Annotated in this window: 48 protein-coding genes, 1 tRNA gene and 1 pseudogene (1 of these 50 running past the window's edge); 36 read left to right on the forward strand and 14 right to left on the reverse strand. The window is 38.4% G+C overall.

Features of this window, described 5'->3' with window-relative positions; all coding sequences use genetic code 11:
• Positions 1 to 499 (reverse strand): annotated as a pseudogene (locus BFP77_RS13935) (IS1595 family transposase); the annotation flags it as partial.
• 30 nt (positions 500 to 529) lie between these two features.
• Between BFP77_RS13935 and BFP77_RS13940 the strand changes: the two are divergent.
• From BFP77_RS13940 to BFP77_RS13955, 4 genes are all read left to right on the forward strand, one after another.
• On the forward strand, positions 530 to 919 hold the full coding sequence (locus BFP77_RS13940; protein WP_143751914.1) for a hypothetical protein: 390 nt from the start codon (positions 530 to 532) through the stop codon (positions 917 to 919).
• A 266-nt stretch (positions 920 to 1185) separates the two neighbouring features.
• On the forward strand, positions 1186 to 1776 hold the full coding sequence (locus BFP77_RS13945; protein ID WP_099574632.1) for a tetratricopeptide repeat protein: 591 nt from the start codon (positions 1186 to 1188) through the stop codon (positions 1774 to 1776).
• Between the two features lie 53 nt (positions 1777 to 1829).
• Entirely contained in the window at positions 1830 to 2540 is a 711-nt protein-coding gene (locus tag BFP77_RS13950; RefSeq protein ID WP_099574633.1) for a sensor histidine kinase, read from the forward strand.
• A gap of 337 nt (positions 2541 to 2877) precedes the next feature.
• Complete coding sequence (locus tag BFP77_RS13955) at positions 2878 to 4908, forward strand: tetratricopeptide repeat-containing sensor histidine kinase (protein WP_099574845.1); 2031 nt, start codon at positions 2878 to 2880, stop codon at positions 4906 to 4908.
• Here BFP77_RS13955 and bshB1 read toward each other — a convergent pair.
• The 3 genes from bshB1 to BFP77_RS13970 are packed head-to-tail and all read right to left on the reverse strand — an operon-like array spanning position 4905 to position 8305.
• Positions 4905 to 5621: a bacillithiol biosynthesis deacetylase BshB1 gene (bshB1, locus tag BFP77_RS13960; protein ID WP_099574634.1), complete on the reverse strand. Its 717-nt coding sequence runs from the start codon at positions 5619 to 5621 to the stop codon at positions 4905 to 4907. The two genes, BFP77_RS13955 and bshB1, sit on opposite strands and share 4 nt — an antisense overlap.
• A gap of 53 nt (positions 5622 to 5674) precedes the next feature.
• A complete protein-coding gene (locus BFP77_RS13965; protein WP_099574635.1) occupies positions 5675 to 6859 on the reverse strand; it encodes a trans-sulfuration enzyme family protein in 1185 nt (394 codons plus the stop codon).
• A gap of 39 nt (positions 6860 to 6898) precedes the next feature.
• Positions 6899 to 8305 (reverse strand): MATE family efflux transporter, encoded by a 1407-nt coding sequence (locus BFP77_RS13970; protein ID WP_099574636.1) that lies wholly within the window; start codon positions 8303 to 8305, stop codon positions 6899 to 6901.
• Between the two features lie 240 nt (positions 8306 to 8545).
• Between BFP77_RS13970 and BFP77_RS13975 the strand changes: the two genes are divergently transcribed.
• Entirely contained in the window at positions 8546 to 9832 is a 1287-nt protein-coding gene (locus tag BFP77_RS13975) for a M14 family metallopeptidase (protein WP_099574637.1), read from the forward strand.
• A 3-nt stretch (positions 9833 to 9835) separates the two neighbouring features.
• Here the strand turns inward: BFP77_RS13975 and ccsA are convergent, their stop codons facing one another.
• Positions 9836 to 13018, reverse strand: a complete 3183-nt coding sequence (ccsA, locus tag BFP77_RS13980; RefSeq protein WP_099574638.1) for a cytochrome c biogenesis protein — start codon at positions 13016 to 13018, stop codon at positions 9836 to 9838.
• Between the two features lie 138 nt (positions 13019 to 13156).
• Here ccsA and BFP77_RS13985 point away from each other — a divergent pair, with 138 nt between their 5' ends.
• From BFP77_RS13985 to galK, 8 genes are all read left to right on the forward strand, one after another.
• Positions 13157 to 13918 carry a Rossmann-like and DUF2520 domain-containing protein gene (locus BFP77_RS13985; protein WP_099574639.1) on the forward strand — a complete coding sequence of 254 codons (762 nt, stop codon included), beginning with the start codon at positions 13157 to 13159 and terminating at the stop codon, positions 13916 to 13918.
• Positions 13902 to 14429, forward strand: coding sequence for a KdsC family phosphatase (locus tag BFP77_RS13990; RefSeq protein ID WP_099574640.1), 528 nt, complete (start codon positions 13902 to 13904; stop codon positions 14427 to 14429). The genes BFP77_RS13985 and BFP77_RS13990 overlap by 17 nt, the downstream gene beginning before the upstream one ends.
• Positions 14430 to 14431: 2 nt before the next feature.
• Positions 14432 to 15019, forward strand: coding sequence for a Maf-like protein (locus BFP77_RS13995; RefSeq protein WP_099574641.1), 588 nt, complete (start codon positions 14432 to 14434; stop codon positions 15017 to 15019).
• A 33-nt stretch (positions 15020 to 15052) separates the two neighbouring features.
• Positions 15053 to 16006 carry a septum formation inhibitor Maf gene (locus BFP77_RS14000; protein WP_099574642.1) on the forward strand — a complete coding sequence of 318 codons (954 nt, stop codon included), beginning with the start codon at positions 15053 to 15055 and terminating at the stop codon, positions 16004 to 16006.
• Positions 16007 to 16009: 3 nt separating this feature from the next.
• On the forward strand, positions 16010 to 16573 hold the full coding sequence (locus tag BFP77_RS14005) for a mechanosensitive ion channel domain-containing protein (protein WP_099574643.1): 564 nt from the start codon (positions 16010 to 16012) through the stop codon (positions 16571 to 16573).
• A gap of 76 nt (positions 16574 to 16649) precedes the next feature.
• The gene (locus BFP77_RS14010; protein WP_099574644.1) at positions 16650 to 19181 is read left to right on the forward strand and encodes a PIG-L family deacetylase; all 2532 of its coding nucleotides are present in this window, start codon (positions 16650 to 16652) and stop codon (positions 19179 to 19181) included.
• 111 nt (positions 19182 to 19292) lie between these two features.
• Positions 19293 to 21092 carry a sodium:solute symporter gene (locus BFP77_RS14015; protein WP_099574645.1) on the forward strand — a complete coding sequence of 600 codons (1800 nt, stop codon included), beginning with the start codon at positions 19293 to 19295 and terminating at the stop codon, positions 21090 to 21092.
• An 88-nt stretch (positions 21093 to 21180) separates the two neighbouring features.
• On the forward strand, positions 21181 to 22344 hold the full coding sequence (galK, locus tag BFP77_RS14020) for a galactokinase (protein WP_099574646.1): 1164 nt from the start codon (positions 21181 to 21183) through the stop codon (positions 22342 to 22344).
• A 54-nt stretch (positions 22345 to 22398) separates the two neighbouring features.
• On the opposite strand, the gene BFP77_RS14025 is transcribed toward galK, so the two are convergent.
• Complete coding sequence (locus BFP77_RS14025; RefSeq protein WP_099574647.1) at positions 22399 to 23244, reverse strand: DUF2911 domain-containing protein; 846 nt, start codon at positions 23242 to 23244, stop codon at positions 22399 to 22401.
• A gap of 190 nt (positions 23245 to 23434) precedes the next feature.
• Here BFP77_RS14025 and BFP77_RS14030 point away from each other — a divergent pair, with 190 nt between their 5' ends.
• The 3 genes from BFP77_RS14030 to BFP77_RS14040 are packed head-to-tail and all read left to right on the forward strand — an operon-like array spanning position 23435 to position 25938.
• Complete coding sequence (locus BFP77_RS14030) at positions 23435 to 23932, forward strand: SRPBCC family protein (protein WP_099574648.1); 498 nt, start codon at positions 23435 to 23437, stop codon at positions 23930 to 23932.
• A 3-nt stretch (positions 23933 to 23935) separates the two neighbouring features.
• On the forward strand, positions 23936 to 24628 hold the full coding sequence (locus BFP77_RS14035) for an SDR family NAD(P)-dependent oxidoreductase (RefSeq protein WP_099574649.1): 693 nt from the start codon (positions 23936 to 23938) through the stop codon (positions 24626 to 24628).
• 2 nt (positions 24629 to 24630) lie between these two features.
• Positions 24631 to 25938, forward strand: a complete 1308-nt coding sequence (locus BFP77_RS14040; protein WP_099574650.1) for a cryptochrome/photolyase family protein — start codon at positions 24631 to 24633, stop codon at positions 25936 to 25938.
• Here the strand turns inward: BFP77_RS14040 and BFP77_RS14045 are convergent.
• A complete protein-coding gene (locus BFP77_RS14045; protein WP_099574651.1) occupies positions 25935 to 26915 on the reverse strand; it encodes a DUF6340 family protein in 981 nt (326 codons plus the stop codon). The genes BFP77_RS14040 and BFP77_RS14045 overlap by 4 nt on opposite strands.
• 356 nt (positions 26916 to 27271) lie before the next feature.
• Here BFP77_RS14045 and BFP77_RS14050 point away from each other — a divergent pair, with 356 nt between their 5' ends.
• The 8 genes from BFP77_RS14050 to BFP77_RS14080 all read left to right on the forward strand — a co-directional run bounded on the left by BFP77_RS14050 (position 27272) and on the right by BFP77_RS14080 (position 33145).
• Positions 27272 to 28747, forward strand: coding sequence for a cryptochrome/deoxyribodipyrimidine photo-lyase family protein (locus BFP77_RS14050; protein ID WP_099574652.1), 1476 nt, complete (start codon positions 27272 to 27274; stop codon positions 28745 to 28747).
• A gap of 77 nt (positions 28748 to 28824) precedes the next feature.
• On the forward strand, positions 28825 to 30252 hold the full coding sequence (locus tag BFP77_RS14055) for an amidohydrolase (RefSeq protein ID WP_099574653.1): 1428 nt from the start codon (positions 28825 to 28827) through the stop codon (positions 30250 to 30252).
• Between the two features lie 20 nt (positions 30253 to 30272).
• The gene (locus BFP77_RS16865) at positions 30273 to 30440 is read left to right on the forward strand and encodes a Lacal_2735 family protein (RefSeq protein ID WP_126591565.1); all 168 of its coding nucleotides are present in this window, start codon (positions 30273 to 30275) and stop codon (positions 30438 to 30440) included.
• 35 nt (positions 30441 to 30475) lie between these two features.
• Positions 30476 to 30919, forward strand: a complete 444-nt coding sequence (locus BFP77_RS14060; protein ID WP_099574654.1) for a VOC family protein — start codon at positions 30476 to 30478, stop codon at positions 30917 to 30919.
• A gap of 56 nt (positions 30920 to 30975) precedes the next feature.
• Positions 30976 to 31974, forward strand: a complete 999-nt coding sequence (locus BFP77_RS14065; protein ID WP_099574655.1) for a pirin family protein — start codon at positions 30976 to 30978, stop codon at positions 31972 to 31974.
• Complete coding sequence (locus BFP77_RS14070) at positions 31971 to 32357, forward strand: alkyl hydroperoxide reductase (RefSeq protein ID WP_257212974.1); 387 nt, start codon at positions 31971 to 31973, stop codon at positions 32355 to 32357. The genes BFP77_RS14065 and BFP77_RS14070 overlap by 4 nt, the downstream gene beginning before the upstream one ends.
• Complete coding sequence (locus BFP77_RS14075) at positions 32342 to 32725, forward strand: DoxX family protein (protein WP_099574656.1); 384 nt, start codon at positions 32342 to 32344, stop codon at positions 32723 to 32725. Before BFP77_RS14070 ends, BFP77_RS14075 begins: the two co-directional genes overlap by 16 nt.
• A gap of 6 nt (positions 32726 to 32731) precedes the next feature.
• Positions 32732 to 33145: a hypothetical protein gene (locus BFP77_RS14080; RefSeq protein ID WP_099574657.1), complete on the forward strand. Its 414-nt coding sequence runs from the start codon at positions 32732 to 32734 to the stop codon at positions 33143 to 33145.
• A gap of 4 nt (positions 33146 to 33149) precedes the next feature.
• On the opposite strand, the gene murA is transcribed toward BFP77_RS14080, so the two are convergent.
• From murA to BFP77_RS14095, 3 genes are all read right to left on the reverse strand, one after another.
• On the reverse strand, positions 33150 to 34457 hold the full coding sequence (gene murA / locus BFP77_RS14085) for a UDP-N-acetylglucosamine 1-carboxyvinyltransferase (RefSeq protein ID WP_099574658.1): 1308 nt from the start codon (positions 34455 to 34457) through the stop codon (positions 33150 to 33152).
• A gap of 16 nt (positions 34458 to 34473) precedes the next feature.
• A complete protein-coding gene (locus BFP77_RS14090) occupies positions 34474 to 35127 on the reverse strand; it encodes a DUF4290 domain-containing protein (protein WP_099574659.1) in 654 nt (217 codons plus the stop codon).
• 84 nt (positions 35128 to 35211) lie between these two features.
• Positions 35212 to 35499, reverse strand: coding sequence for a DUF493 family protein (locus BFP77_RS14095; RefSeq protein WP_099574660.1), 288 nt, complete (start codon positions 35497 to 35499; stop codon positions 35212 to 35214).
• Between the two features lie 90 nt (positions 35500 to 35589).
• On the opposite strand from BFP77_RS14095, the gene BFP77_RS14100 reads away from it, so the two are divergent.
• From BFP77_RS14100 to BFP77_RS14120, 5 genes are all read left to right on the forward strand, one after another.
• On the forward strand, positions 35590 to 36150 hold the full coding sequence (locus BFP77_RS14100; RefSeq protein WP_099574661.1) for an AAA family ATPase: 561 nt from the start codon (positions 35590 to 35592) through the stop codon (positions 36148 to 36150).
• Between the two features lie 3 nt (positions 36151 to 36153).
• A complete protein-coding gene (locus BFP77_RS14105) occupies positions 36154 to 38046 on the forward strand; it encodes a RecQ family ATP-dependent DNA helicase (protein ID WP_099574662.1) in 1893 nt (630 codons plus the stop codon).
• Positions 38047 to 38105: 59 nt separating this feature from the next.
• Positions 38106 to 39053 carry a methionyl-tRNA formyltransferase gene (gene fmt / locus BFP77_RS14110; RefSeq protein WP_099574847.1) on the forward strand — a complete coding sequence of 316 codons (948 nt, stop codon included), beginning with the start codon at positions 38106 to 38108 and terminating at the stop codon, positions 39051 to 39053.
• Positions 39054 to 39230: 177 nt separating this feature from the next.
• On the forward strand, positions 39231 to 39503 hold the full coding sequence (locus tag BFP77_RS14115) for an HU family DNA-binding protein (protein ID WP_099574663.1): 273 nt from the start codon (positions 39231 to 39233) through the stop codon (positions 39501 to 39503).
• Positions 39504 to 39615: 112 nt separating this feature from the next.
• Positions 39616 to 40176 (forward strand): YqgE/AlgH family protein, encoded by a 561-nt coding sequence (locus BFP77_RS14120; protein WP_099574664.1) that lies wholly within the window; start codon positions 39616 to 39618, stop codon positions 40174 to 40176.
• Position 40177: 1 nt separating this feature from the next.
• On the opposite strand, the gene BFP77_RS14125 is transcribed toward BFP77_RS14120, so the two are convergent.
• The gene (locus BFP77_RS14125) at positions 40178 to 41023 is read right to left on the reverse strand and encodes an aminotransferase class IV (RefSeq protein ID WP_099574665.1); all 846 of its coding nucleotides are present in this window, start codon (positions 41021 to 41023) and stop codon (positions 40178 to 40180) included.
• A 52-nt stretch (positions 41024 to 41075) separates the two neighbouring features.
• Positions 41076 to 41459 carry an START-like domain-containing protein gene (locus tag BFP77_RS14130; RefSeq protein ID WP_099574666.1) on the reverse strand — a complete coding sequence of 128 codons (384 nt, stop codon included), beginning with the start codon at positions 41457 to 41459 and terminating at the stop codon, positions 41076 to 41078.
• 183 nt (positions 41460 to 41642) lie between these two features.
• Between BFP77_RS14130 and BFP77_RS14135 the strand changes: the two genes are divergently transcribed.
• The 5 genes from BFP77_RS14135 (at position 41643) to BFP77_RS14155 (ending at position 51172) form a co-directional block, all read left to right on the forward strand.
• Positions 41643 to 41716, forward strand: a tRNA-Met gene (locus tag BFP77_RS14135).
• Positions 41717 to 42180: 464 nt separating this feature from the next.
• Entirely contained in the window at positions 42181 to 45015 is a 2835-nt protein-coding gene (uvrA, locus tag BFP77_RS14140) for an excinuclease ABC subunit UvrA (protein WP_099574667.1), read from the forward strand.
• Between the two features lie 44 nt (positions 45016 to 45059).
• The gene (locus BFP77_RS14145; protein ID WP_099574848.1) at positions 45060 to 45746 is read left to right on the forward strand and encodes a TIGR00730 family Rossman fold protein; all 687 of its coding nucleotides are present in this window, start codon (positions 45060 to 45062) and stop codon (positions 45744 to 45746) included.
• Positions 45747 to 45754: 8 nt separating this feature from the next.
• Entirely contained in the window at positions 45755 to 48604 is a 2850-nt protein-coding gene (locus BFP77_RS14150) for a metalloprotease (RefSeq protein ID WP_306475429.1), read from the forward strand.
• Between the two features lie 156 nt (positions 48605 to 48760).
• The gene (locus BFP77_RS14155; protein WP_099574668.1) at positions 48761 to 51172 is read left to right on the forward strand and encodes an alpha-ketoacid dehydrogenase subunit alpha/beta; all 2412 of its coding nucleotides are present in this window, start codon (positions 48761 to 48763) and stop codon (positions 51170 to 51172) included.
• 52 nt (positions 51173 to 51224) lie between these two features.
• Here the strand turns inward: BFP77_RS14155 and BFP77_RS14160 are convergent, their stop codons facing one another.
• A complete protein-coding gene (locus BFP77_RS14160) occupies positions 51225 to 54005 on the reverse strand; it encodes a M16 family metallopeptidase (RefSeq protein ID WP_099574669.1) in 2781 nt (926 codons plus the stop codon).
• 142 nt (positions 54006 to 54147) lie between these two features.
• Here BFP77_RS14160 and BFP77_RS14165 point away from each other — a divergent pair, with 142 nt between their 5' ends.
• Positions 54148 to 56400, forward strand: a complete 2253-nt coding sequence (locus BFP77_RS14165; protein ID WP_099574670.1) for an aminotransferase class III-fold pyridoxal phosphate-dependent enzyme — start codon at positions 54148 to 54150, stop codon at positions 56398 to 56400.
• A 38-nt stretch (positions 56401 to 56438) separates the two neighbouring features.
• Entirely contained in the window at positions 56439 to 56816 is a 378-nt protein-coding gene (locus BFP77_RS14170; RefSeq protein ID WP_099574671.1) for a DoxX family protein, read from the forward strand.
• Position 56817: 1 nt separating this feature from the next.
• Here BFP77_RS14170 and holA read toward each other — a convergent pair whose 3' ends face one another.
• Positions 56818 to 57671: the 3' portion of a DNA polymerase III subunit delta gene (gene holA, locus BFP77_RS14175; RefSeq protein ID WP_099574672.1), read on the reverse strand. 148 nt of this gene lie beyond the right edge of the window; only the last 854 of its 1002 coding nucleotides appear in the window; its start codon lies off the right edge, out of view; the stop codon is at positions 56818 to 56820.

Here is a 57671-nt window from a genome sequence, read left to right on the forward strand (position 1 = left end):
GGGTAAGCTGCACGGCCGTGACCGCCTTCTTTTTCTTGGCATCGTAGCTGCGCCCTATCTTTCCCTTTTCGACCCCGCCGAGCACGAACTCGTCGACGTGCACCGTGCCGTCCATCGGGTGGTTCCCGCTGGACGCCATGGCCTCCCTTACCTTGAGCATGAACAGGCGGGCGGTCTTTTCAGTGACACCGTAGCGCACGCCCATGTAACTGGCCGACAGGCTCTTTGTACTGGTCGACATCTCGAAACAGATGAAAAAGGCCTTTCGAAGACCGAACTTGACCTTATGGAAAAGCGTGTTGGCAGTGGCCGAATCGGTATGGCCGCAGATGTTGCACGTCCTCGAAAAGTCTTTTCTTACCTGCACTACGACATGGTTACATTTGACGCATTTGAAACCCTCTTTCCATTTGATCCCGGCGAGATACTCCTTGCAGTCCAGATCCGTTTTGAAGCGATCGGAGAACTCTAGAAGGTTTTGACCCTTGAAAATATCCATATAAACCCTATATTTATTGAATTCAAAAGTATGAATTTATCTACTGACCTCTATAAGCTATTATATGAGCTTCGCATTTTTGTGTTAGTTTTCTTTCATCTCAGTCTTTTAAAGAGTTTTTCCCAAAACTCTAAAATAGATAGCCTCAGAACTATTATTTTCAACTATGAGGCTACAAATCCTAATTTTGAAAGAGACACTGGGTACATTCAACATTTGTTGAATTTAAGTACTAGTTTTTGTTATATTAAATTGGATAGCCTGTTGGCCTATGCAGAAACGTTTAAAAAATTAAGCGAGGCAATTGATTTTGAATACGGTGTTTTGGCTTCCAACAAAGAGATAGGAAATGGTTTTATGTTAAAGGGTGACTACGAAAGAGCAAAAGAGATACATTTTGAAAATTTAGAGAGAGCTTAAAGAAAGGAAGTCTATACGATTGCAGCCGATACCTATAATGCAATCTCTTACGTTTACTTAAAGAATAGCGACCATCCGATGGGTTATAGAACTTACTTAGAAGCTCTAGATTTTGCTTTTGAGCATAAAGACTATGATAATGCCATAAGGATAAACATGAACCTTGGAGTAATTTTTCCTTACTCAAAGATTTTGAAAATTCGCTAATTTACTTCAAGGACTGTTTAAAATATCAAGAAATCTATGACATAAGAGTAAATGAAGGCATGGTACATGCAAATATTGGGTATTCCTATTTACATTTAAAAAAATATCAAAAAGCGATAGACCACTTAAATAAAGCCCTAGATATTTTCAAGAAATCCCAAATACCTCAATGGCAAGCATTTACCTATGTGAGCTTGGGTAAAGTATTTTTCGAAAAAAACGACCTAAAAAAAGCACTTGAGTTCTTCAAGAAGGCTGAAAACGAACATAAACAGATTGAGGATAAGAAAGGTACTATAGATATGAAAATAGGATTGGCAAATACCTATTTTTTATTAAAGCAACCGGATTTAGCTAAACAATATGCTGAAAAAGCGAAGATTTTGGCAGAAGACCATAGGTATCTCGAGGGGCTGCTAGGTTCATCAGAAATTTTGTATAAGCTCAGTAAGAGTAATAATAGTTGGAAAGAATCACTTGTTCATTTAGAATACGCCCGTAAAATAGGAGATTCTATCTCCTTTGAAGAAAACAGGAATATTCTTTTAATGGATGAGGCCAGACTAAACTACAAAAAAGAAAAAGATAACATTAAAGCTTTGGCGAACAACACTATAGCGAAACAAAAAAATATGTTGCGTGGGCATTAATTGCATTTTTCATAGCCGTTTTGGCGGCCTTGTTGATAAACAGGTCTAATAGAATGGCAAAACCTTTAAATAAAAAACTTGCTGATCAAGCACAAACACTCTCCGAAAGTCAAAGAAGCCTTAATCGAATTAATAAAAATCAAGAGAAATTATTTTCCATAGTCGGGCATGATCTTCGAGGACCTATTGTGTCCCTTAAAGAACTTGTAGGTCTAAGTCTGGAGAGCGACTCTGGAGAGGAGTATTTTTTACGTTTTGCACCAAAACTTAAAAATGATTTAGATCACATTCACTTAATGTTGGACAATCTTTTGAATTGGGGTCAAAACCAAATGATGGGTGCGACGTTAAAAGCTGAAACTATTGACGTAAAAGATGAAATGACGGCCATCATACAGTTATTTCAAAAGAATATCGAGACCAAAAAAATTACACTTAACAACAACATAGAAAACGGAACTAAAGTCTTTTTAGATTTGAACCACTTCTGTATTATTTTTAGGAATTTGATAAGCAATACAATCAAGTTTACGCAAGAGCACGGCACTATTTATATCAACGGTATTGAGATAAAAAACCAACTAAAAATTACCATTAAGGACAACGGGTTCGGTATGAGTAAAGAAGTTCAAGAGAAATTATTCAAGAATGCAAAGCACTATACGACTTTTGGTACGAACAATGAAAGAGGTACCGGTTTAGGATTATTGCTGTGCAAAGAAATGATAGAAAAAAATAATGGTACAATTCATGTAGAAAGTTAATTAGGAAAGGGAAGTGAATTTCACATATACCTACCCAAAAATACCTAAAAGAACTACGGCCCCAATACTTTGTGAGTCGCGTCTAAATTCAATCACTCTAGTTGAGTCACTGTTAATAATAATAATAGCTTATAATTATATTAAAGATGCACTTTCTATCGATGAAATACATATAATTGCCGACAAAACACACAAAAATGGGCGTTTCACAACATTAATTGCCTTGCCAGACCTAACTAGCACTAAATTTAATCTCTATAATAGATTTTTAGAAATCATGCTAGCCATAAATAATTCGTTAACTCGGACGGTAACCTACATAAGGACAAGTTATATAATGCTTTTAGGCTTAGCAGCTATAACCCTTAATGTTAATTCGCAAGTTAATCTACGCGATAGTCTTAAGCACGATATTATTGAACTTCAAAAAAGTAAAAGATTTCAAAGTACGGACACCCTTTATATTAGTGCTCTTTTGGAGTTGGGCAATGCACAGCGCTATTACCAATTGGATAGTTTGCTGTTACTTTCCAAAAAAGCCTTGGAATTAAGTAAAAAGTCTAATTATAAAAGGGGTGTAGCCGAATCTCACTCAGGAATCGGAACTTTTTATTCTGATAGAGGTAAACATAAAGAAGCAATCAAATACTTCAAAAAAGCTATAGAAATAGCTCACGAGCTAAATGATACAGACTTAAAACTATTCATGATTAATGATTTAGCAGGTGAATATAGTTATCAGGGAAATTACGCATTAGCTCTAAAAGAATACTTAAGGGCTGTGGAAATGGCCGACCTAGTGGATAATAAAGATATGTTATCCATCATAAACGAGAATATTGCCGGACTATACGTAGAGCAGAAAGATTTTAAACAAGCGATGCTTTTCTACAAAAAGGTGAAATCGCTCAATGAAGAAATCGGTAATCCCATCTTTATGGCAGAAACGATGAGCAATATGGCATCTGCCTATGCTGACATGGGAGAATTGGACCACGCCATGTTCAATGCCAATAGTGCTATACTAGTATTTGAAGACGAAAAAATAATGGATTGGCTTGCATACGCTTATGAGATAAAGGGGAAAACGTACCTAAAACAAAAGAAATATACTTGGGCCATGTATTGGTATAGGCAAAGTGAGCTGTTACACAAAGAGCTGAATGACGATAGATCGGAAATACCACTTTTAAATGGTATGGCCGAAGCAAGTCTTTATATGAACAAAGATAGTATAGCCGAGGTTTACGCTCATAGAGCTCAAAAACTCTCAAGAAAAATAGAAGACATCGCTGGTACTAAGAACTGCGCCAAGACCCTTTACAACATATATAAGAATAAGGGTGATTTTGCTACCGCCTTGGAGTACCATGAGCTTTTTCAAAAAATAAGCGATACGCTTACGCGAAAAGAAAATAAGAAAGGGCTAACCATGCTCAAGACCAAAATTGAATATGATCAACAGAAGGAACAGTTAATTTTAGAAAACAAAAAGGCACTAGCCAAACAGAAAAGTTATGTTTACGCAGCCCTTTTTATCCTATTCATCTTTTTAGGGATTACGATTTTGATAAGAAGAAATGAAAAAATACAAAAGAAACTGAACAAGGAACTTATCTCCAAAAAGACAGATTTAGAAAAGAAAGAAGAACATTTAAAGGATGCGAATCAAACAAAGGATAAACTTTTCTCTATTATAGGACATGACCTTAGAGGTCCAATAGGAGCCTTTCAAGGGCTTATGAAGCTTTTTAAAGAAGGTGAAATGTCTAAAGAAGAATTCTTGGAATTTGTGCCCAAGCTCAAATCTGACATTGACCATATCGCCTTTACCCTGAACAATTTACTCTCTTGGGGGCAAACACAAATGGACGGTTCGGTAACCAAACCAACGGTAACGTCACTAGAAACAATAGTATTGGAAAATATTGCGCTTCTTTCGGAAATCGCCAATAACAAATCTATAAAACTAATTAACCGGATTGAAGCCAATACATTGACCTGGGTAGATACCAATCAAATCGATATCGTTATACGAAACTTGATCAGTAATGCTCTTAAATTTACCCCTGAGAAAGGAATGGTCACCATAGGCGCGGTTGAAAAATCTAAATATTGGGAAATCTACGTAAGGGATAATGGTGTTGGAATGAACGAAGAGACCTTAGGGAAAATCTTCAATAAAAGTTCCAATCATACCACTTACGGAACCAACGATGAAAAAGGTACCGGCTTAGGATTGTCCTTGTGCAAAGAAATGGTAGAAAAGAACAAAGGAATCATTTGGGTGGATAGTGCAATTAATAAAGGCTCCAGCTTTTACTTTACAGTTCCCAAAGCGCAAAAAGAATATAAAATAACCGCTTAGATGATATCGCTCAAAGAATCTACCGCTATCATCCTTTCCACAGTAAAACCTTCGGCATAGTCTTTTCCAATTAGCCTTCCCAAATCCTGTGATCTGTACCGTACACTTTCTATAAATGTTTTACTACTTATCGGTGTTTCGGGTTCCTCACTATCCGGGTCATGAAATTGAGAACCGTACGCTAGAATGGCTTCCGTTTTTTTATCCATAAAGCCAGTAATATCAACTACGAAATCGGGAACCAAGTTTTTCCACTGTATATAATGATATACCAGTTTGGGTCTCCAAGGTTTTTGAACCACTCCCATTACTTCGGTTTCAATTTTGATAAGGCCGCTTAAAAAACAGGCGTCGCTTACTAATTTACTTCCTTTGCCATGGTCTATATGCCTGTCATCAATAGCATTGCAAAGCACAATTTCCGGTTGATATTTACGCACCATTTTAATTACCTCTAATTGATGGGCTTCGTCGTTTTCAAAAAATCCATCTTTAAATTTGAGGTTTTCCCTGACTTGAATTTGAAGGATTTCACCAGCTGCGGCAGCCTCTTTATCTCTAATTTCAGCCGATCCACGAGTTCCAAGTTCGCCCCTTGTTAAATCAACGATGCCAATCTTCTTACCTTTGGAAACCTCTTTGGCTATGGTCCCCCCCGCCCCTAATTCAGCATCATCTGGGTGAGCGCCAAAAACTAATATGTCTAATTTCATTTAAATGCCATTATATGCTACAAAGCGTTAGTCCAATTTTTTAACGGACATTACTAGGTGTTAGTTTTTTTCAGAAAGGACGGCTTCTCTTTTGCAATTGTTAAAGCGCCTTCAATATCATCTATTAAATCAGCTACCTCTTCAATACCTACCGAGAAACGAATTAAACCATCCTTGATTCCTTGTTGTGCCCTAACCTCCGGACTCATAAGTGCATGGGAAGTCTGGGTCGGAGATAACACTGTACTCTCCACGCCTGCTAGGCTCATGGACGATTTAATCAAACCTAGGGATTTTTGAAATAAAGAGGCGTTCAAATACGGTTTTAGTTCAAAGGACAACATTCCGCCAAAGCCTTTCATCTGTTTTTTAGCCAGTTCATGGTCCTTATGGGAAGGAAGGCCTGGATAATATACGCTATCTATATCCTCATGACCATTTAAATAGGTCGCCATGGCCATGGCATTTTCGTTTTGAGCTCTAACACGTAAGCCCATGGTCTTGATACTACGTTCCAATAGCCAAACCGTATAATCACTTAAACTTCCTCCAAAATTTTTCGCTAAGTGAAAAATACGTTCCATATGCGCTTCACTGGCCGCAACAGCACCAGCGCAAATATCGGAATGTCCACCCATGTATTTCGTAGCGCTATGAATAACAATATCGATACCAAAATCTAATGGATTTTGATTTACCGGGCTAGCAAAGGTATTGTCTATCATGGATATTATACCATGCTTTTTTGCTAGGGAGGCAACAGCCTTTATATCTGTAATGGTCAACAGCGGGTTTGAAGGCGTTTCAATATAGATAACCTTCGTATTATCCTTAATTTTCGCTTTGAAATCTTCTGCTTCCCAACCCTCGGTGAAGGAATATGCTATACCGTATTTTTCAAACTCCTCTGTTACTAAATTATACGTACCGCCATATAGGGTTTGTTGCAATACTATATGGTCCCCAGCTCTTAAAAAAGACAGTAAGGCCGTACTTACAGCAGCCATGCCACTTCCGAAAATAAGAGCCGATTCCGCATACTCTAAAGCGGCAATTTTCTTACATAATCCTTCTTGGTTGGGCGTATTAAAATATCTAGGATACCTTTTTACGTCAACGTCATCAAACGCGTAAGAAGTACTCATATATAGGGGAGAAATGGCCCCTTTGTGCTGTTTGTCCTCAAGTTCACCAACATGGGTGCAAACGGTATTCAATCCTTTTTTAGAAACGTTCATCCTTCTTTAAAATTTACAATTTAAAGGTACAAAATTACCTTATACTTGGAATTGTTTCCACCTTCCTCTTTTAAATAGAACAATTGCGATGATGGCCAACAAAACTTCCGCCAAGGTAATCGCCATAAAAACTCCTAAAGCCCCTAATTCAAAATAAAAGGCAGCTATATATGCAAAAGGTAGTTGAAATAACCAAAAGGCCATAACATTTATCCTAGTAGGTGTCCTAGTATCACCAGAACCATTAAACGCTTGTGTTACGACCATGCCATAGGCATAGAAAATATAACCAGCAGCAATAATTTGTAGGCAAAGGCCACCATTTTCAACCACGACTGGGTTGTCATTGAACCATCCTACAATTTCCTTGGCAAATAATAAATAGACAAGCGAAACAGCACCCATAAAATAGGCATTGTACTTTCCCGTTTTCCAAACAGACGTCTCTGCCCTATCAGGTTTTTTTGCTCCTAAGTTTTGTCCTACTAAGGTGGCCGCAGCATTACTCATTCCCCAAGAGGGCATCAGGGAAAATAGCATTATCCTAATAGCAATGGTATAACCGGCAAGTACTTCACTGCCAAATTCGGACATCATCCGCATTAAAAAGACCCAGCTAGACGTTCCTATTAAGAATTGGGCTACTCCTCCTAAAGAAATACGAACAAGGTTAATCATCACTTTTAGATTCACCACTACATTCTTAGCTGCCAATTTAATACTACTCCAACCAAAAAATAGCACACATAGTTGAAACAGCACAGCTGTTCCTCGTCCAATATTGGTCGCAATGGCAGCACCCACAACACCGTATTCGGGAATTGGCCCCCAGCCGAAAATAAATAGGGGGTCTAGAATAATATTCAATCCATTAGACAACACTAATGTCCACATAGCGACCGATGCATCTCCGGCACCCCTAAATATGGCGTTAATAAGAAATAATAACATAATGGTGATATTTCCACCTAATAGCAATTTGGTATAACCAAATCCCTCCTCAATAAGACTGGCCTCCGCTCCCATCAATGAAAGGATTTCCTTAGCATATAAAAAACCAATAACACCAATAACCACTGAAATGACTACTCCCAAACCTATAGCTTGTACAGCGGCTTCCTTAGCTCCCTGTACATCCTTTTCACCTATTCTCCTGGCAACTATGGCAGTTGCTGCCATACTCAAACCTATGGCAACCGCGTATATTAATGTGACGACTGATTCTGTAAGCCCAATCGTGGCGACGGCATTTACACTTACCTGTGAAACGTAGGCAATATCTACTAGTGCAAAAATGGATTCCATGAGCATTTCCAATATCATGGGAACCGAAAGCATAAAAATAGCTTTACGAATGCTACCTGAAGTAAATTCGGATTCCTTACCGCTTATGGCAATCCAGAAATATTTAAAAAAAATTTGAACAGTTTGTATATATGACCTCATAAATAGAAATTTGAATTATTGAAAAAGAAGTGTAGCCCAATAAACCGGTGTTAGGACAGCGATTTACAATTATGCCTAGCGGCAATGAGCATTGATATCAATAAAATTTCTAGAGCTTCATAAGACCACAAATATGAGAAAAATTATGCTATCTTAGAAAACTGATCACCAAATTTTTTCAATAATTTTTCTTTTGAAGGACTAAACAATATTTCAACTAAAACATAATAAGCCACGAATATGAGATTTTCCTTTGTCCTCGTTATAATACTATTTTTCGTTTCTTCATCTTGCAAAAACACGGATAAAGCCATCGCTAATAGGGCGCCAACTGGTTACCAAGGACAAAAACCAAGTCCTATTGTACCTACGGTAAACAGACCGGTTCAAAAGCAATGGAAAGGCATTTGGTCCTTATCCAATGATACCTTTTTTACGAATGATTTTGATGGAGCAAGGCTAAATGGTGTTGCAGATGATGGCAATGACCATTACACCATTTGGATAACCGCCGAAAATACGCCCATTAATGTGAGTCCCTGGTATGCATTCAAGGTATGGACCACAAAACCAAGAGAAATAACCATAAAATTATCGTACCAGGATTCCAGAAGCAGATACTATCCTAAGATTAGTACGGACGGACTAAATTTCAAGGTATTGGACAGCGCCGCTTATAAAGCAATCAATAAAGGTGAGGGTGATTTTGGGATCAATGCTGCACCTGAATTTGTAGAGTTGAAGGTAAACGTCGGAAAAGAGCCGATCTGGATAACTGCTCAAGAACTATACACTTCAAAAAGAGTGAAGAAATGGATTGACTCACTGTCTACCAAACCCTTTATCTCGTCCTATGAAATTGGAAGGAGTACTGAAAATAGAGCTATGAACTTAATGCAAATCAAGGCGAATCAGGATACGAAAAAGGCCGTGATGATTATCTCTAGGCAACATCCGCCAGAAGTAACGGGGTTTTTAGCCATGAAATCCTTCATTGAAACTATTGCCGGAGCAAGCCAACAAGCTCAGGAGTTTAGGACAAAGTTTGATGTTTATGTGGTTCCCTTGATGAATCCTGATGGAGTAGACAATGGGCATTGGCGACACAATATGGGTGGTATTGATTTAAACAGGGATTGGCAAAATTTTAATCAGCCAGAAACTAGAAGTGTTCGTCAATTTTTAAACAAAAAAAACAATGAGGGCTATGAGTTTGCATTCGGGGCCGATTTCCATTCTACCTGGGACGATATTTATTACCCCATAGATAGTACTATTACGGGTGACAACGGAAAAATTGTTTTTGACTGGATCGAAAGTATTAGCCATAGGCTTCCTCAGAAGAAAACAAATATAAGCGCCTCTAAAAAGATTGAACCTACCATGGTTTCTCGGAATTACTTCTACGTAAACCATAAAATGCCCGCCATAGTTTTTGAACTAGGTGATGATACTCCGCGCGATTTCCTTAAAGAAAAAGGTCGGGTAGCCGCTGAAGAACTAATGCGTTTACTACAAGAAAAATAAGGGCTATTTGGAATAATTTACTTTATACCTCCAATAGCTTATAGCCCCCAAGGCTGCAACTCCAGCGATGGTGTAATAGATAAATGTCGGTGTAACCACTTGTGCTCCACTAGCGTAACTATGTAAACCTACCAAATAAAAATTAACCCCTTGATAGGTCATCATAATACTGCCGTAGGCTACCACGCTTAGAAAATTAAAGGTCCATTTACCTCGTAGTCCAGGAACCAATCTGGTATGAATTACAAAAGCATAAACCATAATGGATATCAGGGCCCAAGTTTCTTTCGGGTCCCAGCCCCAATAGCGTCCCCAGCTTTCATTGGCCCACTGACCTCCCAGAAAATTACCAATGGTCAACATGATGAGGCCCACGGTAAGTGATATTTCGTTGATAATGGTCAGTTCCTTTAAATTAAAATCCATTCGTTTTTTGTTCTTTTTGGTCGTAAGCAACATCAATAACAAGCAAACTACTCCAAGAATCATCCCTACGGTTAAAGGACCGTAACTCCCCACAATTACCGAAGTATGGATCATTAACCAATAACTATCCAGAACAGGCACTAAATTCCCGATTGTTGGATCTACCCAATTTTGATGCGCAAAGAAAAGCAGCATGGCTGCTACGAAAGAAGATGCCGCAACCGTCATATCACTTTTTCTTCCAAAGGCAATACCCATGCCCATGGTAGCCCATGCAACGAACAGGATACTTTCATAAGCATCACTCCAAGGGGCATGCCCTGAGATATACCAACGAAGAATCAGACCCGCTGTATGCCAAACAAAAAATAGCACTATGGTACCCTTCAAGAAATAAACGGACGCCTTCCAAATTTCACGCTCTTTAAAAATTTGTAAAATTAGTATGATGAACATCAAAACACCAACAAGCAAATAGTACATATACAGTCTATTAAAAATGTCCAATTTATTGTAAATGACCTCGGTATCAATTCTATTCTGCGAAGGCAAAACTTCACTTCCATGATTCGCTTGATTCTGTTTAAAGGCGGCAAGTAATTTATCCGCCTCCGTATAATCACCAGATTGCTGTGCTTTACCCAAGGTCATCAAATAATAGGGCATAGCATTTTTAATAAAGTTGGCGTATAACGAATCCGCTACTTGGTACTGCCCTCCCCTATACTCTATTGCAGAAATCCATTTATTATTTTCATCGTTCAATAAAGGAAAAATCTTTACTATTTGCTGGCTTAAGGCCTGATCCAATAAATTTAATCGGATATTAATGTCCTTGATATCCCGTTGAAATTTATTAGGACTTGCTTTTGTAGTAGCTTCCCTGATATAAGGTGCAAGTTTATATTGTCCTTTGCTATCAAAGAAATCTGTTGCTTTAATATATTTTTGGCCACTAGGGATACCTATAACTTTTCTAATACTATCATTCTGTGCCTTTTTATCAACGGCGATAAACTCGGTATTGTACCAAATGGCAGGATTCATCATCATAGAAAGAAATACCTGATCGGAACTAAGTCCAGAATAGGTGTCCTTCAAACTCAGCTTTCTCAAAAGCTCTGATGAGAAAGTGTTTATTGGTTTCATACGTCCACCTTCATCCTGAATGACCAATTTTCCAAATTTATCCGCATGTTCTTTTGCAACTATGGATGCTCTTAATAGGGAGTCTACCTGAAGTTGTGTGGGTTCAGTAGAATGATCATGACCATCGTCCGCAGAATGTTCCTGTGCAGTCATAGGAAAGCAAAGGCCAATTAGTAAAACTATCGTAGCTAGGGCTTTTTTCTTTTTCTCTTTCAGTTTGTTCAAAGCACTGCTCAAGTCCTTAAAACGGGTTTTACCAAAGAACATAATACCCAAAAGGCCTATATATAAGAGGAAATAACCAACATAGGTAATCCATGTGCCCCAAAAATCATGATTTACGGAGAGTGTCGTTCCTTTTTCATCTGGGTCAAAACTTGCCTGAAAAAAACGATATCCTTTATGGTCTAAAACATGATTCATAAAAACATCGTAATCAAAGGTTCGGTCGTCTTTTACGGTAATTTTACTCATGAAGGAAGCATATCCTTTCTCTGTACCGGGATATTTCTCCGCAATAAAATCGTTCAATTGAATACTAAAGGGTAATTCGTGTACTTTGGAACCATAGCGCAATGCAAAATCTAAACCGCCTACGGTAATCTTGTCGGTAAAATCGGTACCACCCTTGCCACCGAGTACTTTTATTTTTTTAGTTTCCCCATTAGAAGTAATGGACAATAGCAAGGCATCGGTATCAAAATCGGTCTTTTCTGCCTCGGGAATTTCTACTACTCCATAACTTCCTTGAACAACAGAATCAGGTATAACGAATTGCATATTGGCTGCATTATATAGGGATCTCAATTGCAAGGGCTGTAAGGAATCTTTTTCTAGCGTTCCTTGAAATTGGTCGGCCATTCGCATAAAACTTCCTGCGAAGGGAGATTTTATCTCGTATACATTTCTTGTAGTGGATATATTGATGGCGCCGTCCGTAGGTACGTTCAATGCAAATAGAACACCATGTATACTACTTACCTTTCCGTTCTCTAAATAATGCTCATGTCGCTGGCCATCGCCAGCCTCGACTATTTTTAGATAAGTGTTACCAGAATTATCAGGCACAAGACCTTCTTTAGCTCCCTCTATAAAACCTTCATAAGCAATAGTGAACGGTTGACCGTTAAAATCAGAATTCCAAGGTAAATTAGATTTGATGTCCTCCGCAGTAACGATTAAATCGTCCTCCAAAATTTTTCTTCGAGGTTCGCCTTCAATCTTACCATCCACATGTGCCGTAAAATAGGTCTTGTCCGAGTAGAAAACATTTTCGGTCTTTCCTTCGCGTATAGGCATCATACCCTCATAACTGATGTATCTGGTAATAAAGGCTCCAATGATAATTAATATCCAAGAAACATGAAGCAATAATACCGGCCACTTTTCTTTTCTTAAAAGACGATACCTAAAAATATTACCCGCAAAGTTGATCACAAAAAATACCATAATCACTTCAAACCAAGTAGCATTATATACCCAAATACGCGCGGTTTCCGTGGAGTACCAACTTTCGATAAAAGTTCCAAAAGCCATGGCTGTGGCAAAAACAATAAAAAGAACGGACATTAAACGGGTAGAGAAGAAAATTTTCTTGAGCAATTCTGTCATAAAGAAAGACATTGGTTTTCAGCTAGCAAAAATACGGTGTTTTTACCATTTTCAGCAGAAATCCACTATTTTAAAACTTAAACAAAAGTGTTAATTTTTATCCTAAAAATGAGCTATTATTCTTTGTACTTTTGAATAATGATTTCAGTGGTTTTATTGGGAACTGGTAATGTGTCTAAGAATCTCTTCGAATCTTTTTTGAACAGTGATGAAATTGATGTACTTCGAGTAGTCGGAAGGTCAGAAAAGGGGTTGGTCCATTTCAAGAATCGCGCAGAAACCAGTACAGATTGGAATGCACTACCAAAAGCGGACATCTACATTTTGGCCATTAATGATGACGCTATTGCGGAAGTGTCAAAAAATCTAATGATCAATGGTCTAATAGTGCATACATCCGGAAGTGTTCCCCTAGCGGTTTTAGCAGACCATAGCCATTCTGGTGTATTGTATCCCCTACAAACCTTTACTTCCAATAAAATAATCGATTTAGATAAAGTGCCTTTTTGTCTTGAAGCGAAAGACCCAACAGATTTGGATTTACTACAGAAATTCGCACAGCTTTTAAGTAATCATATGGTACATGTCTCTTCGGAAAAACGAAAAGTACTTCATTTAGCTGCAGTGTTTGTAAACAACTTCACCAACCATATGTACACCATAGCGAATGATATTAGTGAAACAAATGATTTAGATTTTGATTTATTAAAACCTCTGATTAAAGAAACAGTCTCCAAGCTGGACTATCTTAGCCCTACCGAAGCGCAAACAGGCCCTGCAAAACGGGGAGATTTAAAAACGCTTAATGGACATCTAGACCTACTAAAGGATTCTCAACATAGAGAAATTTATAAATTAATGAGCAACGCAATTAAAGCTTCCTATGGAAAAAAGTTATAAAGAATATTTAGAGCATATTACCACATTCGTTTTTGACGTAGATGGGGTTTTTACGGATGGCAGTCTTCTAGTTACTTCAGAAGGAGAAATGCTTCGTAAAATGAACGTTAAAGATGGGTATGCCTTAAAAGTGGCCTTACAAAAAGGGTATCATGTCTGTATTATAACCGGAGGCACTAATGAAGGGGTAAGAATCCGTTTGAAGGGTCTTGGCGTTAAAGATATTTACTTGGGTGCCCATCATAAAATAGAAGCGCTGAACGAGTATCTGCAAAGCAATGATATCGCAACCAAGAATGTACTTTATATGGGAGACGATATACCGGACGTACCACCGATGAAAGCAGTGGGGCTGCCGACCTGTCCTCAAAATGCCGTTCCGGAAGTAAAGGCCGTCAGTAAATATATTTCTCACATTAACGGAGGGCAGGGCTGCGTAAGAGATGTTATAGAGCAGGTATTGAAAGTGCAGGGTAACTGGGCGGGTAACTTTAGTGCCGCAAACGACTGACCATGCTGCGAAATATTTTAAAAGACCACAAACTTATATTGGCCTCTGGCTCACCCAGGAGAAAAATGTTCTTTGAGGAAATGGGACTGGATTTCGAAATTCAGTTAAGACCAGTTGAAGAAATCTATCCGGAACACTTAAAGGGAGCGGAAATCTCCGATTATCTGGCGGCATTAAAGGCTAGCGTTTTCAAAGATGACCTTAACCCTAAAGAAATACTTATCACATCGGATACTGTGGTGTGGCATAATAACGAGTCCCTTGCAAAAGCAGCCACACCCAAGCAGGCTTTTGAAATGCTTAAAAAATTGTCCGATGACTGGCATCAGGTCATAACTTCAGTATGTTTTACCACTACAGACAGTCAGAAGGTTTTTAATCGAATAACATCTGTCAAATTTAGGGAGCTAGATGATGATGAAATCAACTATTATATTACTAACTATAAACCTTTTGATAAGGCCGGTGCTTACGGTATTCAAGAATGGATCGGTTTAGTTGGCATTGAAGAAATAAAAGGGTCTTATACCAATGTGGTGGGGCTACCTACCCAGTTAGTCTATAAAATGTTAATGCATATGGTAAGCTAATCTCTTTTTGGTAATTTAGTAAAAAAACAAACCATGAAATCTACCTTAAAAATTGCGAAAGGCTTTTCACTACTAACACTAACTCTAGTTGTACTGGTCTCCTGTTCCGAAAACAAAAAAGACAAAGCCACGGACATTGCACTGAACGAAGGGGTCAAAGAAGCCGTAAGTCTTGAGAAAAATGAACTATCAAAGGATTTCAAAGCCTATTGGTATGCAGGAAAGGCGGAGATTACCTCCTACAAATTAGAACAAGCTAGATATGGTGAGATGCGAGAGGGAAACGCTGTACTGATTTACGTCACGGAACCCTTTTTAAATGACAAACAAGTTAAAGCGGACGGTAATAATCCAGATAACATTCCAGTGCTTAAATTGAATTCCACCAAAAACTATCTTACAGGTATTTACCCTTACTCTATTATGAACAGTAGTTTTTACCCTGTCCATGATAACCAACATGCGCTTAAGCTTACGTTTTCCTCTCAGGAGTGGTGTGGACAGGTTTACACCCAATTGAATAACAGAGCTAAATTTGAAGTAGCGTCTCATTCCTATTTTGAAAGCGAAGCAGACCAAAAACTACAATTGGACAAAACCGTACTCGAAAATGAAATTTGGAATAAGATTCGCATAAATCCAGAAAATTTACCCCAGGGAAATTTCAATATGATTCCTTCTTTAGAATTCTCCCGATTGACCCACAAGGAATTAAAAGCGTATCGTGCTACTGCTTCGTTAACAAACAATGGCAAGCAACAGACTTATGAAGTCAATTATCCAGAATTAAAGAGAACCTTAAAGATTAACTTTAGTACACAATTTCCATATACCATAGAAAGTTGGTCAGATTCCTTCACTAGCGGTTATGGAGCGAATGCTAAAACCCTGACTTCGACAGGTACAAAAATCAAGACCTTGAATACCCCCTATTGGAGACAAAACGGCAATAAGGATCTGTATTTAAGAGACAGTTTAGGAATATAAAATATGGAAGAGTTTTTACTGAACCACAAAGACGAATTAATTTCAACCTTAGTTGTTTTTGCATTGCTGTTAGTATTAAAGTTTGCTTTTACAAAAGCAGCAAAAAAAGTTGGTAAGATTGGTGATTTTAATCCCGTACGGACAAATCTCATCATAAAATATATTTCTATAGCCCTGACCATTGTAGCTCTTGCTGGTTTCACATTAATATGGGGTGTAAATTACAAGGATTTAGGAGTATTGCTTTCCTCAGTCTTTGCGGTCATAGGAGTTGCGTTGTTTGCGCAATGGTCTATTCTAAGTAACCTCACGGCCGGTGTTATTATATTCTTTTCCTTTCCTTTTAAAATCGGAAACACGATTAAAATTCTGGACAAAGAGTTGCTAGACCCCGAACAACCTCAGGGCGAAACCTTTACTATAGAGGACATTAAGGCTTTTCATTTACATTTAAGGAAAACCAATGGTGAAATTCTAACCTACCCCAATAATATGGTCCTCCAAAAGGGCGTAGTCTTAATCTCTACCTATGACGGTCAAGTCATCTCGGATGTGGGCGAGGCCTAGTTTGTTAAAGAAGTCGTAAAATAGTACCCTAGGGTGTTAATCTTGTTATCTTTGAAAGTACACTAAAATCCATACCATGCGACACTTTGTGGCAATCTTTACCTTTAGTTTTCTGCTAGCAAACTTTGTTACTGCCCAAACACCAAGAAACCAGAATTCATCAGACATTTATCATGCCGTACAAAAACTCAACTTTTTGGGCACTGCCTTATATATTGCCGCGCATCCAGACGATGAAAACACAAGGCTAATTTCGTATCTGGCTAACAACGTTCACGCAAGAACCGGCTATCTCTCCTTAACAAGGGGTGATGGTGGCCAAAATTTAATTGGTTCAGAGCTTAGGGAACTTTTAGGAGTTCTTCGTACCCAAGAACTTTTAGCAGCAAGACGAGTGGACGGTGGGGAGCAGTTTTTTACCCGTGCTAATGATTTTGGGTATTCCAAGCATCCAAAGGAGACACTGAGAATTTGGGACAAGAGCACCATCCTAGGAGATGTCGTAACGACCATAAGAAAATTTAAACCGGACGTTATTATCAATAGGTTTGACCACAGAAGTCCAGGTTCCACGCATGGCCATCATACAGCATCGGCCATGTTGAGTGTAGAAGCCTTTGATATGGCGAATGATCCTAATGCATTTCCAGAAAGATTAAAGTCTACGGAACTATGGCAACCGCAACGTCTATTTTTTAATACCTCTTGGTGGTTTTACGGAAGTCAAGAGAAATTTGAAAAAGCGGATAAATCAAAGCTATTGAATGTTGACGTTGGTGTATTTTATCCCACTTTAGGAAAATCCAACAATGAAATAGCTTCATTAGCCAGTAGCCAACATTTATGCCAAGGTTTCGGTAGGATTACCTCCAGGGGATCGCAGCCGGAATATGTTGAACTTCTTAAGGGTGATTTGCCAAAAGACAAGAATAATTTATTTGAAGGCATCAACACCACTTGGTCACGAATCGAGGGAGGCGAAGCAATTGGTGCTCTTTTAAATAAGGTAGAGCAGAATTTCAATTTTAAAAATCCAGCCATTCATCTGTCTGATCTCACTAAGGCTTACAACCTATTACAACAAGTAAGCAACGAACATTGGAAAAATTTAAAATCAGAGGAGTTAAAAACAATAATCGCTGCGATCACCGGTCTTCATTTACAAGCCTTCGTTAATAATGCTAGTTCCAATCCAGGCGAAGTCGTATCCGTGAATATTGAAGCCTTAAACCGAAGCGAGAACAATATACTTTTGGAATCCGTTGTAATAAATGGGCAATTCATAGCGGACACATCATCAGAGTTGAAAGAAAACGTGATGGTAAAAAGCACTACGGAATTTACAATTCCAAAAAACACCAATTTTACCAGTCCTTATTGGCTGCTGGAGAACGGCACCTTAGGCACCTACAAGGTTACTAATAAGGATTTAATTGGGCTTCCTGAAACACCAAGAGCCTTCAATGCTACGTTCAACCTCGCTTTTGAAGGTGTCAACATACCCATAACCGCTAGTATAGTGTATAAATATGCGCAACCGGATAAAGGGGAGATTTACCGACCTTTTGAAATAGTTCCAGAGGCCACGGCCAGTTTTAGCGACAAAGTAATTATCTTTGCGAACGATACGCCAAAAGAAATTCCTGTTACCATAAAGGCTCACAAGGATAACGTTTCTGGCCTTGTGCAATTCTGTTATGACAACGAATGGAATGTGGATAAGGAGACGAAAGAATTTAGCATAGCTAAAAAAGGAGATGAACAAACGGTATTCTTCACCCTTAGTCCGCCCAAATCAGAAAATGAAAGTTATATCTCCCCTATTATTAAATTAAATGGCGCGGAGATCACAAAGGAATTAGTGACCATAGACTACGATCACGTTCCTACCCAAACTATCTTATTACCTTCAGAAGCTAAAGTAGTTCGGTTAAATATCGAAAAGGTAGGAGAACATATTGGATATATCATGGGTGCAGGCGATGCCGTTCCAACAAGTTTGGAACAAATAGGTTATAATGTCCATCAAATTGATCCAAATGACATCTCTGAAAACACCTTGGAGAAGTATGATGCAGTCGTTTTAGGAATTAGGGCTTACAACGTGGTCAAAGAACTAAGTTTTAAGCAAAAGTACATACTGGATTATGTAAAAAACGGAGGTAACGTTATTGTACAGTACAACACAGCGGGAAGGTGGAACAACCAATTTGAGAATATAGCTCCGTACGACCTTCAAATTTCTAGGGATCGTGTTACCAATGAAAACTCAGAAGTTGCCATTATTGCAAAAAATCATTCCCTAGTTAATTATCCCAATAAGATTTCCGAAGATGATTTTAATGGATGGGTTCAGGAAAGGGGACTTTATTTTCCGAATAAGTGGAGCAAGGAATTTACGCCAATTCTACAGATGAAAGATGAAGGGGAAAGCCTTAAAAAAGGAAGCCTTTTAATAGCTCCTTACGGAGAAGGGAATTATATTTACACAGGCCTTAGCTTTTTTAGAGAATTACCCGCCGGTGTTCCTGGAGCGTATAAGTTATTCTCGAATATGTTATCCGTCGGAAAGGATAAATTAGAAAACAAAGACCAAATAAAAGGATGAGTCAAGAAAAGGACGAAAATAAAACCTGGAAAAAAGAATACTCCTTTGTGCTTGTTCTTAATCTTATTTATATTCTTATATTCTATTATTTAATGATATCATTCACGTAATATGGGAATATTAGATTGGACTATTCTTTGTGGCACCCTACTCTTTATTGTAGCTTATGGTGTTTGGAGAACCAAAGGAAGTACTAACGTAAATGACTATGTTCGAGGAGGAAACGAAGCTAAGTGGTGGACTATAGGTCTATCCGTAATGGCAACACAGGCAAGTGCTATAACATTCCTTTCTACCCCCGGACAAGCTTTTCATGACGGAATGGGATTTGTTCAATTTTACTTCGGACTTCCATTGGCCATGATTATCATTTGCCTTGTCTTTATACCACTTTATCATAGAATGAAGGTATACACGGCCTATGAATTTTTAGAAAGTAGGTTCGATCTTAAAACACGCTCCTTGGCGGCTATATTATTTCTTATCCAAAGGGGTTTGGCTGCCGGGATAACCATTTTTGCACCTTCCATTATTTTATCTGCTGTACTGGGTTGGGATTTACGAACCTTAAATATCATTATTGGCACCTTGGTCATCATATACACCGTATCGGGCGGTACAAAAGCAGTAAGTGTCACTCAAAAACAGCAGATGTTCATTATTATGACCGGCATGTTCATCGCTTTCTTTTTTATCCTCGGCTATTTACCATCCGACATTACGTTCACAAAAGCAATGAAAATAGCAGGAGCTAGCAACAAGTTAAACGTCCTCGATTTTAGTATGGACACCTCTAGCAGATATACGTTCTGGAGTGGTATCACGGGTGGACTCTTCCTTGCTCTGGCTTACTTTGGAACAGATCAAAGCCAAGTACAACGTTATCTCTCTGGTAAATCTATAATAGAAAGTCAACTGGGGTTGGTTTTCAATGGTATATTTAAAATACCCATGCAATTCTTTATCCTATTGGTAGGAGTTATGGTTTTTGTGTTTTATCAATACAATCCATCTCCATTAAATTTTAATCCCTCTGCAACCCAAGCGGTTATGAGCTCAACATACGCAGAAGATTATAAACTGTTGCAAGAAGGTCAAGTTTCATTGGAAGCAGAAAAGCGAATTGCACAAAACAATTTTTCCGCTGCTTTAGAAATTAAGGAATATGCAGCGGTTGAAGTCGCCAAACAACAGATTATTAAAATCAACGAAAAAGATCGTGCAAACAGGGTCGCCGCAAAAAAACTCATAGCCCAAGCAGATGAAACGGTAGAGACCAATGATAAGGATTATGTTTTTATTCATTTTATACTGAATAACCTACCCAAAGGTTTAATCGGTCTATTATTAGCCGTTATCCTTTCAGCCGCTATGTCCTCTACAGCCTCCGAATTAAACGCTCTTGGAACCATTACGGCATTGGATATTTACAAGAGAAACAAGTCCTTAGGGAATCGCGTACTCTATTTTATTAATCTCATTACTTTTGACTATTACAAGGGTAATAAAAATGCAGTGCTAACCGAAAAACACTACGTTCGTGCTTCAAAGGGTTTCACGCTACTATGGGGTATAATAGCAATCCTAATTGCCTGTATTGCCAGCCTTTTTGATAATTTAATACAACTGGTGAATATTATTGGGAGTATATTCTATGGTAATGTTTTGGGTATTTTTCTTCTAGCGTTTTTTGTGAAGTTCGTTCGGGGAAATGCAGTTTTCTTTGCGGCTTTACTCACTCAGCTAATTGTCTGCGTGGTCTATTATAACCTAATACATATTTACCCATCTGGCGAAGAAAAATTAGGTTATTTATGGTTGAATTTTATTGGTTGTGCATTGGTAATGACCATAGCCATTGTATTCGAAATCTTTGACCGTATGTTGAGCAAACCTTTAACTTCTAATTAGGGTAAGTTTATCAGTTGAATCTTCTTTAGAAATCATTCCTTTAACTGTCCCGAGGTTTAATTGTCAAGATAATTATTTAATACGTACAATGGTAGAAACAATAAAATCAGCATTTAAGGCCAATTACAATAGCGACCCTCTTTTGATAAAAGCCCCTGGTCGGGTAAATATAATCGGGGAACATACAGATTATAACTTGGGCTATGTTTTACCCGCATCCATAAACAAAGGAGTATATTTTGCTATTCAAACAAATCAATCCAACTCTATTCATGTAGAAACCTTTATAATACAACCAGAACGCCTCATATTCGATGTAGAGGGAAATAATAGACCTTTCAACTCTTTTTGGGGAAATTACTTTAAATCTATTCTTGAAATATTAATCGAAAGAAAATATCCATTAAAAGGTTTTGATTGCGTCTTTGGTGGCGATATACCCATAGGCGCCGGCCTTTCTTCTTCCGCAGCGCTGTGTTGCGGTTTTATATATGGTATTTCAGAAGTATTGGACTTAGGTATTTCAAAAGAAGAAATTGCAATAATTGCTCAAAGAGCGGAACACCGAATAGGTTTAAATTGCGGCCTAATGGATCAATACGCCATATTATTCGGTAAAAAAGACTATGTGCTGTTCTTGGACTGTAAAAGTCTAAAATATGAATATGTGCCTACGAATATTAAAGGCTACAGTTGGGTACTTATTAATTCTAATATTACGCACAACTTGGCAGTGGACGAAGCCTATAATGAACGAAGGAGATCTTGTGAAAAAGTAGTAGCTAAAGTAAATGAGTTTAGAAAAGAAGTAAAGTCCTTACGCGATGTTTCATTGGCAGATTTAGAAAGAATAAGGAATGTAGTATCTCCTGTAGGTTATAAACGTAGTTTTTATGTACTACAAGAGAATGACAGAGTTCTAAAAATGAAAACCGCCTTATATAAAGGTCAACCTGAGCAAATCGGTAAAATCTTATTGGAAGGACATTGGGCTTTGTCCAAAGAGTTTGAAATTAGCACAAAAGAACTAGACTACCTCGTTAGCACCAGTGAAAAATTAACAGGTATAATGGGCGCAAGGATGATGGGCGGTGGATTTGGCGGTTGCACTATTAATTTAATGAAGACCAGCCTATTAAATGAAAGTATTGAATCAATTTTGTCCAAATACAAATCTGAAATGGGAATAGAAGCAGAAGTATATCATTTGCAGGTCGATGAAGGCCTTCAGTTATTGGATTTATCGAAATAAAAAACCTGCATTCCTTTTAGGATAGCAGGTTTTTTTGTTTGAAGTTTGAAGGTTTTATTTAGCCCCCCATTCTTTTAAAGAATCTTTATTCATCTTAACATAATCATCATTACCAGCAGCCTCAGCTCCCATCAATGATTTTTTCGCAACTTCGATCGCACCTTTTTTATCTCCGGCTTTCGCTAAAATAAGAGACTGCTGTCTTAACTGCCAAAAGGCTGGCTTCTCGGTCATACTCATAGCCTTGTCCATCCATTCCTTGGCCTTGTTTATGTCTTTATTTTCACTGGAATAATACACGGCGGCCGTATAATAATCTCCAGCAGTAGGTCCTGCTAGAGCTTTATCAATGCTGCTCATCACCGCTTTATCCGCAGGAACTCCAAAAGGAATAGCCACGTATACATTCTCCCAAATGATACCGATATTGGCACCGTTACTCTTTACATCATCAATAGTAATGGTAAAAGTCTCCACGGGCATATCCATCTGATAAACAGGCACAGTTGCTTTTGCTACGACTTTGGCATCGTCCCACTCTCTAGGCGTTCCTCCACCTTGGGTATCAGTATAAAAGAACACTTCCCAGTTCTTTTCGCCTGGTTTAGTAAAGATAGAATACGTTCCTGATTTTACTTCTTGACCGGATATGGTAACATCCGTATCAAAACTTATTTTAGTGTAAGCATTGGCGCCTGTTCTCCATAATTTCCCATAAGGAACCAGTTCGCCAAAAACAGCTCTGCCACGCATAGAAGGTCTAGAATAGTCTACCATGACTTCTGTTAAACCAACGGTTTGCATCAACTTAGATGCCGGACTAGGAGCTGGTGTCTCAATCTGTGCTTCCAAGGAAAACGAAGCAACAATTGCTAATAAAAAAAGTACTACTTTATTCATATTATGTTTGATTTTTAGTGTTGTTACAAAACTAAAGATAAACCTAGGCTACATTAGTTAAGAAAGTCTTAAATAAGTAAAACCATATGCCTCAACGCCTTATGAGGGTCTAAGGTATATATTAGATTTTGTTTAACTAATTATATTTTTTGCTAAACATAAATGAACATATATTTGTGAAAACTTATTTATGAAACTGTATCAGTTACATTCCAAACAAGCCTTACCCATCTCTAAATCCAAAGCATGGGATTTTTTGTCAGACCCAGGTAATCTCAAGGTCATTACTCCAGAACATATGGAATTTACCATTCTATCGGGTGCAGATAGGCCCATGTTTCCAGGACAGATAATTCAGTACAAAGTATCTCCATTTCCTGGTTATACCACAAAATGGGTTACAGAAATAACTCAGGTTAAGGAGGGTGATTATTTCGTAGACGAACAACGTTTCGGTCCCTATGCTTTATGGCATCACAAGCATTTTATTAAGGAAATTGATGGCGGGGTGGAAATGGAAGATATCATAGATTATAAAATTCCTCTTGGTGTTCTAGGACAGATAGCACATCCGATTATTGTTAAAAATCAGTTGAAAAAAATTTTTGAATTTAGAGAAAAAAAGCTAATCAAGTTATTCGGAACCGTTGAGGGTGCACCGAAAACGATAACATATAAATCATTTTAGACTATGAGGAAAAATATACTTTTAATAGGAGGTTCACATGGCATAGGACATGCCTTGGCTAAAAAATTGCAAAACAACAATAATGTTTACATTGCCTCACGTACTAAAGAAAAGCTAGATGACTTAGAGGTAACTCATATTCCCTTTGACGCTACAACGGACGAGTTGGATATGACCCAGATGCCTGATGAAATCCACAGTTTTGTGTACTGCCCGGGAAGTATAAATCTAAAACCATTTAAAATGATGAGTTTAGATACCTTTGAGGAAGATATGCACCTAAATTTTTTTAGTATGGTGCGCGTTGTAAAAACCATCATTGGTAAAATGGCGGAAGGCGGTAGCATGGTTTTTTTCAGTACCGTAGCCGTAGGAACAGGAATGCCTTTCCACACGAGTGTGGCGGCGGCAAAGGGAGCCATAGAAGGATTTGCAAAATCCATGGCTGCCGAGTACGCACCAAAGTTGCGGGTAAACGTAGTGGCACCTTCCTTAGTCAATACTCCTTTAGCAGGGCGTCTTTTAAATAATGACAAAAAAGTTGAAATGATGTCTCAGCGTCATCCGCTTAAAAGAGTGGGAACTCCTGAGGACATTGCCAATATTGCCTTATTTTTACTAAGTGATGATAGCACCTGGATGACCGGTCAAATCGTAGGAGTTGATGGCGGAATGTCTACCTTGAATATTTCCTAAATATGAGTAAAGAAGTTTCAGTTTTTTGGTTTAGAAGAGACTTGCGTCTTGATGACAACATTGGTTTTTTGCAGGCACTTAAAAGTGACTATCCAGTGTTTCCAATATTCATTTTTGATACTGAAATTTTAGATAATCTGCCTAAAGACGACCCTCGTGTAAATTTTATACATGAGACACTCCAGAGTATGAGGGAAGATTTGCAGGAGAATGACGATAGTTCTATTGCGCTATATCATGGCAAACCTCAAGAGGTGTTCAATAGTCTTATTAAAGAATATGATATTAAAGCGGTTTTTACGAATCACGATTACGAGCCATATGCTAAAAAGCGTGATGAAGAGATAAAAAATTCTCTTGATGAACATGACATTTCATTTCATACCTTCAAAGACCAAGTGATCTTTGAGAAAAGTGAGGTCGTAAAAGATGATGGAGAACCGTATGTGGTTTATACCCCTTATAAGAATAAATGGAAATCCCAGTTCAACGCAGACCACTTAACGGTACATTATACAAGTCCATACAGGAGTAATCTCATCAAACACTCAAGGCTACCGAATCTTTCTTTACCCGACATGGGTTTTGAAACCTCAAAGATAAAAGTCCCTTCATATAACGTAACCCCTACTCTAATCAATAATTACGAGGATACACGCAATTACCCCGCAATAGAAAACGGAACTTCAAGACTTGGTCCACATCTAAGATTCGGAACAGTATCGGTACGTAAAATGATGAAAAAAGCTATTGCCGAAGAAAATGAAGTCTTTTGGAGCGAACTTATTTGGCGGGAATTCTTTATGCAGATTCTATGGCATTTTCCCCACACCCGAAACAAAGCGTTTCGGTCAAAATATGACCGCATAGAATGGCGTAACAATGAGGATGAATTTGAAAAATGGAAAAATGGGATGACGGGCTATGCACTGGTCGATGCAGGAATGCGAGAGCTCAATACCACTGGGTATATGCACAACCGCGTACGTATGTTGGTGGCCAGTTTCTTGTGCAAACATCTTCTAATTGACTGGCGCTGGGGCGAAACCTATTTTGCTGAAAAACTACTGGACTATGACATGAGTGCCAATGTTGGTAATTGGCAATGGGCAGCAGGTAGCGGTGTAGATGCTGCTCCGTATTTTAGAATTTTCAATCCCATGACGCAGATTGATAAGTTTGATAAGCAAAAGGAATACATTAATAAGTGGGTTCCAGAAATACAGGAATTAAGTTACCCGGATAAGATGGTAGACCATAAAATGGCACGAGAGCGCTGTTTAAAAACCTACAAAGAAGCCGTGAGCTAGTCAAAATTTAGACTTGATAACTGATTGTTCAATTGCCTTTGGTCAACAACTCTTCTTTTTAGAATATTTACGTAGCCCAGCGCCATATTATTACCATAATCGGAATAGGCCTTGGAGGCCCGTTCAATGGCTTTCTCTAAATTACCGTTTATCTCATTTATAATAGCCATATTGTAGTAGGCACGTCCGGCAACTTTCATTTTGGGATGGTTAATTTCACGTTCCCATAAATCGGCAGCACCATTCCAATCTCCAGTTTGCGCCCTTCTTCTGGCTATAGAAAAGTTATCCGTACCACGAACAAAATAATCCCTTGCCACTATCCTTCTTAACGGTTTTGTCTGTAAACCGTACTGGTTACCTAAATTGCTGCTAATTTCTTGTACGCCCTCTTTTCTGCCGATCACGGCTTCAATGGCTTTAACTGGATTTATCCCTGCGCCCCTTGAAGTTAAATAGTTCTTAGAAACGTACTCGTCCAATAACACACTCCCCACAGGGTCATAAATGCGCCAGCCGTTCTTTATGACTGTATTCAATTGCACCTTATGTCCAGGGACCTTAGCGTCTATTCCTAAATTATTAGGTATGGTAACCATACTCAATTCGTAATCTGCCGCTGTATCCGTATCATAAAACTCTAATGAAAATAAGATATCCACATCATACTCTTTACAAATCTGTTCCACGGTATCCCAAGGGAGTGCAGCCAGAAATACTCCGAGACCTTTTCGTTGAGAATCGATAGCTGTTAATATTTCAACTTTGTCAAAACGTTCTCCTCTAGTCAATTCGTTGCCCAATCCTCTAATGGCTGCCTCGGCGCCTTCCTTGTCTAAATTTTTTCCCTCTAAGGATAATACTTTATCTATTTCATTAACTACCTTATTTCCTTCGGAGGGAATACTTCTATTAATAATTCCGATTTTAGTAATATCGGAATCCAAAGGAATTCTAGCTGGTTCCGTAACCCCCATGGTTAAACGATTGGTAGCACTACAAGCTCTTAAAAATAAAAGCAATGAACGTAAATAACTGAAATAGATTTTTCATAACACCAAATAATTAACTGTAATTAATTGAATACTAACGGATAATACATCGATAAATTGTAATCACGAGTAGTAATAAAACCCTTGTCATCTAGAGAAACAGGCATTAATCATGGCGTTCACTGATTTGCCCTTGATTCACTTGAAATTCAGGGATAGGAAAAAAAGAACTTTTAAAGAGCTTCTTTCTTGTAACCTATCATAGTATATTTATACAAAGTTATGGTCCTTTGTATAAACCATCGGCCAAATTCCTTAAGTCGCATAAAAGTTGAATTATTATGGTAGTTGTTTGGTTCAAAAGAGATTTAAGGCTATTGGACCACGAACCGCTCGTAAAGGCCATTAATACAGGACTACCTATACTTTTGCTATATAGTTTTGAACCTCTGTGGACACAGGATGCCCATTACAGCAGCAAACATATCAACTTCATAAAGCAAAGCCTCCAAGATTTACAACGCCAACTAGGTTTTTATAACACTAAGATTTTGGTTTTGGACACACCCATTTTAGACACATTTAAAACCCTACATCAACAAACCAAAATTGAACGATTATTTTCATATCAAGAGACAGGAATGCGCATTACGTACGACAGGGATATCGCCGTATCAAAATGGTGTAAGGTAAATGAGGTTCATTGGGATGAAAGTACTCAAAACGGTGTTTTTAGAGGAAGACGAGATAGAAAAAAATGGAAAGAGGATTGGGTTTCCTTTATTAATGCGAATATATTTAAGCCCGAAATGGAAGTGGGTACATTCTATAGCATCACTCAGATTGATGACTTAATAGCAAAACATTTTACTCCCGTCTCTTTAATAACACCCGCCAACTCAAAAATTCAAAAAGGAGGTACTGAATATGCCGTGAAATATCTGGATTCTTTCTTAAAAGAACGTATTAAAGGATACAACTATAATTACTCAAAACCAGCTACATCAAGGCTTTATAGTAGTAGACTATCGCCATATCTTGCCTGGGGTAATCTGTCCACACGGCAGGTATGCCAATACGCTGCGGGACATAAAGGGAGGACGGAAAACAAACGTAATCTAAATTCTTTTCTTTCACGTATGCGATGGCAGGCACACTTTATTCAAAAATTTGAAATGGAGGGTGAGATGGAGTTCAGAAGTCTTAACAAGGGGTACCATCAACTAGAAAAGGAAAGAAAACCCCACTTACAAAAAGCGTGGCGAGAAGGCAGAACGGGGGTGCCATTAATTGATGCAGCAATGCGCTGTTTAATGGAAACAGGATTTATAAACTTTAGGTTACGTGCCATGCTGGCGTCTTTTTTCACGCATCTGCTCTGGCAACCTTGGCAAGATTGTACGGAACATTTGGCCAAAAATTTTCTTGACTTTGAACCGGGAATACATTTTCCGCAATTGAACATGCAATCTGGAGAAACAGGTGTTAATACTATACGTATTTATAATCCTATAAAAAATAGTCTAGAACATGATTCAGAGGGTGTTTTTATTAAAAAATGGGTGCCTGAATTGAAGGACCTTCCCGTAGCATACCTACATGAACCATGGAAAATTCCATTAATGGAACAGGGGTTTTTAGGTTTCACTATCGGAAAAGACTATCCAGAACCTATCGTTTGTTTAAAAACGATGCGAAAATTTGCCGGAGACGCATTATATGCGTTCAAAAAAAATAAAAATACCCAAATAGAGAGTAAAAGAATCGTTAAAAAGCATACACTCCCAGGAAGACCGGTTTGGGATGAACACAGCTAAGAATTCGGTGCATATTTAGAACTACTTTGATTATCTTTAGGTGCACTATAAATTATGGTAACAAAAAAACCTAAAGAATGAAAAATACTGTTATAACCACCTTGATTTTATTATCCTGCTTCCTTGCTACAGGACAAAAATTATCTAAAAACAAGAAGGCCATTATTGCTTCTGTCGAAAATCACAAAAACGAACTCATTAGAATAAGTGATTCTATTTGGGCATTGGCAGAAACAGCCTTCAATGAAAAAGGTTCTTCTAAAATTTTGGCGGATTATGCGGAAAAAAATGGACTTAAAGTCACCCGTGGCGTTGCCGATATCCCGACCGCTTTTATCGCTACCTATGGTTCTGGAAAGCCAGTTATAAGCATACTGGGGGAGTTTGATGCGCTTCCTGGTATATCACAGAAAACCACGCCTGTAAAAGAACCTTATAAAGAAGGTGCAGCGGGTCATGGTTGCGGTCATAACATGTTCGGCACATCAAGTCTTGGTGCTGCCATTGCGATAAAAGAGTTGATGGATGCAGGTGAAATAAAAGGTACGGTTAAATTTCTAGGAACTCCGGCGGAAGAAAAATACTTTGCTAAGGTCTGGATGGTAAAAGCCGGGCTTTGGGACGATGTAGACGTAAATATTAGCTGGCACCCTTCAGCAGTTATTGAGGCGGATGTGCAAAGCGGTCTTTCGCTAATTGATTTTATAGTAGAGTTCTATGGACAAACTGCTCATGCCTCCGCGGACCCATGGAACGGAAAAAGTGCTTCCGATGCCTTAGAGCTTTATACTACAGGAATCAACTACTATAGAGAACATATACTTCCAAGTTCTAGAATACACTATCATATTCAGGATGGCGGACAGGTAGTGAACGTTGTACCGGACTATGCTAAACTTTGGGTTCGTGTACGCGACCCAAAACGTAAGATAATGTTACCCACTTATGAGCGAGTAAAGGAAATGGCGGAAGGTGCAGCCATTATGGCGGATGTAGATTATAAAATCTCCTTGGTTTCCGGTATCTACGAAACCTTGGTGAACCGCTCTGGAGGTGAAATTATGCAAGCGAATTTAGAATTATTGGGTCCTATCACCTACACCGAAGAAGAAACGGCATTTGGCAAAGCCATACAAAAGGCTACGGGAAAACCAGAAGTGGGTATGGACAGTAAAATATATCCTTTAAAAGAGACCGAGGAAACTCCAGGTGGCGGTTCAACGGATGTTGGTGATGTGAGTTGGAATGTTCCCAACATTAACCTTGGGGTAACCGTAGCTCCTAAAGATACTCCTTGGCACTCATGGGCAGTGGTCGCCTGTGGCGGAATGTCCATAGGCCATAAAGGAATGGTATATGCCGCTAAAGCAATGGGTATGACCATGTTGGATTTGTTTGAAAATCCAAAAATGGTGACAAAAGTGAAAGAGGAATTTAAGACTAGAAAAGGAGATGAAGTTTACGAACCAATGATTGATGGTCCTGCACCAATCAATGGAAATTAATTAATTATAAAAAAATAGCTATGTTCGGATTGTTTAAAAAGAAATCAGAAAAAGAGAAATTAGAAGAAAAATATAAAAAACTAATGAAGGAAGCCTTTGACCTTTCGAAGAGCAATCGCTCCGCTAGTGATGGTAAATATGCCGAAGCGGACAAAGTTCAAAAAGAAATAGACGCCTTAGAAAAATAAATACATCGGCCCTTTACCTTTTAGATGAAACATTTATGAAAAAAATCAGCGTACTTATTACCCTAATTTTTAGTCTCACTGCTTCGGCACAGTCTTTTGACTTCAAAATAGACCATTTTGCGATTGTTGTAGAAGATGTAGATAAGAGCGCAGAATTTTATGGTACTATTTTAAAATTAGTGGAAACCCCGCATCCGGATAAAAAACCAGGATTTCGATGGTTTACGATAAGTGGAAAATCTCAGATACATCTTATTCAAAAGGAATTCGCTCCCTTTGAAAAAAATAAATCTATGCATCTATGCTTGGCGACCCAAGATTTAGATGGCGTCATAGGCAATCTTAAAAGGAACAATATCAAATTTTGGGATTGGCCCGGAAAAGAGAACGCGATTACCACGAGAACAGATGGAGTACAACAAATTTATATTCAAGACCCGGATGAGTATTGGATTGAAATTAATACCGCCCAACATTAAACTTAATATCAAAAAGCAGAAGTTGCAAGTATTAGATTGATTTTTGAACTTAAAATATGAGTAGTCCCATTCAACAAATTTTTCAACTAGGTTTTCCTTGGCAAACGCAAGACCCGTTTTTATTCTGTGTTTATCATTTGGACCACTATCCAAGGGGCAATGGCGAAATGGGACCAGACGCCTCTTTGGAAGGTAGAAATTTAGGAAACGATTTTACATTGAAAGATGGCTGGCGTATGTATCATGGAGAAAGCATTCCAGGCTTTCCCGCACATCCTCACCGAGGTTTTGAAACCATTACCATTGTCAACAAAGGTTTTTGTGACCATTCGGATTCCCTAGGTGCCGCCGGAAGATTTGGCCAAGGCGATGTACAATGGATGACCGCCGGGAGCGGAGTACAACATTCCGAAATGTTTCCACTATTGAACACCGAGAAGGAAAATACGCTAGAGTTATTTCAGATATGGCTTAACCTGCCAAAAGCAAATAAATTTGTGACGCCGCATTTTAAGATGTTATGGCACGAAGATATTCCTGTTTTACAGCAAGAAGGTGTTCGTATAAAAGTGATTGCAGGCAGTTTTAAAGATACTGACGCGCCCGAGCCTGCACCAGATTCTTGGGCCGCTACAACAACGAACGAAGTCGCCATCTGGAATATTCACATCGAGTCTGGAAGCAATTTTATTTTGCCAAAAGCTTCTCAAAATCTAAGTCGCACCTTATATTTTTATGAAGGGGAAGCGATTGAGATAGATAATCAAAAAATGATGCCAAATCACGGTATTCAATTGAATTCAGTTGAGGATGTTGTCATTAGTGCCAAGAATAAAACTGCTTCTCTCCTGCTTTTACAAGGGAAACCAATAGCGGAACCAGTGGCCAAATATGGTCCTTTTGTCATGAATTCCGATGATGAAATACAAAAAGCGATGCAAGAATACCAATTGACACAATTTGGCGGTTGGCCTTGGCGCTACCTGGATTATGTACATGATGTAGACAAAGGCAGGTTTGCTAAATATCCTGATGGTACTATAATTGAAAAATGATGAAAACTACCTTGAAACTTGCCGCGGTATACAATATAATATGGGGTGCATGGGTAGTACTTTTTCCCAATCACTTTTTTGACATTGTAGGCATGGAACCTTTAAATCATCCTATGGTATGGCAAGGAATGGGAATGGTTATTGGCGTATACGGCCTAGGTTACTGGTGGGCTTCTTATGACCCTTTGAGACATTGGCCCATTGTAGCGGTAGGTTTTCTTGGAAAAATTTTTGGTCCTCTTGGCTTCTTGTTCAACTACCTGCAAGATATTGTCCCGTTTGAATTTGTTTACACCTTAATAACCAACGATTTTATATGGTGGATTCCCTTCTTTCTTATTCTAAAAAAAGTACACTACGAGTATAAATGGAAGCTGACCTGACTAAAAAAGCCATTACTACTACGTTGGCCGTATTTTATATTAGTGCAGGTTTATATCACTTCATAAATCCTTCCTTTTATTTAAAACTTATCCCCGATTACCTGCCCCAACCTTATCTTATAAATTATACCGTTGGCGGTATAGAATTAATTTTAGGTTGTATAGTCTTATCTCCTAAATATAGAAAGTTCGCTTGTTACGCCATTGTATTATTATTAATAGTATTGATACCTTCCCATATCTTTTTTATAGCACAGGGTTCTTGCGTTGAAGATGGATTGTGTGTTCCCGAATGGGTTTCTTGGGGTAGACTACTCTTAATTCATCCCTTACTCATGTACTGGGCCTATGTTGTTTCAAAAAATTAAATCGTTATGACCGTAAACTTGATAAGAATGTTAGGTGATTTTGGATTGGTAGTACTCATTTGGATGGTACAACTCATCATTTATCCAAGCTTTGCACGATACACACACGAAAACTTACTTCCATGGCACAGGATATACACCAAAAGATTAGCAAGTATTGTCATACCCTTGATGTTCACCCAAGTATTTGTGGTAGCTTATCAACTATATAAAACTCAAGAAATTTTTACCTATTGTAGTGCAGTTCTAGTGGTATTGGTCTGGTTATCGACCTTCACCCAGTTCGTACCACTGCACAACAATATTTCAAAAGGTGAAAAAGTAGCGGATTCCGTGGAAAAACTGATACAACGTAACTGGATTAGAACTGCCCTATGGACGGTGCTATTTATGCTCTCTGTTTGGAATAATATTCTTTAATAATTTAAAGTCTCGTAATTTTAGCACCAATAGCACGTAAACGTTCGTCTATATTTTCATAACCTCGGTCTATTTGCTCAATATTATGGATGGTAGAAGTACCTTTTGCGGAAAGTGCAGCTATCAACAATGATACCCCTGCCCTTATGTCCGGTGAAGTCATGGTCGTCGCCTTTAGACTAGATTTAAAATCATGTCCCATAACCGCAGCTCTATGCGGATCACAAAGAATAATCTTAGCACCCATGTCCAACAATTTATCCACAAAGAACAAACGGCTTTCGAACATTTTTTGATGTATGACCACTTCTCCCCTAGCCTGCGTGGACATTACGAGAATAATACTTAATAAATCTGGCGTTAATCCAGGCCAAGGTGCATCTGCGATAGTTAAGATAGAACCATCTATATAGTTTTGTATCTCATATCCGTCTTTATGCTCGGGAATATAAATATCATCACCTTTTCGTTCTAGCTGAATTCCCAGCTTTTTAAAAACCGTGGGTATTTGCCCCAAATCGTCCCAGCTTACATTTTTGATGGTAAGTTCGCTCTTTGTCATTGCAGCAAGACCTATCCAGCTACCTATTTCAATCATGTCGGGAAGCATCGTGTGTTCCGTACCACCCAATTCTTTAACACCGTCTATCACCAAAAGATTGGAGCCTACACCGGAAATTTTAGCTCCCATACGGTTCAGCATCTTACAGAGTTGCTGTAGATAGGGTTCACAGGCAGCATTATAAATAGTCGTCTGCCCTTCCGCCAGTACGGCCGCCATAACAATATTAGCGGTCCCGGTTACCGAAGCCTCATCTAAAAGCATGTAAGTTCCTTTTAGTTTTTTAGCTTCCACTCCGTAGAAATATTCTTCACGATTGTACCTGAATTTAGCGCCTAGTTTGATAAAACCTTCAAAGTGGGTATCTAACCTGCGCCTACCGATTTTGTCCCCACCGGGCTTCGGAATGTATCCCTTACCAAATCTTGCCAATAAAGGACCAACCAACATTATAGAACCTCTAAGTCCTCTGCCGTCTTTCTTGAACTGATCGGATTGCAGATAATCTAAGTTGATATCGTCCGCTTTAAAAGTATAAGAACCTTTGCCTTTTTTCTGAATCTTAACGCCCAAATCCTCTAAAAGGGCAATAAGCTTGTTCACATCTACGATATCCGGTATGTTATGTATGTATACCTTTTCCGGAGTAAGAAGTACTGCACAAAGGATTTGTAAAGCTTCGTTTTTGGCCCCTTGAGGCGTTATTTCACCTGAAAGTTGGTGACCACCTTCTATTCTGAATGTTCCCATCTATATTAGAAGAGATTTAGTAGCGTTTTTTACCGCGATTATTATTTCTTTGATTTTTTTTATTGGAGCTAGACCTTGGATTTTTGGCTACTCTATTCTTTAGGAACTGTCCACTATCGGTAAGGCTTTCACCATCGGCAGCCAAATCAATTTGGCCATCGCTAAGTTCAAAAAGATGTTTAAAAATGGTCGAATCATCGACCACATCCTTGTTCCAGTTCAGGTAGCACTTTTTCATGTGATTGGCAATCGTATATTCCAATCCTGAACGCTTATCGCCTTTTTCCCAACTCACTGCAACGTCAATCATTCTTTTGATGTTATTTCCGTAAAAACGATATTTCGGAAAATTTTGAGGATACTCCAAAGGCTCTGGCCTTTGACGTAATACTTCCTTAGAGGTTATGGGAAAAGGAGACTCTACATCCAATTTAAAATCGGACATAATAAATAACTGATCCCACAATTTGTGTTGAAAATCTGGGACATCCCTTAGATGGGGTTGTAGGTTTCCCATTACACTGATAATGGATTGAGCAATCTTGTTTCTTTCTACAGGGTCGGCTATTGAGACCGCATGGTCTACCATCTTTTGAAAATGACGACCATATTCCGGAATAATCAAATGTGGACGCTCCGTATTATATTCTAGGTGTTCTACTATATCCAAATTGGGAATTTTTACTTTAAAATTGTTTGAAGAAATATTCTAATAACGTTCGCAAATTAAGAAAATTATAGCTGAAATACTATTTTACAAGGAGATTACCCCCTCTATTGCGCCTACTTCCTTATATTTTTGGATTACTTGATCAGGGTTTTCAAGATTTACCGTAATGGATACACTCGTGTATTTCCCTTTTTTGGATTTTTTAGATTCGATAACCGCTCCCGTATTATCAAAAATTTTGTGTATTTGTTTGATTTTATCTTCATCGGAAGCAACAATGAACTTGTAGAGATAGTTAGAGGGCCACGAACTACTGTCTAATAACTGCTCCTTTAAACGTGTATAAAATTCCTCTGTATTCTTATCGGCCATCGTATCAATTTTAAGTGCAAAGATAAGAGGAATCCACTAGTTTTTAAATGCTATAGGGTTTGTCTATTTTTGTAGCCATAAATAAAGAATTTGGAGCAAAAGAGAATTGTAATAACGGGTGGTCCTGGAACGGGAAAAACCGTGATCATAAATGCCCTTGAATCTTCTGGACATTATTGTTTTCATGAAATCATACGTAGTATGACGCTTGAAGCTAAAAAAGATTTTAATCTAGATACACCGGGCACCAATCCAATTGCTTTTGTAGATGATTCAAAATCATTCAATATTAATCTTCTCCATGGGAGGCTAAATCAATATAAAAAGGCTAAAGAACTAGATAGGGAAATAGTTTTTTACGATAGAGGAATGCCGGATGTGCTAGCTTATATGGATTATTTTGACCAGTCTTATGAACAAGATTTTACTCAGATATGTCAGCAGAACAGGTACGACCAAATCTTTATCTTACCACCGTGGCGAGAAATATACATTCAAGACAATGAGCGGTTAGAAAATTATGCACAGGCTACCGAAATACACCATCACCTTGAGAAAACATACACGGCCTTAGGATATAATATTATTAAAGTCCCCTTTGCCAGTATAGCCGAAAGGATGAATTTTATTCTCCATAACATCCAAAAATAGATCATGGACAACAGGCCAGAAACAGTTCTTGAGAAATATTGGGGTTTTAAACAGTTCAAGGGTTCGCAAAAAACACTTATAAATGCGGCCTTGAATGGTGAAGATGTTCTAGGGCTCTTACCCACCGGAGGTGGGAAATCTATCTGTTTTCAGGTTCCTGCAATGATGAGAGAAGGTATATGCATTGTTATTTCCCCTCTAATTGCTTTAATTCAAAATCAGGTAGAAGGACTCAAAAATTTAGGAATAAAGGCCATTGGATTAACCGGAGGGCTACATACGGAGGAAGTAGGAGTATTATTGGATAACTGTAGATACGGAAATTACAAGTTCCTTTATCTATCGCCAGAACGCCTCTCGCAAGAACGTGTACAACAAAGTATTGCCCAGATGACAGTAAATCTACTCGTTGTAGATGAGGCCCATTGTATATCTCAATGGGGTCACGATTTTAGACCGGCTTACTTAACATGTAATACTTTACGGACACTACAGCCTACGGTTCCGATGATGGCACTAACGGCAACAGCCACTTTTAGGGTAGCCAAGGATATTATCGAAAAGCTTGAATTGATTAATCCTTTGATACAGAAAGACTCTTTTTCAAGAAAGAATATCGCTTTCAAAGTTATTTTAGAAGAAGATAAAAAGTATAGGTTGAGACAATATTGTGCTGCGATTAAAGGCAGTGGTATAGTCTATGTAAGAACTAGAAGACTGGCGGAAGAGATTTCCGGACATCTTGCTGAACATAAAATCTCAGCAACTTTTTATCATGGAGGTATTCCTCAAAAAGAGAAGAAAGAGAAGCTAGAAAAATGGCTAAAAAATGAGGTGAAAATTATGGTGGCCACCAATGCTTTTGGAATGGGAATAGACAAACCGGACGTTTCATTAGTATTGCATTATCAAATACCGGATTGTATAGAGAATTATTTCCAAGAAGCTGGTAGAGCAGGCAGAAACGGCGACAGTGCCAATGCTATTTTAATTACGAATGACAATGATAAGGAACAGGTAAAAAATCAGTTTTTAAGTACACTTCCAGACGTTGATTTTGTAAAGTTGGTTTACAAGAAACTTAGCAACTATTTTCAAATTGCTTATGGAGAACTCAATACTGAAACCCACCAACTAAATTTTAATGATTTCTGCGCTATCTACAAACTTAATACCTTACTCGCCTACAATGCTCTTAACATTCTTGACAGAAACTCTGTCATCTCATTGATAACCGCATTTTCACGAAAATCTACTATTCAATTTATAGTGGACAAGGATACACTTTTTGATTATTTAAAAAAGAATGCGTCCTTCTCAGAAATTATAAGAACCATTTTAAGGACCTATGGAGGTATTTTTGAGCACGAAATAAGTGTAAATACAATATTACTATCAAAAAAACTACAAGTCAGCGAGCAGAAAGTTTTAAGTGTTCTAGAAAGAATTTCAGAAGACGGACTCATCTCATATAAGGGAAAACACAATGACCTGGAGATTTCTTTTTTAGTGCCACGAGAAGATGACCTAACTATAAATAAATTTGCGGGAAGTTTAAAAGAACAGAATGCCCTTAAAACCTATCATGTACACCAGATGTTGACTTACATTGACAATAGAAGGACGTGTAGAAGTATACAGTTACTACAATACTTTGGGGAAAAAACAACGCATCCCTGCGGACTATGCGATGTTTGTTTAGGAGATGAAAACGGACAGGATTTATCAAAGCGCGTACAAAAGGACATTCTAACTATCTTGAGCTCGAACCCTGCATCATCTAGGACTATGCAAACATCATTAAATGTAGAGCCAGAAATTATCTTGGCTGTACTAAAAGAATTGCTGGAAGATGGAAAAATTAAACTGAATTCAAAAAATCAATATACGGTTTAAAGCTTGTAAATCCTTCGTGGGAACAATACTTTAGGCAAATGGGATACTTAAAAAATAATATGAAAGAATTAAGAATAGTTTTCATGGGAACACCGGACTTCGCTGTCGGTGTACTTGACTCCCTAGTTAGGCAACAATGTAATATCGTTGGGGTTATAACCGCACCTGATCGCCCAGCTGGAAGAGGAAGGAGAATAAATGAGTCGGCCGTTAAAAAATACGCTTTAGAAAAAAGATTAACCATTTTACAGCCCACCAATCTTAAAGATGATACCTTTTTAAGGAACTTGGAAGATTTAAAGGCTAACCTTCAAATTGTAGTAGCCTTTAGAATGTTACCAAAGAACGTTTGGGTAATGCCCGAATATGGGACCTTTAATTTACATGCTTCTCTTTTACCGCAATATAGAGGTGCTGCACCTATAAATTGGGCTATAATGAATGGAGAGACAAAAACTGGGGTCACTACATTCTTTATTGATGAAAAAATAGATACGGGAGCGATTATTCTTCAGGAAGAAGCGCCTATCTATATAGAAGATAACGTAGAAGCCTTACATGATAGACTTATGACCTTAGGGGCACAACTAGTATTAAAAACTGTTGAAAGAATTAAAGCAGGTAATTTTAAGACCATCCTACAGAAAGATAAGACAGACCTAAAACTGGCGCACAAATTACAAAGAGAAACTTGTGTAATAGATTGGAATCGCCCTGCCAAGAAAGTGTATGATTTCATTAGAGGTCTTAGCCCATACCCTGGTGCTTGGAGCACTCTGTACAATGAAAAGGAAGAAATACTTACTAAAATTTTTAAGACTGAACTACAATTAGAGCAACATAATCTAAAACCTGGAACCATACTTTCCAGTAAAAAAGAGATGAAAGTAGCGGTTAAGGATGGTTATATTAAGCTACTAGAAATACAATTACAGGGTAAAAAAAGAATGGCGGTACAAGATGTTCTCAATGGACTACAAATTGCTCAAAATGCGCATTTCGGCTGAAGCCCCGTGTTCATTGGGCTGCGAGAAACGTAAAAAACGCCCTACTTTATCAACAAACGGCCTGAGTTATCAACAAAACAAGGGATTTCCCTCTGTTTTACTTGTGTTCGTCGTAAATCCATATAAATTTGTCTAAGGTTTAAAATTATTTTTAACAACAATTAATTTAATCACATTATGAACAAAACAGAATTGATCGATGCAATGGCAGCTGACGCTGGCATCACAAAAGCAGCGGCTAAAAAGTCATTAGAGTCTTTCTTAGGAAATGTTGAAGGTTCTTTGAAAAAAGGAAACAGAGTTTCTTTGGTAGGTTTCGGATCTTGGTCCGTATCTAGAAGAAATGCAAGAGAAGGTAGAAACCCATCTACAGGTAAAACTATCCAAATTGCAGCTAAAAATGTTGTTAAGTTTAAAGCAGGAGCTGATTTAGGCAACGCTGTAAACTAGTCTATAAGTATATCTTATTTAATTAAAAGCGCTTTTTTAAAGCGCTTTTTTTATGGTCGTATTTTTAATTTGATAGGAATTATCTTATTTTAGATTAAGCGACAGGAATACTATGGTCTATTTAAAACCGAAAAAAGGAAAACTTTTAATTGCAGAACCCTCTTTGACAGGAGACGTTTCTTTCAATAGATCAGTTGTGCTTTTGGCGGAACATAATGAGGAAGGTTCGGTAGGATTTATCCTAAATAAGCCACTAGAATATCAGATCAGTGACCTGGTAACCGAGATATTGATTCCTTTTCAAGTATATAATGGTGGTCCGGTAGAACAAGACAACCTTTACTTTATACACAAAGTACCACACCTTATCGACAATAGTGTTGAAATTGCTGACGGAATTTATTGGGGCGGAGATTTTGAAAAGACCGTAACGCTTATTAATGAAAAAGTCATTTCTGAAGATGATATTCGTTTCTTTTTGGGCTATTCTGGATGGTCCTCGCTACAACTGGATGAAGAGCTTTCCTCAAAATCCTGGATTGTTGTTCAAAATGAACATGAAAGCCAAATCATTAAAAAGTCGTCTAACGCTTTTTGGAAAGAAAAAATGCTAGCACTTGGCGGTGACTACGTTATCTGGTCTAATGCGCCTGAAAATCCGAGTTTAAACTAAATTACACTTGCAAACGAACTGCGGCATTTAGCTTTCCAAGTAACTCCAAACTTGTTTTAGTGCTGTACAATTTTTTTCTGTATTTCTTAATAGGAACTATCCCCATAATGCTATTAGTGATAAACAATTCGTCCGCCTTTTGAAGCTCAAAAGGAGAAATACTCTCTTCAACTATTTGAAAAGCATCCAATTTAGATAGAATAGCAATGAGCTTTTTACGTAATACCCCGTTCAAACAACCATCATTTAAGGGTGGAGTTTTGATTTTGGTGCCAGAAACAAGAAATAGGTTACCGTTTAAGGCCTCTACCACTTGTTTCTGGTTATTTAATAACAGGCAATTATCATATCCGTTTTCTTTGGCAAATACACTACCCACGACATGTAAGACCTTATTATTGGTCTTTAGATTCGATAACATATCCTTGTTTATGAAGAAGTCCTTAAAAAGTTCAACTTCATACGTTTTATCGGTTATCGTAAAGAAAACATCCTTGAGTTCTTTCGTCTCTATACAATAGGAAATTTCATTGTTATCGGGTAAATAAAGTCCTCCCTCTTTTCTAAAAACAGTTACCCTTATCCGCTGTGCAGCGACCGAAGGCTTAGCCGCTATGGTTTTTAAAATTTCAGCTTCCAAGAATTCCATGGTGAAATTCATGGGTATTTCCATACGCAATATGCGCATCGAGGCCATTAACCTCAAATAATGCTCTTCTAAAAAATAGATATGATTGTTTACAACCCGAATAGATTCAAACAAGGAGTCCCCGTATCGCAGTCCTCTGTTCTCATGGTTAAGATAATTACTATCCTTGGCAACCAAAGAACCATTAAAATTCACCATTAAAAAAGCCTTAAATAAATTAAGGCCCAAAGATACTGTAATTGCTATGAAATTATTTTGAACCTAGCACTTGTTTTAGGTCGGAAATCTGATTTCCCCATAACATCTTAGATTCTTCTACCTCATCCTCTTCGGCGAAGTCCGTTATAAAAAGGGAAACATCCTTAGTTATCTCATCCACTATTATTTTCATTTCAAAATAGGAGTCGTCATCATTTTCATCCCAGGAAAAACGAACAAATTCGTCAGTTTTTCTTTTTAGTAATTTCGCCTCCTCTTCTGCACCGTCCCATATAAATATAAACTTCTCTCCTCTTGAATTTACATTATCTGCAAACCATTCGGACAAACCAGATGGCGTAGCCAAATATTGATATAGCAGTTGTGGAGAGGACTGTATAACGTATTCTATCTCAAATTTTATTTTATCGTTCATTCCAACATCTTTATAGTGCCAATATATATATTTCTAAATGATAAAAAAATAAAAGGAGCTTATAATTTTTGAGTAGCTAATGTTGAAGAACACGAAATTTAACTATATATTTGCTGCCGTTTTAAAATACAGTAGAAACCTAAATTAAAGTTAGGCATTACAGTTTTAAAAGAATTGAATTATGGCGAGGTAGCTCAGCTGGTTAGAGCGTCGGATTCATAACCCGGAGGCCGAGGGTTCAAGTCCCTCTCTCGCTACAAAAACAAGACCCTAAGAACATTTCTTAGGGTTTTTTTATGGATGTATATGCTAGAGTCATCAAACTATTCGCTCCTTTAAGAACTTCCCATCGATTAATCATAGTAGATTTTAGTATATGATTTTCTAGAAGAAACTTCTTGGTTCCAAAAAGTAGAGTAATAAACGCTTTACCCTATGGATTTTAAAAATGAAATAAAACAATTTATAACAGTATCATTATATCTGAAATTCGATAAACATTAAGTTCTTAGTAAACTACCACGAGGCATTCGTTGGAAACATATTTTCAATTTCGAGGCATGCCTAGGGGTATGAAACCCTATGGCGGTGCCATAAATTTCGTAAAAAAATATCACCAGCGACTTGATGTAATCACGGTTAGTAAAACTGCAAAATGGAAATGGCCTTCAGTTCTTATTTCGCAGTCAATATTGTACTTTTGCAACTTTGCTATGACTACATGATTAATTACGAAGAAAATATAGAGGTTAAGGGCGCTAGGGTTCATAATCTTAAGAATATAGATGTTACCATTCCAAGGGAAAAACTTGTCGTAATCACAGGCTTATCCGGCAGTGGAAAATCTTCCTTGGCCTTTGATACGATTTATGCGGAAGGACAGCGACGTTATATAGAAACATTCTCCGCTTATGCAAGGCAATTTTTAGGTGGTCTAGAACGTCCGGACGTTGACAAAATCGACGGTTTGTCCCCGGTAATAGCCATAGAGCAGAAAACAACTTCAAAATCGCCAAGATCAACGGTAGGAACAATTACAGAGGTATACGATTTTCTTCGATTACTTTTTGCACGAGCTGGGGACGCGCATAGTTACAATACGGGAGAAAAAATGGTGAGTTATAGTGATGCGCAAATAAAAGAGCTCATCATCACCTCGTATCGCGATAAGAAAATCAACGTTTTAGCACCCATCATAAAATCAAGAAAAGGGCATTACCGAGAACTTTTTGAACAAATCGGAAAGCAAGGTTTCGTAAAAGTGAGGGTTGACGGGGAGATTAAGGACATTGTTAAGGGTATGAAGGTTGACCGTTATAAAACTCATGACATAGAGATTGTAATAGACCGACTGAAAGTTATTGAAAACGATGATTTACATAAACGCCTAGGAGAGACCATAAATACCGCCATGTACAGCGGAGATAATGTATTGATGGTATTAGAGGAAGAGACCGAAGTACCGCGTTATTTTAGTCGGGACCTAATGTGTCCGTCAACGGGTATCTCCTATCCTACTCCAGAACCAAATACGTTTTCGTTCAATTCCCCGAAGGGAATGTGCCAACGCTGTAGTGGCCTAGGACATGTCTATGAAGTAAACGAGCTAAAAATCTTCCCTAATAAAAAACTATCTATTAAAGGTGGAGGCATTGCCCCATTGGGGGAATACAAAAAATCTTGGGCGTTTAAACAAATTGAAACAATAGCCCAACGTTATGAGTTTAATTTAACTGATCCTATTCAAAAGATTCCTGAAGAGGCCATTGCGATTCTATTAAATGGTGGCCAAGAAAGTTTTGAAATAGATTCCAAATCTTTAGGTGTAAAGCGTACCTATAAAATTGACTACGAAGGTATTTCCAATTTCATAAAAAGTCAGTTCGATAATGCCGAGTCTACCTCGATTAAAAGATGGGCCAAGGAATACATGGATAAGATCAGTTGTCCTGCCTGCAAAGGAAGTAGGCTTAGAAAGGAATCCCTCTATTTTAGGATCAACGATAAGAATATTGCCCAGTTGGCAAATCTTGATATCGCCGAACTTGCTGCATTTTTTGAAAAATTAGAGGCTAAACTAGAAGGAAACCAGCTAAAAATCGCTGAGGAAATCATAAAAGAAATACGCACTAGAATCAGATTCCTTTTAGATGTTGGTCTGGACTATCTTTCCTTGAACAGGAGTTCAAAATCCCTGTCGGGTGGTGAGGCACAGCGAATACGATTAGCAACGCAGATTGGCTCACAACTAGTAGGCGTTCTCTATATTCTGGACGAACCAAGTATTGGTCTACACCAGAGGGACAATAACCGATTAATAAAGTCTTTGGAATCACTAAGAGACATCGGTAATTCTGTTATCGTCGTAGAGCACGATAGGGACATGATAGAACGCGCAGACCATGTAATAGATATAGGACCTAAAGCAGGTAAGCACGGTGGTGAGATTATCTCCGAAGGCAAACCGGAAGACCTAAAAAAACACAATACACTCACTGCAGATTATATTACGGGAGTTAAAGAGATCGCTGTACCCAAGACGAGAAGAAAGGGCAACGGTAAGAAAATTATCCTGTCCGGCTGCACGGGAAATAATTTAAAAAATATTAAAGTTGAATTCCCCTTAGGTAAAATGATTGGTGTTACGGGCGTTTCCGGAAGTGGTAAATCTACCTTGATAAACGAGACACTGTACCCTATTATGAACGCTCATTATTTTAACGGCGTCAAAAAGCCAATGCCTTATAAAAAGATTACCGGATTAGAGCATATAGATAAGGTAATAGACATTAACCAATCTCCGATAGGCAGAACACCACGTTCTAATCCTGCCACCTACACAGGGGTATTTAGCGAAATTCGAGCCTTGTTCACCAAAACTCCAGAGGCCGCCATTAGAGGTTACAAACCGGGTCGTTTTAGTTTCAACGTTAAAGGAGGACGCTGCGAAACCTGCCAAGGTGGTGGACTTAGAGTAATAGAGATGAATTTTCTACCGGACGTCTATGTGGAATGCGAAACTTGTAACGGAAAAAGATTTAATCGGGAAACTTTAGAAATTCGCTATAAAGGCAAATCCATCTCGGACGTTTTAGAAATGACAATAAATGAAGCCGTATCTTTTTTTGAACTTATACCCAAAATACATCGTAAGTTAAAAACGATACAGGATGTTGGTTTGGGTTACATATCCTTAGGGCAACAAAGTACAACCCTTTCTGGTGGTGAAGCACAACGAATAAAACTGGCTACAGAACTATCCAAAAGGGATACCGGTAATACATTTTATATTTTGGACGAGCCCACAACAGGCCTCCATTTTGAAGATATTAGGGTTTTAATGGAAGTTTTGAACAAATTGGCGGACAAAGGAAATACGGTATTGGTCATAGAACACAATTTGGACGTAATCAAAATGGTAGATTATGTGATTGACATAGGCTATGAAGGAGGCCGTTCTGGAGGTCAGTTAGTGGCGTCAGGAACGCCGGAGAAAATTTGTAAGGACAAAAAGAGTTATACGGCAGAGTTTTTGCGTAAAGAATTAAAGCTGTAGAAAATAGCTTGGCAATTGAGGAAAATATACAAACAAAACATTTTATGAGAGCAGAAAAACATCATAAAGGATGGAACGAAATTAAGACCAATGACTCTTGGGCCATATTCAAAATAATGGGAGAGTTTGTGAACGGTTTTGAAAAAATGAGTAAAATAGGGCCCTGTGTATCTGTTTTTGGTTCGGCAAGAACAAAGGAAGATGACCCCTACTACAAACTTGCGGTAAATGTTTCCAAAAAGATAGCGGAGTCTGGTTACGGTGTAATTACCGGTGGCGGTCCTGGTATTATGGAAGCTGGTAATCGTGGAGCGAACCTCGCTGGAGGTACTTCTGTAGGTTTGAATATAGACCTCCCTTTTGAGCAGCATGACAATCCTTACATAGATTCCGATAAAAGTCTTGATTTTGACTACTTCTTTGTTAGAAAGGTAATGTTCGTAAAATACTCCCAAGGTTTTGTGGTGATGCCGGGTGGATTTGGCACCTTAGATGAACTTTTTGAGGCGATTACCTTAATACAAACCCATAAAATCGGAAAATTTCCCATTATTTTGGTAGGTCGCGATTTCTGGACAGGGCTTATGGATTGGATAAAGGGTACTATGCTCAAAGCCGGAAATATTAGTCCAGAAGATTTAAATCTCATTAAAATTGTGGACACAGAGGATGAGGTGGTTGAGATAATCGATGCGTTCTACAAAGGTCATACCCTAAGCCCAAATTTTTAGACTTCAAATTGAAAAGACTCCCACAACATATTCTTTCCCTACTGGTTTGCCTATTCTTTATGGGGAGTTCTGTAGTATTTGCGCAGTATGAAACCAAGCTTACGGTAAAACTGAACGAGTATACCAAGGAGTTGGACATTAAGCAAGAATTTGTTTTTTATAACAACTCCAACTTTTCATTAGGAATCCTGTATTTCAATGATTGGGCTCATGCGTACTCTAACAAAAATACAGGCCTGGCAAAACGCTTTGCCCAAGAGTTTAAAAGGAGTCTTCATTTAGCCAAGAAGAGCGAAAGAGGATACACTACCATTGTTAGCGCAGTGGATAGCGAATATGTGGGACTAAAATGGGAGCGAACAAAAGAATTGGACATTTTAAAGGTCACCCTGAACAAACCCTTACTACCTAAAGAATCCACCAAGGTTTATCTAACCTATAGCGTTAAATTACCTCCTAATAAATATACTCCATACGGCTTTGATAATAAGGGTGAATACTATCTAAAAGATTGGTATTTGACCCCCGCGGTCTATGATGGCAAATGGCACCTGTACTCCAATAAAAACTTAGAAGACCTATATACGAACATTACCAAAACATCAATAGATTTTACCTTTCCCGACAGTTTATATCTAGTAAGTAACCTAGCTGAAAGTGCCATAAGTAAATTCCCGGGTGGCCAGCATGTGCAATTAAGGGCAAAACGGCAAAAAAGTGCTGAAATCATTCTACAGCCTACGAAGAATTTCACAACGCATGTAACACCTCATTTTACGGTTGTCACAGATATATCATCTCCAAAATACAGCCCAATAGGTCAAGCTATATCCATAAGCAAAGTAGCGGATTTTATCCATGAAAATTTAGGGGATTATCCACATAAAAAACTATTGGTAAGTGATATTGACTATGACAAAGACCCACTCTATGGTCTAAATCAACTTCCTTCCTTTATAAGACCTTATGAAGAGCAATTTCAGTTTGAAATGATGTTCCTTAAAACTTCTTTAAACAGCATTCTAAAAGAAACCATGTTCTTGAACCCTAGAAAGGAACAATGGTTAAATAGTGCTATTGCCAATTATTTAATGTTCGCCTTTGTAGAAAAATACTATCCTGATCAGAAAATGCTAGGAAAATTAGCACGTATTTGGGGGGTAAGAAGTTTTAATTTGGCTAAAATGGAATTTAACGATCAATATTCCTTTCTTTATAATCTTACCGCTCGAAAAAATTTAGACCAAGCCTTAAGTACTTCTAACGACTCCCTCATTAAATTCAATCAGAAAATAGCCAACAAATATAAAGCTGGTTTAGGACTGGCCTATTTGGCGGATTATATAGGAAAGGAAAAGGTAGATGAAAGTATTAAAACCTTTTTTAAATACTATCAGCTGAACAAAGTTAAAGTGTTGGATTTTGAATCCATTTTAAAAAGGTCAACCAATAAAGATATTAATTGGTTTTTCAAGGATTATGTTTCCACGGACCGCAAAATTGATTTCAAGATAAAGAAAGTCAAAAAATCTGAAGATTCTCTAAGCATTACCATTAAAAACAAAGAAGGTACAAACGTTCCTATTTCGATGTTCGGATTAAAGAAAGATTCTGTCATTTCCAAATACTGGTTTAAGGATATAGCAGAATCAAAAACGTTTCAGGTAGCCAATAATGGAGAAGATAAACTGGTGTTGAATTACGATCAAAAAATACCGGAATTCAATCAGAGGGACAATTGGAAATCCTTAGGAGGTTTTTTGTCAAGTAATAAAAAACTACATTTCACTTTCTTTAAAGATTCAGAAAACCCCTATTACAATCAAGTATTCTATGTTCCCGTTGTAAATTTTAATATTTATGATGGATGGGCACCTGGACTAAGATTATATAATAAAACCCTATTGGAACGTCCTTTCGTATATGACTTTGCGCCCTCCTATTCATTTCGTGAAAAGGCTTTCGTAGGGTATGGTAAGTTCAGTTACCGTAAATATTTAAGTAAGAGTGGGCTTTACGTGGCCAATTACAGCCTAAACGGCTCCACCTCGCATTTTAATGTCAACTCAAGGGTTATTTCCTTTACGCCGTCCTTTAGTCTAGGCTTTAGACCCGAGGACCTCATATCCAATAAAAGAGAGTTTCTTTCCTTTAGGTATATCAATATTTTCAGGGATTTTGCAGAAGGCCTTCAGAATGATTCTTTTGACCCTGAAAATCCGGATTATCGTGTGTTCAATGCTAGGTATATTAACCGGGATAACGATATTTTGGATTATAAATCGTGGTTCGTAGATTTCCAATTGGCCAATAACTTTAGTAAAGTTTCCTTTGAGTACGAGTACCGTAAATTATTCGAAAATAATAGACAGTTAAACCTGCGTTTTTTCGCTGGTAAATTTTTAAGCAATAGAACAGATTCGGACTTCTTCAGCTTTGCCTTGGACAGACCCACAGATTATCTCTTTGATTACGGCTACTTGGGAAGATCGGAAGATTCAGGGATTTACAGTCAACAAATAATCATTGCAGAAGGAGGTTTCAAATCATTTTTAGATGAGCGTTACCGGTTTTCCAATGATTGGTTGGCAACGACGAATGCCAGTTTTAATCTTTGGAGATGGATAGAACTGTACGGCGATGCGGGACTAGTAAAGAATAAAGGGCTTCCCACTAAATTTGTATATGATTCCGGTATCAGGCTTAATTTGGTTACCGATTATTTTGAACTATACCTCCCTCTCCACTCCAATAACGGCTGGGAAATTGCTCAGCCCAACTACGGAGAAAGAATCCGTTTTATAGTCACCGTGGATATTAAAACAATCACCGGACTATTCACCAGACAGTGGTTTTAATTGCGTAATTCCTAAAATTTGAACCATTCCTTACTATTAAAGTGTGTATTTACTAATTAATACCTGTTATTTTTAACAAAAATTCAAAAAATTAAGACATAACACTATTGCTAAAATGCTTTAGTTTCGGTAATTTTGCAGAAATAGCCGAAATATATGGACGTATCTTCCAAGACTAGCAATGATATCTCGTTTGAAGACTTCAAAGAGCAAATCATAAGCGATTATAAAATTGCTTTTCTCAGCAGGTCCTGCAGCTTACTTGGAAGGAAAGAAGTGTTAACGGGTAAAGCAAAGTTCGGAATCTTCGGCGACGGAAAGGAACTACCCCAATTGGCTATGGCCAAATCGTTCAGAAATGGTGACTTCAGAAGTGGGTATTATAGGGATCAGACTTTCATGATGGCCCTAGGTCATTTAAAGGCTAAAGATTTTTTTCACGGATTGTATGCCACTACCGATATGGCCAAGGAGCCTATGAGTGCAGGAAGGCAAATGGGAGGTCATTTTTTAACCTATAGTTTAAACGATGATGGAAGTTGGAAGGACTTGACCAAACAAAAGAACAGCAGTTCTGACATTTCATGTACTGCCGGACAAATGCCGCGTTTATTGGGACTGGCACAAGCTTCCAAAGTTTATAGGAATGTGCCCAGCATAGATACGTCTAAATTTTCAGTGGAAGGAAATGAAGTGGCTTGGGGTACCATAGGAAACGCCAGTACTAGTGAAGGCATGTTCTGGGAAACCATAAACGCTGCAGGGGTGTTGCAAGTACCTATGGTCGTTAGTGTATGGGACGATGAATACGGCATATCCGTACCCGCGAAACATCATACTACAAAAGAAGATATATCCAAAATCCTATCAGGTTTCCAAAGAGATGAAACACATAAAGGTTTTGAAATTCTTAAGGTAAAAGGCTGGGATTATACCGCCTTAATGCATGCCTATGAAAACGCGTCGGACATCGCAAGGCAAGAACACGTACCGGTATTGATTCACGTAACGGAGTTAACACAACCCCAAGGGCATTCTACCTCTGGCTCCCACGAACGTTACAAAGATGACGAAAGGTTGGCCTGGGAGCGGGACAATGATTGTAATAAAAGGTTCAAGGAGTGGATTATTGAGTCTGGCATCGCTTCCACTGAAGAACTAGACAAGCTTGAAAAACAGATAAAAAGAGAAGTAAGAGAGGCCAAAAAAGAAGCTTGGTCAGAATTTTTACAAGAAAATCAAACGGACAAAAAAAGATTAGTACAGCTTTTGGATAAGGTGGCTTCCAAAAGTCCTAACAAGAATTTTATAGTTAGACTAAAGAACGATTTAATAGCGATTGAGGAGCCTATTAAAAAGGATATGGCCAAGGCCGCAAGAAAATCGTTGCGATACTTAATAGGCGAAACCTCTACTGAGAAACAAGCACTATTGAAATGGACTTCAGATTTCCTAGAAGAAGAACAGACAAAGTTCAGCTCACATCTATACAGTGAAAATGAAAATAATGCCACCAAGATAGCTGGCGTAGCGCCGCGTTATGGAGCGAACAATGAAAATGTAGATGGCAGGGTAATACTAAGGGATAATTTTGATAAACTATTCGAAAAATATCCAAATGCCCTTGTCTTTGGTGAGGATACAGGAGCTATTGGCGACGTTAATCAAGGACTAGAAGGTCTTCAGGAAAAGTATGGAGCTCTAAGAATTGCAGATACCGGTATTCGTGAAACCACTATAATAGGGCAAGGTATTGGCATGGCCCTAAGAGGTCTACGTCCCATTGCCGAAATACAATATTTGGATTATATCTTTTATGCGCTTGCCACCTTGACCGATGATTTGGCAACGCTTTTGTACAGAACAAAAGGAAAGCAAAAAGCACCCTTAATCGTAAGGACCAGAGGACACCGCTTGGAAGGCATTTGGCACTCGGGTTCGGAAATGGGTGGTTTAATCCATTTATTAAGGGGTATGTACATTTTGGCACCTAGAAATATGACCCAGGCGGCCGGTTTTTACAATACTTTAATGAAGAGCGATGAACCTGCGTTAGTTATAGAGAGTTTAAACGGTTATCGTCTAAAGGAACCCAAACCTGATAATCTCGGTGAATTTTGCACGCCGATAGGTGTCGTAGAGACCATGAAACTGGGTACGGACATTACATTGGTATCGTACGGCTCAACTTTGAGAATCGTAGAACAAGCGGCTTTAGAACTGCAAGAAGTTGGGATTGAAGCCGAAGTCATCGATGCACAAACCTTATTGCCTTTTGATATTAACATGGATGTCGTAAAAAGCGTAGCCAAAACCAATAGATTATTGGTAATAGACGAGGACGTTCCTGGCGGATGCTCCGCATATATCTTAAACGAAATCGTTGAAAAACAAGGTGCATACCGCTTTTTGGATAGTGCTCCGCAAACATTGAGCGCAAAAGCACATAGGCCGGCATATGGAACGGACGGAGATTATTTTTCAAAACCGAATTCAGAGGACATTTTTGAGAAGGTATATGCCATAATGCATGAAGCAAGCCCAAACGATTATCCAACACTACGATAAGGAATCAAAAAAAATCCCGCTAAATGCGGGATTTTTAATTTTCTTGCGATATCTAGTTTTTAATGTCTGAACCATTTTCCTTCATGGCGGGCATTTTAGGTTTACCGTCCGCATCAATTTCAATTATTGCATCAAAACCAAGTTCATCCAGCTTATCAGCGATTTTTGCCCTATCTCCGACCATAAACCAATTCACAGCATCTGGTTTTACCACACTTTTACTTACATCCCTTACTTCCTTCAGGGATAGGTTACGAACGTTACTATCATAATTCTGATAGTAATCGTCCGGCAAGTTATATTTCACCAGATTGGCAACGGAACTATTTACGGCACTATTGGTTTCCCATTGTCCCGGTAAACTAAGAACTTGATTGGTCTTTACTTTGTCCAACTCTTCTTGGGTAACCGGTCTCGTTGAAATAAACTCCGAAATTTCTTTTCGCAATTCGGTCACAGATTCCGTAGACTTGTCAGTTTGTACGGGAGCATAAACTATAAAAGGCCTTTCTTCTTTGGCCCCTATTACAAAACCGCCAGCGCCATAGGCCCAGTGCTTATCTTCCCTGAGATTCATATTTATCCTGGAGGTGAAATCACCGCCTAGAATACTTACCATTTGTTCCAAGGCAATTTGAGGAATAGCTCCATATTTACTGGTTAAATGCCCCGCAAGAATAACGGACTGCTCAGATTCTGGCCGGTCCATAAGATAAAGGGTGTTTTTGGAATTTACCTGAGGTTTAGAAAAAGTAATTGACGGTACGGTCGCTTTCTTCCATTTTCCAAATGCCTTCTCTAATTTATTTTTCAGCGTGGCCATATCAACGTCTCCCGTTACCACCAAGGTTGCATTATTAGGTCTGATCCAAGTTTTATAGAACTGTTCTACATCATCCCTTGTTAAATTACCAACGGTGTCCTCATAACCGGTACCGGTGTAGGGATTACTGTAGGGGTGACCTTCTCCATATAAGTATTTATTCATTACACGTAGGGCCATTGAAATTGGTTGCGATTTCTCCTGTTTAATAGCATTGATTTGCTCACTTTTTAAACGATTAAATTCACTTTGAGGAAAAGCAGGATTTAAAACCACATCGGCGAATAAATCAATACTTGCATCCAAACTGGGTTTCAAAGTATTTAGATAAACGTTAGAATTATCCTGACTCGAAAATGTAGAGAGACTTGCTCCCAACAATTGTAGCTGTTCGTTAATTTCAAGTGAATTCATTTCTTTGGTTCCTTCATCAAGAAGATTCATAGCCAAATCGGCGGTGCCGGGGCTAGAAAGAAAATCTGTCTTGTAACCTGCATCGAACATCATATTCATTACCACGGTAGGAACACCGGCCCTTTTCGCTAAAACCACATTAAGTCCATTGGCTAATTTAGTACGTTCCAACATTGGAAACTTCGACGTCTTGGTGGCACCCAATTCTGGTAACTTAGAACGGTCTACTGTGGATTTCTCAACGGCGTACTCCGGAAAGGGATTACAGACCAAGATGTGTTTTCCTTGAGACAACCATTTCTGAGCAGTATTCTTTAAATCCGAAATAGTGGCATCCTCTACATATTTCAATTGCGTTTTATAATATGATGCGTCTCCGTGATAGGTTTCATTAGAAGCTAAAATATCCGAAACACCACCAAAACCTCCGATTCTTTCCAAACCTTTTATAAAACCGGAAAAATAGGCCGCTTTAACGCGCTTTAATTCCTTTTCAGTAGGGCCCTCGTTCATTAGTCTTGTCAGCTCTTCTACCATAATATCTTGAACCCTATCCGAATCTTCACCAGGTTTTACATTTGCCCAGGTTATGAAACGACTTGCGATTTCACTTGAAGCTTGAAAGGAAACAACAGAACTTGCCAATTGGTCATCATAAACCAGTCGTTTATACAATCTAGAATTTTTGCCTGTAGTTAGAATAGACGATAGTAAATCAAAATGCAAATCCTCCCTAGAACCGAATTCAGGAGAATTCCAAGCGAATAAAATACGTGTTTCCGGCACTCTGTCCTCATATACCTGATATGTATCATTTACCTTGTTCGGTATATTAACTTCCTGTCTTTCAATTGTTGGACCCGAGGGTATATCACCAAAATATTTTAATACTTTTTGATACACCTCCTGTGGCTTTATATCTCCTGCTACGGCAACAACTGCATTTGCCGCTCCGTAATAAGACTTAAACCACTCTTGCACGTCCTCTAGGGAAGCAGCGTTTAAATCCTCCATTTCTCCAATAACTGTCCAAGAATAAGGGTGTCCCTTAGGATACATGGCCTTAGTAAGATAGTTCCATTGTTTTCCGTAGGGCTGATTTTCGCCTTGTCTTTTTTCATTCTGGACAACACCCCTTTGTTCATCCAGTTTGGCCTGATCAATAGCTCCCAATAAATGGCCCATTCTATCGGATTCTAGGAAAAGAACTTGATCTAGAGCGGATACCGGTACATTTTGAAAATAGTTGGTCCTATCGGAATTGGTGGTTCCATTTAAGTCGGTTCCACCAATGCGCTCTAAAGCCTGAAAATAATCATCGTTGAAATTTTCACTACCATTAAACATCAAGTGCTCAAAAAGATGTGCAAATCCACTTTTCCCGGGTTTTTCGTTCTTAGAGCCTACATGGTACCACACATTTACGGCTGCAATGGGCGCTTTATGATCCTCATGCACCAATAGCGTTAAACCATTTGGCAAAACAAAACGCTCATATTTTATGTCTATTTGATCCGCTTTGAATTCAAAATCTTGCGCATGTATCTGGGTAGTTCCCCAAATGGCCACTAGTAAAAAGAGAAATAGTTTTTTCATGATGTGTAAATTTTTTGATTTATCGTAAATTTATGATTTCGTTGGTTTTAGAACAATTATTCTTGAAATCTTATAGAAATGACACATATTTTAGGCATTTATTAATCCTTACTATAGATTTGTGTTTCTGTATAGCTTTTCTATGGATGAACTAAAACCAATATTAAACGAGTCCTTTGGACTTACCGATTACTGCTTAGAAACCTTAGAAGGTTACGACAGCAACAACTATAAAGTCACCACGGCTTCAGGTTTGTTTGTACTTAAGGTATATTCATATGCAGAGGAAACGTTCGCGTTATTGGAAGCGGAGCACCGAGTGTTTCAAAAATTAAAGCATATTAAAACTTTTCAAGTCCCTCTGGACATTCAAAATAAAAATAATGAAGCGCTTACTCTCTCGGATGGTAAAATTTTTAGGCTCCTTCCTTTTATCGAAGGTGATTTTCTTGCAGAAATTAAACATACAAGGGAATTAGCTAGGTCTTTTGGAACAGCATTGGCAGCAATGGATAAAAGCCTCTTTGGACATTACGATTCCGCTATACAGGGAAAGGAAACGAACTGGGATTTACAGTTTTTTATAAACAACCGGGTGTTTATAGATGATATTGAAAATACGATGGACAAAAACCTGGTCCGTTATTTCTTTTTGCAGTTCAATGAGCATGTATACCCCATTCAACATCAATTTAGAAAAAGTGTCATCCATAACGACGCGAACGATTGGAACATACTTACCAAAGATGGCACTCTTTCGGGAATTATTGATTTTGGGGATATGTGTCATTCATGGTTGATCAATGAATTGGCGGTAGGACTTACCTATCTGCTCATGGAAAAGGACAATCCTCTAGAAATCGCCAAAACTGTGTTAAAAGCGTATCATGAAATTGTTCCGTTAGAAGAGATAGAATTGAATGCACTCTACTACCTGATAGCGGCGCGTTTGTGTACTAGTGTCTGTAACTCGGCCAACACTAAAAAACGTAAACCGGACTCAGTCTATATCACCATTAGTGAAAAACCGGCATGGACACTGTTAAGAAAGTGGTTGACCATTAACCCGATTGCGGCGGGAGATGCCTTTAGAGCATCGTGTGGGTTTCAACAAACAAAGAAAAAAACCCTAGAGGAAGATTCAAGGGTTAGAGACAAAAACATCAGCAAGGCCTTGTCACTCAGCTACAACCGACCCATTCAAATGAGCAAGGCCGCCTTTCAGTTTATGTACGATAGTCATGGGAACACTATACTGGACGCTTATAACAATATTATGCAAGTGGGGCACTGTCACCCAAAAGTGGTGCATGCCGGGCAGAGAGCCATGGCTAACCTTAATACCAATACGCGCTATTTATATGACGAACTTCTAAACTATTCGGAAGCCCTACTGGCTAAATTTCCGGAACCACTTAGCAAAGTGTTCTTTGTAAACTCTGGAAGTGCCGCCACTGATCTGGCGATACGCATTGCTAAGAACCACACCAATAGAGAGCACATTATGGTTTTGGAACATGGTTACCACGGAAATACACAAAATGCCATAGATATAAGCCATTACAAATACAATCACAAGGGCGGAAAAGGCAAGAAGAGTCATATTATAGAGACGAAACTGCCTAAAATTTACGGCTCTGGTTTTGAAACGGAACAGCAAGCATGCACTCATTATGTAAAAGAGGCACACGCAAGGATAAGTGAGCAAAGGGATAAAATTGCCGCTTTCATAGCAGAACCTATAGTAGGCTGCGCCGGACAAGTGCCGTTACCAAAACAATATTTAGGCGAGATTTATCCGGAAATAAGAAGACAAGGTGCACTCTGTATCAGCGATGAAGTACAAGTTGGTTTTGGAAGATTGGGCAGTACCTTTTGGGGCTATGAGCAGTATGATGTTATTCCAGACATCGTAATTCTAGGAAAGCCAATTGGGAATGGGCATCCGCTTGGTGCCGTTGTTACCACTACCGCGATAGCAGATAGTTTTGATAATGGCATGGAATTCTTTAGTTCCTTTGGCGGAAACCCAGTTTCATGCGCTATTGGCAACGCCGTCTTGGAAGTTATTGAAGAGGACAACCTTCAAGAGAATGCAAGAATGGTTGGTGCCCATTTAAAAAACAAGCTAAAACAACTTCAAGAACGCTTTGAGCAAATAGCAGATGTGCGTGGAGAAGGCCTCTTCTTAGGGGTTGAAATTATTACTTTAGACGGATTACCCAATACCGATTTAGCAGCAGATATCAAAAATAAGCTACGTGAAAAAAATATACTCATCAGTACAGACGGACCTTACGATAGTGTACTTAAAATAAAGCCGCCCTTATATTTTAATATAGAAAATACCAATAAACTTGTAGATGAACTCCAGATTATTTTGAAGGAATCCTAAAAAGAGATACTTTTAGAAAGATTAATTAATTTTATATCATGAAAAATTCCCTCTTAAAAGATATTGGTTTAGCATTCTTCAGAATAGCGATATCCGCAATGATGCTTTTTCACGGTCTTCCAAAATTTCAAAAACTTATCGCAGGCAATTTCGAGTTCGGAAATCCGCTTGGAATTGGTGCGGCTCCTTCCCTATTCTTAGCTGTTATAGGAGAGTTCGTTTGTCCAATATTAATAATTATTGGCTTCAAGACAAGATGGGCAGCTATCCCAGCAGCAATTACAATGTTGGTAGCGGCAGTTATTGTGCACGGAGAAGATCCTTTCGGAACAAAAGAAAAGGCATTGTTCTATTTAGTGGCTTTCGTTACCATTGCACTGTTAGGTCCTGGTAAGTTTAGCATTGATAAAAAATAAGCTATAAGATTTTCACCAACAGTTCCTTTAATAAATCTGCCTGATTTGTATTTGCAGCACCTACTCCTTTCCCTTTTAAGTCCAGTTCGCGCAAATAAGAAATAATTTGGCTCACTTTTTTCATTGGATAATTTCTTGCGGCCGTCTGAAATTCTCCCACAAAATAAGGGTTGATTCGTAAAGCGCTAGCCACATTCTTAGGCGTGTGATCGGTGAGACCATGATATTGAAGCAGTTGTGTAAAAAAAGAGTTGAGCAAGGTTACCGTAAGAACAAATGGGTTATCCTTGGGGTTCTGCGCAAAATAAGTAATGATTCTGGTGGCTTTTACCACATTACGTTCCCCAATGGCCTTTTTCAATTCAAAATTGTTGTAATCCTTGCTTATGCCTATATGTTCTTCAATATCCTGTGGCGTAATTTCGCTTTTTTCTGGAAGTACCAATTTCAACTTAGAAAGTTCGTTATTGATTCGGCTTAGATCAGTACCCAAATATTCCACCAATAAAATGGCTGCTTTGTGAGATATGGTATAACCGCTAGAAAGTAATGTTTTTCTTAACCATTCCGTTACTTGATTTTCATACAGTTTCTTGCTTTCAAAAACTACTCCTCCCTTCTTAAGGGACTTGTACAAAGCTTTACGTTTATCTAATTTCTTATACTTATAGCAGATAACTAACACTGTAGTTTCCTGAGGGTTTTCTACGTAGCTCGCTAATTTCTCGATATTTCTTGATAAATGCTGAGCCTCCTTTACAATAACAACCTGCCGTTCTGCCATCATTGGATAGCGTTTAGCATTACCAACAATATCCTCTATAGTAACATCTTTGCCGTACAGCACCATTTGAT

Source organism: Maribacter sp. 4U21 (assembly GCF_002742365.1).
Taxonomy (GTDB): Bacteria; Bacteroidota; Bacteroidia; order Flavobacteriales; family Flavobacteriaceae; genus Maribacter.

Excerpts from the sequence above, each read along its gene's own strand:
- bshB1 (WP_099574634.1), bottom strand. The coding sequence starts at position 5,621 with ATGAAATTAGACATATTAGTTTTTGGCGCTCACCCAGATGATGCTGAA.
- BFP77_RS14030 (WP_099574648.1), top strand. The coding sequence starts at position 23,435 with ATGAAACTGTATCAGTTACATTCCAAACAAGCCTTACCCATCTCTAAA.
- BFP77_RS14055 (WP_099574653.1), top strand. The coding sequence starts at position 28,825 with ATGAAAAATACTGTTATAACCACCTTGATTTTATTATCCTGCTTCCTT.
- BFP77_RS13965 (WP_099574635.1), bottom strand. The coding sequence starts at position 6,859 with ATGAACGTTTCTAAAAAAGGATTGAATACCGTTTGCACCCATGTTGGT.
- BFP77_RS13995 (WP_099574641.1), top strand. The coding sequence starts at position 14,432 with ATGCTGCGAAATATTTTAAAAGACCACAAACTTATATTGGCCTCTGGC.
- ccsA (WP_099574638.1), bottom strand. The coding sequence starts at position 13,018 with ATGACAGAATTGCTCAAGAAAATTTTCTTCTCTACCCGTTTAATGTCC.
- BFP77_RS14130 (WP_099574666.1), bottom strand. The coding sequence starts at position 41,459 with ATGAACGATAAAATAAAATTTGAGATAGAATACGTTATACAGTCCTCT.
- BFP77_RS14120 (WP_099574664.1), top strand. The coding sequence starts at position 39,616 with ATGGTCTATTTAAAACCGAAAAAAGGAAAACTTTTAATTGCAGAACCC.
- murA (WP_099574658.1), bottom strand. The coding sequence starts at position 34,457 with ATGGGAACATTCAGAATAGAAGGTGGTCACCAACTTTCAGGTGAAATA.
- BFP77_RS14050 (WP_099574652.1), top strand. The coding sequence starts at position 27,272 with ATGGTAGTTGTTTGGTTCAAAAGAGATTTAAGGCTATTGGACCACGAA.
- BFP77_RS14170 (WP_099574671.1), top strand. The coding sequence starts at position 56,439 with ATGAAAAATTCCCTCTTAAAAGATATTGGTTTAGCATTCTTCAGAATA.
- BFP77_RS13970 (WP_099574636.1), bottom strand. The coding sequence starts at position 8,305 with ATGAGGTCATATATACAAACTGTTCAAATTTTTTTTAAATATTTCTGG.
- BFP77_RS16865 (WP_126591565.1), top strand. The coding sequence starts at position 30,273 with ATGTTCGGATTGTTTAAAAAGAAATCAGAAAAAGAGAAATTAGAAGAA.
- BFP77_RS14000 (WP_099574642.1), top strand. The coding sequence starts at position 15,053 with ATGAAATCTACCTTAAAAATTGCGAAAGGCTTTTCACTACTAACACTA.
- BFP77_RS14125 (WP_099574665.1), bottom strand. The coding sequence starts at position 41,023 with ATGGTGAATTTTAATGGTTCTTTGGTTGCCAAGGATAGTAATTATCTT.
- BFP77_RS14105 (WP_099574662.1), top strand. The coding sequence starts at position 36,154 with ATGGACAACAGGCCAGAAACAGTTCTTGAGAAATATTGGGGTTTTAAA.
- BFP77_RS14010 (WP_099574644.1), top strand. The coding sequence starts at position 16,650 with ATGCGACACTTTGTGGCAATCTTTACCTTTAGTTTTCTGCTAGCAAAC.
- BFP77_RS14025 (WP_099574647.1), bottom strand. The coding sequence starts at position 23,244 with ATGAATAAAGTAGTACTTTTTTTATTAGCAATTGTTGCTTCGTTTTCC.
- BFP77_RS13945 (WP_099574632.1), top strand. The coding sequence starts at position 1,186 with ATGGTACATGCAAATATTGGGTATTCCTATTTACATTTAAAAAAATAT.
- BFP77_RS14095 (WP_099574660.1), bottom strand. The coding sequence starts at position 35,499 with ATGGCCGATAAGAATACAGAGGAATTTTATACACGTTTAAAGGAGCAG.
- BFP77_RS13975 (WP_099574637.1), top strand. The coding sequence starts at position 8,546 with ATGAGATTTTCCTTTGTCCTCGTTATAATACTATTTTTCGTTTCTTCA.
- fmt (WP_099574847.1), top strand. The coding sequence starts at position 38,106 with ATGAAAGAATTAAGAATAGTTTTCATGGGAACACCGGACTTCGCTGTC.
- BFP77_RS14145 (WP_099574848.1), top strand. The coding sequence starts at position 45,060 with ATGAGAGCAGAAAAACATCATAAAGGATGGAACGAAATTAAGACCAAT.
- uvrA (WP_099574667.1), top strand. The coding sequence starts at position 42,181 with ATGATTAATTACGAAGAAAATATAGAGGTTAAGGGCGCTAGGGTTCAT.
- BFP77_RS13985 (WP_099574639.1), top strand. The coding sequence starts at position 13,157 with ATGATTTCAGTGGTTTTATTGGGAACTGGTAATGTGTCTAAGAATCTC.
- BFP77_RS14040 (WP_099574650.1), top strand. The coding sequence starts at position 24,631 with ATGAGTAAAGAAGTTTCAGTTTTTTGGTTTAGAAGAGACTTGCGTCTT.
- BFP77_RS14075 (WP_099574656.1), top strand. The coding sequence starts at position 32,342 with ATGGAAGCTGACCTGACTAAAAAAGCCATTACTACTACGTTGGCCGTA.
- BFP77_RS14060 (WP_099574654.1), top strand. The coding sequence starts at position 30,476 with ATGAAAAAAATCAGCGTACTTATTACCCTAATTTTTAGTCTCACTGCT.
- BFP77_RS14035 (WP_099574649.1), top strand. The coding sequence starts at position 23,936 with ATGAGGAAAAATATACTTTTAATAGGAGGTTCACATGGCATAGGACAT.
- BFP77_RS13990 (WP_099574640.1), top strand. The coding sequence starts at position 13,902 with ATGGAAAAAAGTTATAAAGAATATTTAGAGCATATTACCACATTCGTT.
- BFP77_RS14080 (WP_099574657.1), top strand. The coding sequence starts at position 32,732 with ATGACCGTAAACTTGATAAGAATGTTAGGTGATTTTGGATTGGTAGTA.
- BFP77_RS14065 (WP_099574655.1), top strand. The coding sequence starts at position 30,976 with ATGAGTAGTCCCATTCAACAAATTTTTCAACTAGGTTTTCCTTGGCAA.
- BFP77_RS14005 (WP_099574643.1), top strand. The coding sequence starts at position 16,010 with ATGGAAGAGTTTTTACTGAACCACAAAGACGAATTAATTTCAACCTTA.
- BFP77_RS14155 (WP_099574668.1), top strand. The coding sequence starts at position 48,761 with ATGGACGTATCTTCCAAGACTAGCAATGATATCTCGTTTGAAGACTTC.
- BFP77_RS13950 (WP_099574633.1), top strand. The coding sequence starts at position 1,830 with ATGGCAAAACCTTTAAATAAAAAACTTGCTGATCAAGCACAAACACTC.
- BFP77_RS13955 (WP_099574845.1), top strand. The coding sequence starts at position 2,878 with ATGCTTTTAGGCTTAGCAGCTATAACCCTTAATGTTAATTCGCAAGTT.
- galK (WP_099574646.1), top strand. The coding sequence starts at position 21,181 with ATGGTAGAAACAATAAAATCAGCATTTAAGGCCAATTACAATAGCGAC.
- BFP77_RS14165 (WP_099574670.1), top strand. The coding sequence starts at position 54,148 with ATGGATGAACTAAAACCAATATTAAACGAGTCCTTTGGACTTACCGAT.
- BFP77_RS14045 (WP_099574651.1), bottom strand. The coding sequence starts at position 26,915 with ATGGGGGTTACGGAACCAGCTAGAATTCCTTTGGATTCCGATATTACT.
- BFP77_RS14115 (WP_099574663.1), top strand. The coding sequence starts at position 39,231 with ATGAACAAAACAGAATTGATCGATGCAATGGCAGCTGACGCTGGCATC.
- BFP77_RS14160 (WP_099574669.1), bottom strand. The coding sequence starts at position 54,005 with ATGAAAAAACTATTTCTCTTTTTACTAGTGGCCATTTGGGGAACTACC.
- BFP77_RS14015 (WP_099574645.1), top strand. The coding sequence starts at position 19,293 with ATGGGAATATTAGATTGGACTATTCTTTGTGGCACCCTACTCTTTATT.
- BFP77_RS13940 (WP_143751914.1), top strand. The coding sequence starts at position 530 with ATGAATTTATCTACTGACCTCTATAAGCTATTATATGAGCTTCGCATT.
- BFP77_RS14070 (WP_257212974.1), top strand. The coding sequence starts at position 31,971 with ATGATGAAAACTACCTTGAAACTTGCCGCGGTATACAATATAATATGG.